General features: G+C 51.4%; 43 protein-coding genes. 9 read left to right on the plus strand and 34 right to left on the minus strand.

Annotated elements, in window-relative coordinates; all coding sequences use genetic code 11:
- Positions 1-486: 486 nt before the first annotated feature.
- A complete protein-coding gene (locus VK70_RS19755) occupies positions 487-1,743 on the plus strand; it encodes an MFS transporter (protein ID WP_025696923.1) in 1,257 nt (418 codons plus the stop codon).
- A gap of 146 nt (positions 1,744-1,889) precedes the next feature.
- On the opposite strand, the gene VK70_RS19760 is transcribed toward VK70_RS19755, so the two are convergent.
- The 4 genes from VK70_RS19760 to VK70_RS19775 form a co-directional block, all read right to left on the minus strand.
- Positions 1,890-3,773 (minus strand): transglycosylase domain-containing protein, encoded by a 1,884-nt coding sequence (locus VK70_RS19760; RefSeq protein WP_025696922.1) that lies wholly within the window; start codon positions 3,771-3,773, stop codon positions 1,890-1,892.
- Between the two features lie 26 nt (positions 3,774-3,799).
- Complete coding sequence (locus VK70_RS19765; protein WP_025696920.1) at positions 3,800-4,531, minus strand: hypothetical protein; 732 nt, start codon at positions 4,529-4,531, stop codon at positions 3,800-3,802.
- 85 nt (positions 4,532-4,616) lie between these two features.
- Complete coding sequence (locus tag VK70_RS19770) at positions 4,617-5,756, minus strand: sensor histidine kinase (RefSeq protein WP_025696919.1); 1,140 nt, start codon at positions 5,754-5,756, stop codon at positions 4,617-4,619.
- Between the two features lie 24 nt (positions 5,757-5,780).
- On the minus strand, positions 5,781-6,488 hold the full coding sequence (locus tag VK70_RS19775; RefSeq protein ID WP_025696918.1) for a response regulator transcription factor: 708 nt from the start codon (positions 6,486-6,488) through the stop codon (positions 5,781-5,783).
- Between the two features lie 169 nt (positions 6,489-6,657).
- Here VK70_RS19775 and VK70_RS19780 point away from each other — a divergent pair, with 169 nt between their 5' ends.
- On the plus strand, positions 6,658-7,926 hold the full coding sequence (locus VK70_RS19780; protein WP_025696916.1) for a molybdopterin-dependent oxidoreductase: 1,269 nt from the start codon (positions 6,658-6,660) through the stop codon (positions 7,924-7,926).
- A 103-nt stretch (positions 7,927-8,029) separates the two neighbouring features.
- On the opposite strand, the gene VK70_RS26700 is transcribed toward VK70_RS19780, so the two are convergent.
- The 22 genes from VK70_RS26700 to VK70_RS19890 form a co-directional block, all read right to left on the minus strand.
- Complete coding sequence (locus tag VK70_RS26700) at positions 8,030-9,142, minus strand: hypothetical protein (RefSeq protein WP_046723649.1); 1,113 nt, start codon at positions 9,140-9,142, stop codon at positions 8,030-8,032.
- Between the two features lie 15 nt (positions 9,143-9,157).
- Positions 9,158-10,390: an ABC transporter permease gene (locus tag VK70_RS19790; protein ID WP_025697356.1), complete on the minus strand. Its 1,233-nt coding sequence runs from the start codon at positions 10,388-10,390 to the stop codon at positions 9,158-9,160.
- The gene (locus VK70_RS19795; RefSeq protein WP_025697354.1) at positions 10,387-11,103 is read right to left on the minus strand and encodes an ABC transporter ATP-binding protein; all 717 of its coding nucleotides are present in this window, start codon (positions 11,101-11,103) and stop codon (positions 10,387-10,389) included. The genes VK70_RS19790 and VK70_RS19795 overlap by 4 nt, the downstream gene beginning before the upstream one ends.
- Before the next feature lie 12 nt (positions 11,104-11,115).
- Complete coding sequence (locus tag VK70_RS19800; protein ID WP_025697352.1) at positions 11,116-12,837, minus strand: alkaline phosphatase; 1,722 nt, start codon at positions 12,835-12,837, stop codon at positions 11,116-11,118.
- A gap of 221 nt (positions 12,838-13,058) precedes the next feature.
- A complete protein-coding gene (gene ligA / locus VK70_RS19805) occupies positions 13,059-15,083 on the minus strand; it encodes an NAD-dependent DNA ligase LigA (RefSeq protein ID WP_025697350.1) in 2,025 nt (674 codons plus the stop codon).
- Between the two features lie 141 nt (positions 15,084-15,224).
- The gene (gene pcrA, locus VK70_RS19810) at positions 15,225-17,552 is read right to left on the minus strand and encodes a DNA helicase PcrA (RefSeq protein WP_046723652.1); all 2,328 of its coding nucleotides are present in this window, start codon (positions 17,550-17,552) and stop codon (positions 15,225-15,227) included.
- Positions 17,553-17,629: 77 nt separating this feature from the next.
- Complete coding sequence (gene pcrB / locus VK70_RS19815) at positions 17,630-18,340, minus strand: heptaprenylglyceryl phosphate synthase (protein WP_036642510.1); 711 nt, start codon at positions 18,338-18,340, stop codon at positions 17,630-17,632.
- Positions 18,341-18,606: 266 nt separating this feature from the next.
- Positions 18,607-20,013: an undecaprenyl-phosphate glucose phosphotransferase gene (locus VK70_RS19820; RefSeq protein ID WP_025699229.1), complete on the minus strand. Its 1,407-nt coding sequence runs from the start codon at positions 20,011-20,013 to the stop codon at positions 18,607-18,609.
- The gene (locus VK70_RS19825; protein ID WP_025699231.1) at positions 20,010-20,957 is read right to left on the minus strand and encodes a glycosyltransferase family 2 protein; all 948 of its coding nucleotides are present in this window, start codon (positions 20,955-20,957) and stop codon (positions 20,010-20,012) included. Before VK70_RS19825 ends, VK70_RS19820 begins: the two co-directional genes overlap by 4 nt.
- A 166-nt stretch (positions 20,958-21,123) precedes the next feature.
- On the minus strand, positions 21,124-21,441 hold the full coding sequence (locus VK70_RS19830; RefSeq protein ID WP_025699232.1) for a chorismate mutase: 318 nt from the start codon (positions 21,439-21,441) through the stop codon (positions 21,124-21,126).
- Positions 21,438-22,475: a glycosyltransferase family 2 protein gene (locus VK70_RS19835; protein WP_025699233.1), complete on the minus strand. Its 1,038-nt coding sequence runs from the start codon at positions 22,473-22,475 to the stop codon at positions 21,438-21,440. The genes VK70_RS19830 and VK70_RS19835 overlap by 4 nt, the downstream gene beginning before the upstream one ends.
- Before the next feature lie 180 nt (positions 22,476-22,655).
- The gene (gene rfbD, locus VK70_RS19840; protein WP_025699236.1) at positions 22,656-23,525 is read right to left on the minus strand and encodes a dTDP-4-dehydrorhamnose reductase; all 870 of its coding nucleotides are present in this window, start codon (positions 23,523-23,525) and stop codon (positions 22,656-22,658) included.
- On the minus strand, positions 23,525-24,547 hold the full coding sequence (gene rfbB, locus VK70_RS19845) for a dTDP-glucose 4,6-dehydratase (RefSeq protein WP_025699238.1): 1,023 nt from the start codon (positions 24,545-24,547) through the stop codon (positions 23,525-23,527). The genes rfbD and rfbB overlap by 1 nt, the downstream gene beginning before the upstream one ends.
- A gap of 183 nt (positions 24,548-24,730) precedes the next feature.
- Positions 24,731-25,075 carry an EamA family transporter gene (locus VK70_RS19850; RefSeq protein ID WP_025699239.1) on the minus strand — a complete coding sequence of 115 codons (345 nt, stop codon included), beginning with the start codon at positions 25,073-25,075 and terminating at the stop codon, positions 24,731-24,733.
- A 35-nt stretch (positions 25,076-25,110) separates the two neighbouring features.
- Entirely contained in the window at positions 25,111-25,464 is a 354-nt protein-coding gene (locus VK70_RS29585) for a DUF2304 domain-containing protein (RefSeq protein WP_025699240.1), read from the minus strand.
- A 10-nt stretch (positions 25,465-25,474) separates the two neighbouring features.
- Entirely contained in the window at positions 25,475-26,185 is a 711-nt protein-coding gene (locus VK70_RS19860) for a glycosyltransferase family 2 protein (RefSeq protein ID WP_324607953.1), read from the minus strand.
- A gap of 7 nt (positions 26,186-26,192) precedes the next feature.
- A complete protein-coding gene (locus VK70_RS19865) occupies positions 26,193-27,629 on the minus strand; it encodes a DUF2142 domain-containing protein (protein WP_025699244.1) in 1,437 nt (478 codons plus the stop codon).
- 21 nt (positions 27,630-27,650) lie between these two features.
- A complete protein-coding gene (locus VK70_RS19870) occupies positions 27,651-28,217 on the minus strand; it encodes a hypothetical protein (RefSeq protein ID WP_025699245.1) in 567 nt (188 codons plus the stop codon).
- Entirely contained in the window at positions 28,195-30,429 is a 2,235-nt protein-coding gene (locus VK70_RS26705; protein ID WP_025699247.1) for a glycosyltransferase, read from the minus strand. Before VK70_RS26705 ends, VK70_RS19870 begins: the two co-directional genes overlap by 23 nt.
- 13 nt (positions 30,430-30,442) lie before the next feature.
- Complete coding sequence (locus VK70_RS19880; protein ID WP_144415277.1) at positions 30,443-31,120, minus strand: glycosyltransferase family 2 protein; 678 nt, start codon at positions 31,118-31,120, stop codon at positions 30,443-30,445.
- A gap of 198 nt (positions 31,121-31,318) precedes the next feature.
- Positions 31,319-32,056: an ABC transporter ATP-binding protein gene (locus VK70_RS19885; protein ID WP_025699249.1), complete on the minus strand. Its 738-nt coding sequence runs from the start codon at positions 32,054-32,056 to the stop codon at positions 31,319-31,321.
- A 15-nt stretch (positions 32,057-32,071) separates the two neighbouring features.
- A complete protein-coding gene (locus VK70_RS19890) occupies positions 32,072-32,857 on the minus strand; it encodes an ABC transporter permease (RefSeq protein ID WP_051505202.1) in 786 nt (261 codons plus the stop codon).
- Between the two features lie 116 nt (positions 32,858-32,973).
- Here VK70_RS19890 and VK70_RS19895 point away from each other — a divergent pair, with 116 nt between their 5' ends.
- Positions 32,974-35,727 carry an O-antigen ligase family protein gene (locus VK70_RS19895; protein WP_046723655.1) on the plus strand — a complete coding sequence of 918 codons (2,754 nt, stop codon included), beginning with the start codon at positions 32,974-32,976 and terminating at the stop codon, positions 35,725-35,727.
- A 110-nt stretch (positions 35,728-35,837) separates the two neighbouring features.
- On the opposite strand, the gene VK70_RS19900 is transcribed toward VK70_RS19895, so the two are convergent.
- From VK70_RS19900 to VK70_RS19910, 3 genes are all read right to left on the minus strand, one after another.
- Positions 35,838-36,938, minus strand: coding sequence for a glycerol dehydrogenase (locus VK70_RS19900; protein WP_025699772.1), 1,101 nt, complete (start codon positions 36,936-36,938; stop codon positions 35,838-35,840).
- A 140-nt stretch (positions 36,939-37,078) separates the two neighbouring features.
- Complete coding sequence (gene galU / locus VK70_RS19905; protein ID WP_025699770.1) at positions 37,079-37,972, minus strand: UTP--glucose-1-phosphate uridylyltransferase GalU; 894 nt, start codon at positions 37,970-37,972, stop codon at positions 37,079-37,081.
- Positions 37,973-38,200: 228 nt separating this feature from the next.
- Positions 38,201-40,747 carry a U32 family peptidase gene (locus tag VK70_RS19910; protein ID WP_046723657.1) on the minus strand — a complete coding sequence of 849 codons (2,547 nt, stop codon included), beginning with the start codon at positions 40,745-40,747 and terminating at the stop codon, positions 38,201-38,203.
- 312 nt (positions 40,748-41,059) lie between these two features.
- On the opposite strand from VK70_RS19910, the gene rfbA reads away from it, so the two are divergent.
- Together rfbA and rfbC are read left to right on the plus strand one after the other, a co-directional pair.
- The gene (rfbA, locus tag VK70_RS19915) at positions 41,060-41,938 is read left to right on the plus strand and encodes a glucose-1-phosphate thymidylyltransferase RfbA (RefSeq protein WP_025694844.1); all 879 of its coding nucleotides are present in this window, start codon (positions 41,060-41,062) and stop codon (positions 41,936-41,938) included.
- Between the two features lie 19 nt (positions 41,939-41,957).
- Positions 41,958-42,518 carry a dTDP-4-dehydrorhamnose 3,5-epimerase gene (gene rfbC / locus VK70_RS19920; RefSeq protein WP_025694845.1) on the plus strand — a complete coding sequence of 187 codons (561 nt, stop codon included), beginning with the start codon at positions 41,958-41,960 and terminating at the stop codon, positions 42,516-42,518.
- 148 nt (positions 42,519-42,666) lie between these two features.
- Here the strand turns inward: rfbC and VK70_RS19925 are convergent, their stop codons facing one another.
- The 3 genes from VK70_RS19925 to VK70_RS19935 all read right to left on the minus strand — a co-directional run bounded on the left by VK70_RS19925 (position 42,667) and on the right by VK70_RS19935 (position 46,116).
- Positions 42,667-44,601, minus strand: coding sequence for a stalk domain-containing protein (locus VK70_RS19925; RefSeq protein ID WP_025694846.1), 1,935 nt, complete (start codon positions 44,599-44,601; stop codon positions 42,667-42,669).
- Between the two features lie 22 nt (positions 44,602-44,623).
- Entirely contained in the window at positions 44,624-45,727 is a 1,104-nt protein-coding gene (locus tag VK70_RS19930; protein WP_025694847.1) for a S1C family serine protease, read from the minus strand.
- Between the two features lie 179 nt (positions 45,728-45,906).
- Positions 45,907-46,116: a hypothetical protein gene (locus tag VK70_RS19935; RefSeq protein ID WP_025694848.1), complete on the minus strand. Its 210-nt coding sequence runs from the start codon at positions 46,114-46,116 to the stop codon at positions 45,907-45,909.
- A gap of 574 nt (positions 46,117-46,690) precedes the next feature.
- Here VK70_RS19935 and VK70_RS19940 point away from each other — a divergent pair.
- Positions 46,691-48,325 (plus strand): nitrite/sulfite reductase, encoded by a 1,635-nt coding sequence (locus VK70_RS19940; protein WP_025694849.1) that lies wholly within the window; start codon positions 46,691-46,693, stop codon positions 48,323-48,325.
- A 197-nt stretch (positions 48,326-48,522) separates the two neighbouring features.
- Here VK70_RS19940 and uvrA read toward each other — a convergent pair whose 3' ends face one another.
- Together uvrA and uvrB are read right to left on the minus strand one after the other, a co-directional pair.
- The gene (gene uvrA / locus VK70_RS19945) at positions 48,523-51,396 is read right to left on the minus strand and encodes an excinuclease ABC subunit UvrA (RefSeq protein ID WP_025694850.1); all 2,874 of its coding nucleotides are present in this window, start codon (positions 51,394-51,396) and stop codon (positions 48,523-48,525) included.
- 596 nt (positions 51,397-51,992) lie between these two features.
- A complete protein-coding gene (uvrB, locus tag VK70_RS19950) occupies positions 51,993-53,984 on the minus strand; it encodes an excinuclease ABC subunit UvrB (protein ID WP_025694851.1) in 1,992 nt (663 codons plus the stop codon).
- A gap of 179 nt (positions 53,985-54,163) precedes the next feature.
- Between uvrB and VK70_RS19955 the strand changes: the two genes are divergently transcribed.
- The 3 genes from VK70_RS19955 (at position 54,164) to VK70_RS19965 (ending at position 57,235) form a co-directional block, all read left to right on the plus strand.
- Positions 54,164-54,943 (plus strand): flagellar motor protein, encoded by a 780-nt coding sequence (locus VK70_RS19955; protein WP_025694852.1) that lies wholly within the window; start codon positions 54,164-54,166, stop codon positions 54,941-54,943.
- Positions 54,940-55,785 (plus strand): flagellar motor protein MotB, encoded by an 846-nt coding sequence (locus VK70_RS19960; protein WP_025694853.1) that lies wholly within the window; start codon positions 54,940-54,942, stop codon positions 55,783-55,785. Before VK70_RS19955 ends, VK70_RS19960 begins: the two co-directional genes overlap by 4 nt.
- 226 nt (positions 55,786-56,011) lie before the next feature.
- Positions 56,012-57,235 (plus strand): AGE family epimerase/isomerase, encoded by a 1,224-nt coding sequence (locus VK70_RS19965; protein WP_233277717.1) that lies wholly within the window; start codon positions 56,012-56,014, stop codon positions 57,233-57,235.
- The last annotated feature ends 436 nt before the right edge of the window (positions 57,236-57,671 follow it).

Below are 57,671 nucleotides of genomic sequence, written 5' to 3' on the forward strand. Positions count from 1 at the left end.
TGCAGCGCAACATCGGCTGAATAGGAAATCGATCCAACTCGGCTGAGCGGATAATTTCGTATTCAGATATCGATAGAGCGATTCGCTCAATTTGAAACTGACGATTCATTTAGATGAATCATTTATATTAACGTGTTCCATTTGTTCAGTTTTCAAAGAACTTGCACCCGGCATTTTGAATGTTTCGTCTCATGCACAGGAATTATAGAATAACACATTCTCTTTCGTTCGTCAACTCTTTTTTTCAATCATGATTTTCAACTTCATCACAACCTCGCGAGCGACAAGAAATAATATATCATGCCTAACTCCAACTTGCAACCCTTTTTTTAAAATAAATGATTTATCTTTCACGCAAAGGTATTAATCGGTCTATATCTCATAGTTTTTGTGGAATGTTCATTGCAGTGAGACAGTAAAACGAGTTATCGTAATCTCATCGAGTGCTCGGCTTATTTCCCGGCTTATTTATAGAAAGGAGCTGTTATGAGAAATCAATCAACGTCAACCATATCACAGGTAAATGTGGCAGCCGGAGAGCAGCGCAATCTTCAGCAGGCCACGATCTACCGGATTCTGCTGGCCGTCGGTTTCGTCCACCTGTTCAACGATTCCATTCAGGCGGTTATCCCGGCTATTTTTCCTATCCTTAAGAGTAATATGCTGCTCTCCTTTGCCCAAATCGGATGGATTGCGTTTGCGCTCAACGTTACGTCCTCGGTTATTCAGCCGGTTATCGGCTATGCCGCAGACCGCCATCCGCGTCCGATCCTGCTTCCGCTCGGGATGGGCAGTACTTTAACGGGTGTTCTGCTGCTGGCCTATGCCAATAATTATGCCCTGGTGCTGCTCTCCGTTATTCTGATCGGGTTCGGCTCGGCAACCTTTCATCCCGAAGGGATGCGCGTGGCGCATATGGCGGCCGGTCTTAAAAAGGGCTTGTCCCAATCCATTTTTCAAGTTGGAGGCAACGCGGGGCAGTCGCTCGGTCCGCTGCTGACAAAGTGGATTTTTATCCCGTTCGGGCAGATTGGCGCTTTGGGCTTTACGATCATTGCAGCCGCCGGTGTCGTGGTGCAGACCTATGTGGCCCGGTGGTACCGGGAGATGCTGGATGCAGGCTACACGTTCAGCAAAAAAACCGCGTCGCGCGCAATGGACCCCGCCAGAAGGAAACGCATTTTGAGGGCAACAATCGTTCTGGTCTTAATCGTCTTTGTTCGTTCATGGTACGGTCAGGCCATCGGAAGCTACTATGCATTCTATCTAATGGAAAAATACGGTCTGGTGCTGGATAGCGCACAGAACTATATTTTTATGTACTTAGCTGCCGGAGCGCTGGGCACTCTCTTCGGAGGCCCGCTGGCAGACCGGTTCGGACGGCGGAATCTCATCCTCTTTTCCATGGTCGGAACGGTTCCGTTCGGGCTTGCGCTCCCGTTCGTAGGGCAATTTTGGGCAGGCGTGCTGCTGCTGATCGGCGGATTTATCCTGCTGTCCAGTTTCTCGGTCACCGTCATTTATGCGCAAATGCTGTATCCCGGCAATATCGGCACCGTCTCCGGGCTTATTACCGGACTGGCTTTCGGCCTTGGCGGCATCGGCTCGCTGTTCATCGGTCGCATGATCGATATGGTCGGTATCACCCATGTCTTCATTGCTTGCGGCTTCCTACCGCTTCTCGGCCTGCTCGCTCTGCTTCTCCCAGGAGACCGCAAGCTAGAGGAATGGGCGGCGGAATAAGCCATGGGAAGCGGAACCGCCACAAGGAGGCTCATGGCTCCTTTTTAAAGGGAGGATGAGCCTTTTCAAGATAAGCGGCATTTTTGATGTCCCGGCATGAAAAAGGAGGGGGCATGAAAACTGGGCGCATTAAGGCTTATCAGAGCCTATCGCCGCGCCTGATGTAAGGCCGGTTCCATAACTCTGGCAAATAAGGCGGCTGCCATGCCGCTGCCTGCGGTCATATAGTTATCCTTGTCGGTTCGGTCGAACCCTATCCACACGGCGGCCGTCCATTCCGGCGTATAGCCGACAAACCAAATGTCACGATTCGCCTTCTGACCGGTTCCCGGCAGATCCAGTTCCGTCGTGCCGGTCTTTCCGGCGACCGGTCGGTTTATTCGCGCTTTTATGCCTGTACCGTCTTGGACAACGGTCCGCAGCATGGTGGTCATTTCCCCGGCAGTTCGAGCCGAAATCACCCGGGAAGCAGCCGGAACATGTTCATACAACACGGTTCCGTTACGGTCTGTAATTCGGCGTACGGTATAGGCTTCCCGATAGATGCCGCCGCCTGCGAACACACTATAGGCTTGAGCCATCTTCAGCGGAGATACCCCTTTATGCAGCCCGCCAAGCGCTATCGACAGGTTATTATCCTCATCGGTTAAATCGATGCCAAGCCTGGAAGCAAACTGACGCGCATAAGCAAGGCCCGTCTGCCTTAGCAGCCATACCGCCGGGGCGTTGGCGGATTTGCGAAGCGCCGCACTCATCGTTAATTGTCCCGCATAGGCGCTGTTTATATTTTGGGGCCGGTAGCTTCCATAAGCGTACGGTCGGTCGGGCAGCACGCTCTCAGGCGCGAACCGTCCGCTCTCCAGGGCGGGGCCGTAAACAATAATCGGCTTAAAAGCTGAGCCAGGCTGGCGGGCGTCGAGTACGGCCCGGTTCAGATCTCCTTCGCGGGGATTGCGTCCGCCGGTCATAGCAACGATCTCGCCGTTATGGTGGTCTATAATGACCATGGCGGCTTCCGCCTTGCTGCCCTTACCATCCGGAGGAAAGAGTTCCTTCCTCGAAAAAGCCTTCTCCAACGCCGCCTGGGCTCCTTTGTTCATCGCGGTTTCAATTATATACCCTCCCGTTCGAAGCTTATTCACCGGTATGCCGGTTACACGCGACGCTTCGCTGAGTGAGGCCTGCATATAAGAAACGGCCGACGGTCCGTATTCAGCTTCTTCGGGCGGCTCATACTTGCCGACGGCTGCCTCCCTCATTTCGCCCTCGGTGATTAAACCTTCGCGCCGCATGATGCCAAGAACAACTCTGCGCCTTTCCAGCGACCTCTCGGCGTTATCTGCCGGATTATAAACGGAAGGCCCTTTTGGAATTCCCGCCAAAACAGCAATCTGCCAAATCTCCAGCCGATTCAGGTCAGAGACACCGAAATAGCGCTCTGCCGCAGACTTTACGCCATACATCCCTCTCCCCATATAGATTTCATTCAAATACAGCTCCAGGATTTCATTCTTGGACAGATGCTTTTCCAGAGCGACGGCGATGGAGGCTTCATTAAGCTTGCGAAAGATCGTTCTGTCTCTGTTCAGATAGAGACTGCGGGCAAGCTGCTGTGTAATGCTGCTCCCTCCCTCGGAAAGTCTCATCCGAGCGGAATTGTTCACGGCCGCCCGAAGAATTCCTATGTAATCAAGACCATTGTGGTTATAAAAGCGCTTGTCCTCAACGGCAATAAACGCCTTGATCAGAAGCTCAGGCATTTCCTGCAGCTTGGCCGCTTGTCTGTAACCGGAGCCGGGTAAAGGAATCCGGCCGATACGCATGCCGTCCGAAGCCGCGATGACGCTGGATTCGGGAAGAATCAGATGATCCGAATGACGATGAACAGTATATCTTCCGTAAACGAACATATATATGAGCGCCATTAGTCCCAGTATTACAGCGAGTACTCCCGCGTCAAACAGCCTGCACAGGAAGCGGAGAACACCGATGCGCCAGCTCTGAAATTCGTGGTTACGGGGATATGGCATTCCTCTCCAAACGGCGAATATTTTCTTCATGAGACAATCAGGCTTTCAAGCGAGCGTTCCATGTCCAGCAATTCCACTTGAACCGATTCCAGATGGGCATATAAAGCACTCTTCCGGTCGGGGACCTCTAATTCCGCTGCCGACAGTTCTCGAATTATTCTTCTCGTTCTTAGGACGAGAGCGATAGCCTCCCCGCTGATCCAATCCGCCGTCTCTCCGCATCCGTCCTTCACGCCGCCTGACGGCTTCGGGCAACGGGAAGAGTGCGGCGCCGGGGCTACGGATAAGTACGAGCCGGACGGTTCGGGCGATCGCGCCGGAACCACCGACGGGCGGGGACCCTGCAATTCAGGTGAACACGCCGGCGCCGATCCGTTTCTGCCGATTCGCTGCAAATTAGCAGCGATTTCCCCTAGTTCTCCTCCGGAGCGCACGGTGACTTCCGAAATTTTGCCGCCTTCCGCCAGTTCCTCCGATGCCCGCAGGAGCACCTTCATGTCACGGGCTATCATTTCGGATCGTAGCATATATAGAAGGCCGAAGCATGTTAAATACAAGATGACGGATAAAGGTGTCCGCCCAACAACATTGATGACCCCATTCGACAATCGGGTGAACAGGGCATCCGGTTCCGGCGAATAATATGTATACAGCAGGGCAAACATCCGGCGGACGACAAACAACAGGACGCCGCTCAGCAGAGCGCATCCGCCGGTGATATATAAATAGCCGAACCGCACCGTATACAATCTTTTCATGGCTTTTTCCTCCTCGCATTCAGGCAACTGCCAACCTAATGCTAAAGGATAGCGGCTAAATCTTAAGAACCGCCAAGGTCTTTTCTTAAGATTTTCTTAATATTGGTTCGGGCGTCCCTTCCTCACATAAGGGGAATCGGGTAATAAAATCAGTCCGGCTCATATCGCTTTCTGCGGAAATGACGCCGTTGTGACGCTCAATAATCCCTTGGGCGATGGCGAGGCCCAGCCCCGACCCGCCGGTATGCTGCGAACGGGAGCGCTCAGCCCGGTAAAAGCGTTCAAAAATATGCGGCAGATCGCTTTCCGCGATCCGCTCGCCGAAATTGCGGATTCGCACCACCGCTTCATCGCCTTCCCGGCTGAGTCCGATCTCCACTCTCTTGCCCTCTTTTCCATAGCGGATTGCATTGGTAATTAAATTCTCATAGGCCCGGACAAGCTCATGGGGGGAAGCCATGATCCACAACCGGTCGGCGTTATCCTCTATTCGATAAGTCATGCCAGCCTGCTCCAGCGCGGGAACCGATTCCTCCGCCAGTTGGCGCATAAACGCCTTCAAATCAAGCTTTTGCAGCGCCAGCGTCAGTCCTCCGCCGTGCACACGGGTATATTCGAACAAGTCGTCAATCAGCTTTTGCAGCACCAATGTTTTCTGATAGGCAATGCTGACATAGTAACGCATCTCGGCTTCTTCCCGGCAGCGATCGCGCTCAATGTATTCCAGAAATCCGAGGATTGAGGTAAGCGGAGTCCGAAGATCATGAGACACACCCGTAATCAGGTCGTTTTTCGCATTTTCCGCCCTTCGTTCCTCCTCCAGAGAGTGCTGTAGACGCTTGGCCATTTCGTTGATATTTTCAGCCAGCACCCCCAGTTCGTCTCCTGTACGGACCTCGATTCTATGCGCCATCCCTATTCTGGTCATTTGCTGAATGCCCTGTGTAATTTCCTCCAGGTACAAGACGATTTTACGTGTATAAATAAAAAAGAAGAGCAAAAAGCTGGCAATTCCCACCGTCGTCAGTAAAGGAACGGAGCCAATGTGGTTAATGATCCACCGGAGAATCCGGCGGTATGGAGCATTCGGAGGGCCCGAGTTCATATAAACCATTGAGTTCACCAACTGGTAGCAGGCTGTCAGCAGCGCCGCCGCCGTCACACTGCTAAGCACAAAAGCCAGGATAAACTTCCAGCGGATCGTTGCGATAAATTTGCCGTTCATAAGGGTGTCCCTCCTTTCCTCTCTCTAGGATGGACCATCCAGCTTATAGCCGACTCCCCAGACTGTTTGAATATAACGCGGGCGCTTCGGATTAAGCTCGATTTTTTCCCGGATATTGCGAATATGTACCATTACCGTGTTCCCTCCGTCAAGAAAAGGCTCGTTCCACAGGCTGCGATAAATCTGCTCCATGCTCAGCACTTGACCCTGATGACGGGCCAGCAGCTCCAGAATAGCGAACTCCCGGGGTGTCAGCTTAACCCTTTGGCCATCCACGCTGACCTCATGCTTCGCGGTGTCGATAAGCAAATCCTCGAACTGAAGCTCATGATCGCTTTTGCGGGCGGAGAAATCCTTGTTCCATTTATGATAGCGGCGAAGCTGGGATTTGGCCCGGGCCACGATCTCCAGCGGATTGAACGGCTTGCCGACATAATCGTCCGCGCCAAGGCTGAGACCTGTAATTTTGTCCATGTCGGTATTTTTGGCGGACAGCATAATAATCGGCATTTTCCGAGCCTCGCGAATTTTCAGGCATGCGGTAATCCCATCCATATGGGGCATCATGACATCCAGAATGATCAGATCCACCTCTTCCTGCTCCAGCCATTTCATGGCCTCCAGGCCGTTGTAAGCTTTTAGCAGCCGATAACCCTCATTGTTAAAATAAATCTCAAGCAGCTCAACAATTTCTTTCTCGTCATCTACCAGCAATATCGTTTCCTGCTTCACAGTGGGCAGCCTCCTCTTGTGCCATAGCAATTACCTTCTTCAATCTTACCAAAAGCTAGGGAGGTTCGCCCTTTGGATCTGTGTCCAAGTATTATTCAACGTCCGTTTTTTGCGTTACAATTAATTAAAACTTGAAATATCCCAGGACTCTGGGACGGGAGGAAGCACAATGCTAAAACAATCGCTGGCGCGCATTCGGAAAGGCTATGGGAAAAAGCTGGTCTCCATTCACGCATGGAACGCCTGGCTTGTGTTGTTCTTGGCTGTAAGCGGTCTGATGCTGCTCGGCGCTTTTTGGCGGGAATGGCTGGGGGAAGGCAGAGTCTGGCTAAAATGGGGGCATATCCTGGCCGGGCTGGCCCTGCTTGTTCCGGTTATTTATTACCTGCTGCTGGCGTCCAAGCACTGGAAACGGCTGAAGGGGAGACCCTCGCAAAAAGCAAATGTCATCACGGTGCTCACGCTGCTGTTCGGCTGGATTGTATCGGGGATTGTGCTTTGGCAGTATAAAGCCTTCGGTCCGCAGGCGGCTAATGCCGCGCTGCTGGCGCATGATCTCTTCACCTGGATTGGACTGCCGATTATTATTTACCATTCGATTACCCGAACCCGCTGGCTTAAAGAACCGGATAAGCGGTCGATTCGGCCGGAGCAGGAAATCAAAGACGCAGCAGTTCCCAATAAAGTGGAAAAAGGGCACGCGCAGCCTCAGCCCATCTATACGCGGCGCGGATTTCTCAAAGTTGCCGTCGGCGCAGGGCTGGCCGTTACGCTTGGGCCTACCTTTGTCCGCTGGATGGGCCGGTCGCTGCAGCTGCCTTCAGCGGGAGAGTGGCCCGCAGCCAATGCCAACCACCTTCTACCCGACCCCGTTCCGCTGCCGCAGTCTTCCCCGCCGATCGGCGGAGGCGCTGAAGGGCATTTCCGAGTCTATACGGTGACGGATATCCCCTCTTTTGACAATTCCAATTGGTCTTTCAAGGTTGACGGTCTGGTGGACAACAAGCTGAGCTGGAACTGGGAGCAATTCGTCAAGCTCCAGCGGGAGGTGCAGGTGAGCGATTTTCACTGCATCACAGGCTGGTCGGTCTATAAAAATACATGGGAGGGCATCCCGCTTACGAAGCTTATGGACATGGCCGGTGTGCAGAGTACAGCCACAAGCGTCAAATTTTATTCGGGAGACGGCGTTTACACCGATTCGCTGACCCTGGAGCAAGCGCGGATGGACGATGTGCTAGTCGCCGTTATGCACGACGGCAAGCCGATTACAAGTGAACTGGGCGGTCCCGTACGGCTTATCGTTCCGCAAATGTATGCCTATAAATCGGTGAAATGGCTCAACCGCATTGAGCTGATCAAAGGCGAGCATGTCGGCTACTGGGAACAACGGGGATACGATATCGATGCCTGGCTGCCGGGGAAAGTGAAAATATAAGACCAAACGATAGGCACGAAGCTTGAAAAGTCTTACATTTCAAAAAAAGGCTTGTCCGCAAGAAGATCTCTCTCCCCGGACAAGCCTTCATGTAGAACCAGTGCTACTCCTTAATCTCCTCAAAGGATGCATCGTACAGCCGGAACATCGTCTTATATCCCGACTCGTCGATCTTAATCCCCACCTCAAGCCGTCCCGTCACCTGCAGCGGACCCGATTTATGCCTCAGCTTAACATCGTCCGGCACAAATACAATCATAATCTTGTTCCAGTACGTTTCGTCGCCGTTGTCAAAAGGACATTCGGCTCCAGGCTGAGGGATCAGCAGGAACCAGTTCTTCTCGAAGGAAAGCACCTCGCCCATAAAGCCTTTGATGGTCACTGTGCTTTTGCTCTCGCTGAGGTCCCAGAAACGCTCCGACGGCCGGGTCTGGTCGCCCCCGTCAAAAAATTCCGACCAACCGATCTTTACCGTACCTGACGGGTTCCCGTCATTCGCACTTTTGGCCGCCTCTTCTCCGGCATTCCCCGGAGCAGCGGAGGCCGTCGCTTCCGTCTTGCCGCTGTTGTCCGCATAAGCGGACGGCGAAGGCGAAGCGGAGACCGGCTTCCGCGTAGGGGAAGGAGCGGCGGAAGCAGACGCGTTCCGGTTAGAACCGGGCGGCTTGGCCTCGGCGCTTTGGGCGGGAAGAACCGCTGGCTTGGAGCTGGCAATAGCCTTCTGCCCTTCCGAAGAAGGCGTTGCTTCGGCCGATTTTGCCGCTGGCGCCGAATCCGAAGCTTCTGCCTTAGGAGCCGGGGTTGGCTTCGTATCCGGTGTAGCCGGTGTAGCCGACGCCGATGACGCCGGGGATGGCGCCGCAGAGCCGGGAGCAGCGGTAGTGGAGCCCGGGGATGGTACGGCAGAGCTGATAGCGGCGGTAGCGGCACCCATGGATGGTACGGCAGAGCTGATAGCGGCGGTAGCGGTACCCGGAGAGGATGCAGCGCCCGGTGAAGCCTTCGGCGAAGCGGAATTTAAGACAGCGGCGGAATCCCCCGCTGCCTTCCTATCCCCGTTCACCTGGGAATGATCTTGTTCTTCAGCAGATACCGAGGTGTTCTGAACCGACGAAAACGAAGACGCCGACGTCTCTTGCCCATCTTTGCCGCATGCGGACAGCAATAGGGCAAGGCACACAGCCGCAGCGGTCAGAAACTTTTGTCTTGTCTTCATAAGGCAGCCTACCTCCTAAGATTTAAACAAAGCGAGCGGGTGAAGCCGGTACATCCGGAAGGCGGGAATCAGCGAGGCGAGCAGCCCGATCGCAATCGTTCCCGCAGCAATCCAGCCGTGATCGGCGTTCCACAGATAAGGGTTGATTCGGACTCCCGCTTTGGCAAACAATACTTCTCTAAAGATCAGCGCGGCCAAGTGTCCCGCAAGAAAGCCTGCGGCCAGTCCTGTCAGCGTCAGGATCATGCCTTCACTAATAAGCGTCATCCATACGTAGCTCTTCGGCTTGCCCAGCAGCCGCAGCAGACCGGCGTCTTTGGTGCGCTCTCCGGCCGCGGCGATCAAGGACAGCAGAATCGTAATCGCGGCAAGAAGCACGCATAGACCGGCCAATATTTCGACTAGCTGTGAGCCTTGGTCGACCGCGTTTACCACATCCGACACCGCCTTGCTTGTATAAGCCGCCTGAACTCCGCTATTGCCATCAAGCGTCTGCTTCAGATTATGAGCGCCAAGCAGAGTTGACGGCTTAACCAGAACGGCCGTAATTTCACGGTCCTCCCCTTGAAGTTCATGAACTGCCCAGGCATAATCGACGGTCGTGAATACCGCTCTGTCATCCGGTGTGTTCAGCACGGGCAGGATGCCTGTCACCGTATATAAAAAGCCTTCATGCGAATGTTCTTCCGTTTCCCCTTCACCGGTGTGGCCCCCGGTCTCCTCTTCGCCGGAATGATGCCCCTCTTCCGCCACAAGTCCATGGGCACCCGTGAACGTATCACCCACATGCAGACTGAGAGTTTGGGCAACATGCGATCCGACAACCGCTTCGCCCGTCTTGGCATACAGCGCGCCTTCTTTCAGTGTGCGGTCGCCGTACCGTGTCAGAAAATACTCCGGATCGATGCCGACTACCGGAAAGCCGTTGTAATTATCCCCGGTCGTCATAGCATACGCCTTGTCCACGCCTGAATCGCTTCGCGCCTGGTCCAGTACGCTTGCCGGAATGTTCCCGGTAGGTGCGCCGATATGATAGAACGTATTCAGTACAAGCTGGGTTTCGCTTCCCTGTGCGCCAAGGACGAGATCGAACGGACCGTATCCTTTTTCCGCCCCCTGCTCGACACTGTCCCGGAAAAGCGAAAACAAGACGATAAAAGCGACGGTCGCCCCGATCGCGCAGACGGTAAGAAAAGAGAGAAAAAGCCGATGGCGGATATTGCGCAGCGACAATGAAAAAAGATTCATCCGTTGCTTACCTCCTGTGCGCCGCCCCTTCCGGCTTGATGCTCCGAATGCTTCCGAACACGGTTCAGCTCCCTTATATCCAGACATTTCGGAAAGCGCTCCGCCATGTTCAGGTCATGCGTGACGACAATCAGGGTCTGCTGCCCGGAAGAGCTCAGATCGAGCAAAAGCCGCGAAATTTCATCAGCGGTCTCCCAGTCCAGACTGCCGGTGGGCTCATCCGCAAGCACGAGCGGCGGATTATTCACAAGCGCGCGGACAATCGCTACCCGCTGCTGCTGACCCCGGGACAGCTGGGAAGGCATATGCTTCGCCCGGTCCGGCAGGCCTACTCTCTCCAGCCACTCGGAGATGAGCGTCTTCCTCTGCTTCGCCGGCATGCTGGCGTTAATTGCGATTTCGATATTCTGACTGGCGGTAAGAGATGGAATCAGATGGAAATCCTGCAGCACATAACCGATGCTCCGTGAACGCAGCCGATCCCGCTGGGCCTCCGTCATGGTATGCAGAGGCTGACCCCCCAAGTGAATTTCCCCCTTGTCCGGTACCGCAATTCCGCTGATTAAATGGAGCAACGTGCTTTTACCGGACCCGCTGGTTCCGGTAATCGCCACCTTTTCACCTTTTTCCACCTGCCAAGAAGGAATATCCAGAATCGGCAGACTGCGTCCGTCAATTCGGAAGCTTTTGTTCAGGCCGGAAATTTGCAGCATGCTTGCCCCTCCTTAACGCAGTACAATCCGTTCGGAGAGCGAATCCCATTTCAGATTTTTGCCGGTTAACTGGTTGAAAGCAGACAGCGGAAGATATACGGTTCCATTATCGTTATCTACTGTGAAAGCTACTGCCTTGCCGTTCAGCGTAGCTGTCAGAGCCGACATGTTGATATTCAGCGTATTTTTGCCAAAAGCGGCCTTCGAGACGGATGATCCGCTGCTGTAGCTTCCTCCAAGGGCTTTGATCAGCGAGGCGACAGGATACAGCACTTCATTCTCGCGGTTGATTTTAAATTTCGGATAAACATATTTCGATTGAAGCTCAGCGCTTCTCTTATCCAGATTGACCCCTACAATGGCAGCCGAAGCTCTCGCGATCTGGGTGTTGTCCACTTGGCCTTTCACTTTACCCGCGATTGGACCATATGCCCATATCCCAACATCAACGGCGGAATGCCCGTGTCCGGACCAGCCGACCAGCAGTCTTTTGGAAATAACGGCATTGTAGGCGCCCTCTTGCTTGTAGGAGGAACCGTCGCCTGCCAAAATCGCTTGCACCTCTTCGTCGGTCAAATCGTTAATTCCGGTATTCTCCGCCACAATACTGCGAATTTCCTCAGGAGTCTTGGCCTCGGCGAGCTTGCTGGCAATGGATTCCGAAGAATTCTTCTGCTTATCCCACAGGTCAATGTTCAGCTCATAGATATTGTCGCGCGACAGGGACAAACCGCCCGTTTCATGGTCCGCAGTCACGACTACGGATGTATTGCCGTCTTTCTTAGCGAACTCGATTGCGGTCTTAAAGGCGGCGTCGAAATCGAGCGTCTCCTGGATAAGCGTCGGGAAATCATTGGCATGTCCGGCATGGTCGATCCGGCCGCCTTCGATCATCATGACAAAACCGTCCTTATCCTTGGACAAAATCTTCAACGCGGACGACGTCATTGCCGCCAGGCTTGGAATTTCAGCTGTACGGTCCGGGGTATAGGCGACATGGGAGTTGCCGAACAGACCCAGCGCTTTAGTCGTGGAAGCCGGAAGAGCCTTCAGTGCGCTCGTGCTCTCGACAATGGTGTACCCTTTCGCTTTGAAGTCAGGCAGAATATTTTTATCCGTCCGCTTGCCTTTCTCATCCTTCGTCACAAAAAATTGCTTGCCCCCGCCGAATAGCACGTCCACGCCGCTCTCCAGATACTGGGAGGCAATGGCCGCTTCGTTATCGCGGTTGCGGACATGCGACGCATATACGGCAGGCGTTGCATGGGTAATCCGCGCGGTGGTTACGAGACCGGTTGCTTTGCCGCTGCTTACCGCCGCTTCAATCACGGAGGCGAAAGGCTTGGACGCATCTTCATTGGATACGCTGATGCCCGCATTGTATGTCTTATGGCCTGTGGCAAAAGCCGTTCCCGCAGAAGCGGAGTCCGTTACGACACCCGACACCACTTTGCCGCCGTCTTCGCCGCGATCCGCATAGGTAGTGGCCTGTCCCACATAATAAGGGTCGAGATTAAGATGCTTGACTCCTTTTTTATACTGTTCATAATAACGTGTCGCCGAGATTTGCGCGGGTCCCATACCGTCGCCAATCAGGACGATCAGATTCTTCGATGGGGCTTTTACAGCCTTTTGTGTCTTGGAAGCGCTTTGTGCCGCGTAGGCAAAGCTTCCTGCGGAAAGGATCAGGCAGGCCAAACCGCCGATTGCCACTTTTTTCAGACCTTTGTTCATTTTTATCTATACCCTCCCAGTAGTGAGTAATCAAATATAGTGTAGGGGGAGAGTATTTGCTCCATGTAAAAGTATAGGCAGACTTGGATTAAATTTTATGAAAAAATAATTTTAAAACTTCCAAAGCTTTCTTAATCCTGTTGATCCGGGAAAAAGTAAAAAGGGCGTCCCTAGCCATTGTATGGCTTATGGGACAACCCTTGTGTGAAACTGCCGGAATATCAGGACGGCGCTCCGCCCTCCAGCAGCCGGATCAATTCTTCCTCGTCTTCGATGACCGGAATACCGAGCTGCTGCGCTTTGGCCAGCTTGCTGCCGGCTTTCTCTCCGGCAATGACGAGGTCGGTCTTCTTCGAGACGCTGCCGGTGACTTTGGCGCCCAGCGCTTCCAGCCTCTCCGCCGCTTCCTCGCGGGTCAGCTGTTGCAGCGATCCGGTAAGCACAACCGTCTTGCCGCTGAAGAAGGAATCGCTTGCGACCGGGGCCGGCGCTTCCGGCGCCTTGGCCTGAACGCCCAAATCAAGCAGGCGACGGATGCCGTTAACGACGAACGGATCGGCAAAAAAGGAAACGATGCTCTCAGCCACAATGCCGCCGATATCGGGTAGCGCCGAGAGCTCCTCCGCGCTCGCCGTCATAACGGCGTTCAGATCGCGGAAATGATCGGCCAGCATCTTGGTCGTCGCCTTGCCGGTATTCGGGATTCCCAGCGCGTACAGGAAAGAAGCGAGGTCCCGTCCCTTGCTCTCTTCGAGCGCCTGAAGAAGATTGCTTGCCTTTTTCTCGCCGAACCGTTCCAAATTCACCAACTGCTCCAGCGTCAGCTCATAAAGGTCCGCAGGCTCGCGAACGTTAAGCTCCTCGTACAGCTGCCCCGCCGTCTTGTCGCTGAAGGTCTCAATATCCATCGCGTCCCTGGAGGAATAATGGGTGATCCGCGCAACGATCTGCGGCTTGCAGTTCAGCTTATTATTGCAGAACAGATGCGCTCCCCGCATTTCCAGCGGAGAACCGCAGGCCGGGCATTGCTCGGGATAAATGATCTCCCCGCCATCCTTCTCTTCAGTCACCTTCCCAAGAATTTCCGGTATGACGTCGTTGGAACGGCGGATGAAGACACGCGTCCCGAGCGCATGCTTCAGATTTTTCCGCTCAATGTCGCCGATATTGTTAAGCGTACAGTTCTGGACGGTAACACCAGCCAACTCTACGGGCTCGACCCGGGCCAGCGGCGTCACCTTGCCGGTGCGGCCCACATTCCAGATGACCGATTCCAGTATGGTGGTCGTCTCCTCCGCCTCGAACTTGTAGGCGACCGCCCAGCGGGGGAACTTGTCCGTATAACCGAGCACTTCGCGAATCCGGAAATCGGTAATTTTGATGACGACTCCGTCGATCAGGTAATCCAGCTTGGAGCGGCCCTCCTCAATTTCGGCTAACTGCTCCGACACTTCGTCGAAGTTGTCAAAGTATGTAAGGTAAGGATTAACTTTGAACCGGTTGTCGCGCAAGAACTGCATCATTTCCTGATGATCATGGAACTCGACGCCTTCCGAATAGCCAACATTGTAGAAAAAAGCATTCAGCCGCCTCTCCGCCGTCAGCTTCGGGTTCAGGTTGCGCAGCGCTCCGGCCGCCCCGTTACGCGCATTCTTCAGCGGCTCCGCCGCCGTCTTGTTGTAATCGGCAAGCACCGACAAGTTCATGATGCCCTCGCCCTGCACCTCAATGACGCCTTCCTTAAAGGGAATGGTCAGCGGAACGGATTTGATCGTCTTCACCTGCGCTAGAATGCCTTCGCCTGTAACACCGTTGCCCCGTGTGGATGCCTGAACCAGCCTCCCGTCACGGTAGGTCAGGTTCAGCGTCAGACCGTCAAATTTCAGTTCTACGGCATAGCGGGGCTCCGGAAGGGGCTGCTCGGGATTCTTGCTGTTATAGTCGTTCACCAGCCGAAGAACCCGGGCGTTCCAATTGCGGAGCTGTTCAATGTTCTGCGCTTTGTCAAGGCTCCAGAGGGGAGCTAAGTGCCGGTGCGGGACAAAGCCCTTCAGCAGCTCGCCGCCGACGCGCTGGGTCGGCGAATCGGGCAGGACGATCCCGCTCTCCGCCTCAAGGGAGGCGAGCTTGTCGTACAGGGCGTCGTACTCCTTGTCGCTGATGAGCGGCGCATCGAGCGTATAGTAATGATAGTTATATTTATTCAGCTCCGCCACAAGCTCTTCCATCGTATGCATTGCGTCCATGCTTGAGACTCCCTCCGCCATACCAAATAATTTCCTTATTCTTCAGCCTGTTCTAAAAGCCGGTTCTTTAATCGCCGGGCGGCGGCTTGCAGTTCTATACCGGAGCCGCACCATCCATAGCCGAACGCCACAGCCAAACGCTCAATCCACCTTAGAGATCGGCGCAAATCCCGCCAGCAGCCGCTTCACGCCCACCGGCGCCGGGAAAGCAATCTGCAGCTCCGTGTCGTTGCCGCTGCCTTTCACGGCGACAATGGTGCCGACGCCCCATTTGCCGTGCGAGACCTTGTCGCCCGCCTTGAAATCGGCGGGCGCTCCCCCACCCGCTGGGCGGGCCGCAGCCCCGCCCGAGGTCACGGTCACGCGGCTGCGCCCAGCCGCCGCGGACGCCGAAGCGCCGCCGTAGCCTGCGGCGGCTCCGCCCCGGCCGCCGCCGAAATTGCTGCGGCCGCCTGCGCCAAAGCCGCGGCCGCCATAGGCTCCGCCCGCCTCGGTGCCCCGGCGGAAGCGGTCATGGGTCATGACGGTGTCTTCCTTGAGCTCCTCCGGAATCTCGTCCAGGAAGCGGGACGGCGGGTTGGCCGTCGTCCGCCCGAACAGCGTGCGCGCCCGCGCGCAGGAGAGGAATAGCTGCTTCTCGGCGCGGGTAATGCCCACATACGCCAGCCGCCGCTCTTCTTCCAGCTCATCATTGTCCTGGAAGGCGCGGCTGTGCGGGAATACCCCTTCCTCCATGCCGACGATGAACACGACCGGAAACTCCAATCCCTTGGCGCTGTGCATCGTCATCAGCACGACGGCGTCGCTGCGGTCATCATCCGAATCGTTCATGCTGTCGATGTCGGCGATCAGGGCCAGATCGGTCAGGAAAGACACGAGCGACTTGTCTTCGTTATTTTTTTCAAATTCCATCGTCACAGACAGGAACTCGTCGATATTCTCCAGGCGGGAGCGCGATTCGATCGTGTTCTCCTTCTGCAGCTCCAGCTTGTACTGCGACATTTCCAGCACCTTCTCGGTCAGCTCCGTCACCGACAGAAATTCGACCATCCGGTGGAGCGCCAGAATCATGTCGTAGAACTCGACCAGCGCGTTGCGCGTCCGTCCCGCAAATCCCAGGTCGTCCACCGTTTCCAGCACGCGGAAGATGGAGACGCCCCGGGCTGCCGCCGCATCGGTAAGCTTGGCGACCGTCGTGTCGCCGAGTCCTCTTTTGGGAACATTGATCACCCGGGTCAGGCTGATATCGTCGTTGGGATTGGACAGCAGCCGCAGGTAAGCGAGCAGGTCCTTGATTTCTTTGCGGTCGTAGAACTTAATGCCCCCGACAATCTGGTATGGAATATCCGATTTAATGAGAATTTCCTCTATGACCCGCGACTGCGCGTTGGTCCGGTACAGGATCGCATGATCCTGGTATGAATTTCCTTTTTTTACATTCTTACTGATTTCTCCGGATACAAAATAGCCTTCGTCATGCTCGGAATCGGCCCGGTAAACCTTGATCTTCGGCCCCTCCTCCGAATCCGTCCACAGCTTCTTCGGCTTCCGTCCGGTATTCAGCGCGATCACGCCGTTCGCGGCGTTCAGAATGTTCGAGGTCGAGCGGTAGTTCTGCTCCAGCAAAATGACTTTGGCTTCCGGGTAATCTTCCTCGAAGTTCAGAATGTTGCTGATGTCGGCGCCGCGCCAGCGGTAGATCGATTGGTCGCTGTCGCCGACGACGCAAATATTATGATGGCTGTCGGCCAGCATGCGGCAGAGCATGTACTGCGCCCGGTTCGTATCCTGATACTCGTCCACATGGATGTACTTAAATTTCCGCTGGTAGAAATCCAGCACCTCGGGTACTTCCTTGAAGAGCTGGATTGTCGTCATGATCAGATCGTCGAAATCAAGCGAGTTGTTGCTTTTGAGCTTTTTTTGGTACATCGTGTATATTTTGGCAACGAGGCCTTCAAAATAATCCCCGATCTTCATCTCATACTGCGCAGGCGTCACTAGTTCGTTCTTGGCCGTGCTGATCATCGACTGCACCGCCTTCGGCTCGAACTTCTTCGTGTCGATATTCAGTTCCTTCATGCACGCGCGGATAACGGAAAGCTGGTCCGTGGAATCCAGAATGGAGAAATTGGACGTAAACCCGATCCGCTCAATATCCTTCCGCAGTATCCGCACGCACATGGAGTGGAACGTCGATACCCAAATATCGCGGCCTTCCGGGCCTACGAGCTTGGACACCCGATCCTGCATTTCTCTTGCCGCCTTATTCGTAAACGTAATGGCAAGAATCGCCCAAGGCGGAGCCTTACGATTGGCGATCAGCCAAGCGATGCGATGGGTCAGCACCCTCGTCTTGCCGCTCCCCGCTCCGGCCATGATAAGCAGCGGACCGTCTGTTGTCTCGACCGCCTGGCGCTGGGGAGGATTAAGCCGGGTTACGGCGTCTTGTATATTAACGGATTGCATGTAGGACATGCCCCTTTCTAGGTAACTTAAATCGCTTATTTCATAAGTAGTTCTGTACAGAACTACTATATTATTCACTAGATTGCAGCGTCTGATTTGACCGCCTCGACCGTCGACAGGGCCCGTCCGATATCGGTATAAATGATGTTACCCACGACGACCGTATCGGCAAGAGAGGCCGCAAGCTTCGCTTGATCCGGTCCGGTAACTCCGCCGCCGTAGAAGAGACGCGCATGGCCTACGGCTTCACGTACGGCTTTCATCGTCTCCGCATCTCCAAAGCTGCCGCTGTATTCCAGATAGACGATGGGCAGCGTCATGAGCTTGTCGGCAATATGCGCATAGGCGGCCGCTCCGTCTGCTGACAGCCCCGTATCCGCGCCGGTCAGACGGGCCACGGCGGAATTTCCGTTCAGCACAATATAACCCTCGGTCAGCAGCAGCTCCCAGGGGATAAAATCGCCGTAGCGCTCGACGGCTCTCTGGTGGTGGCCGACAATCCATGCCGGATCAGGTGAATTCAGCACCATCGGAATCAGATAGGCGTCAAAGCCGGGCACGACGGCGGACAGATCGGATACCTCCAAGACGCACGGTACACCGTACCGCTGTATTCCGGACATGAGGCGGGCGGTATTGTCATAGGTGATGCCTGTAGAGCCGCCTACCAAAATCCCGTCCGTACCAGACTGACAAACCGCCCTCAATTCCTCTTCACTAATCGCTCGGTCCGGGTCCAGCTTGAATACATGGCGCCAGGTCTCAATCATTTGTCGTACCACAGTCATGATCTTCCATCCTTATTCGGTTGAAATGAATAGGCCGCTCTTCAGCCGCGGCGCTTATTGCTTCTTATATGTTAAAATAGCCGGATGGGCGTGTCAATTTAAAGAAGCAAAAAACACGAACATTTTTTCGCTTTTTTCCGGTGCACAGGATATGGTTGCGTTCTGCTTCATGTGCAGCATTCCTTTGGCAGCCGGGTGTAAAAAATAATTCCCCGCCCCGCCTTGATGCGGCGGGAGCGGGGAAAGAGATGTATGATAGCCTCGGGTTAGTACGCATTTTTATTGACGAAGCCGTTGCGGATCGTTTTGAAAATAATCCGGATATCAAACAGCAGCGACCAATTCTCAATATAGAAGATATCGTGCTTGATCCGGTCCTCGATCGAGGTGTCGCCGCGCAGGCCGTTGCTCTGCGCCCAGCCGGTAATTCCGGGACGTACATGGTGCTTGACCATATACTTCGGAATTTCTCCCTTGAACTGCTCCACATAATAGGGGCGTTCCGGACGCGGACCGACCACGCTCATGTGGCCCAACAGCACGTTGAAGAACTGCGGCAGCTCATCCAGGCTCGTCTTGCGGATAAACGTCCCAAACCGGGTGCGGCGCGGATCACGCTTCGTACTCCACCCCGTATCCACTTCACCGTCCCGCTGCATTTTCATCGAGCGGAATTTGTACATTGTGAACGTCCGGCGGTTGAGTCCCACCCGTTCCTGCCGGAAAATCACCGGCCCTGGCGAAGTCAGCTTCACTCCCAGCGTCACAATCAGCATAATCGGACTCATCACTATAATGGCGAACAGCGAGAATATAATATCGAACAACCGCTTGGCCATCCGGTTAGCCGTCATGTCCAGCGGAATGTCGCGCACATTGATCATCGGCAGCCCGGCAAAATTATCGAAGTACGGACGCGCGGGCAGGTAATCGAAGAAATCCGGAATGATCAGCGTGCGAACCCCAGCTTTTTCACAGGTCGCGATAATGGCGGGAAACTTGTGATGCACATCGAGCGGCAGAGCAAGAATTACCTCGTCGATCAGCATCGTCTCCAGCATAGCCGGCAGCTCGTCGAGCTTGCCGAGAATCGGCTTGTAGTGCTGGGAGTCGAGGGTATCCCAACTTTGGTAATCGTCCAGAAACCCGATAATCTCGTAACCGAGCTCAGGGTACTGGGCGAGATTATCGTAAATTCTTCTGCCCAAGGTACCCGCCCCGAGAATGAGCACAAACTGGCGGTTGAACCCTTTTTCCCGGAAAGACTTCAGCATCTTCTTCAGCACATACCGGTACAGCATGGTCGAGAGCATTATCGTGCCGATATAGATAGTCAAATACTGACGGGAGATATCGATTTCTCTCACAAAATACATCAGGCCAAGCAGGATGAAGATACCCATTACATGCACTTGGAAAATCTTCAGGAACTCATCGGCAAACCGCTTCTTCCGCTTGGGCATATAGAGCGTGAGCAGGATACCGATCAGCACGGCGATTCCGCCATAAATCAAGCTCCAGTACGCATACGATTCCACCGTCATATGATTCTCGTAAGGCATCCAGCCACTCTTGAACTTGAGCCACCAGGCGAACAGAAAGGAAGCTTGAATGATAATAAAGTCGGCGACCATATAAAGCTGTGTCAAAAACCGCTGATTGCGGCGGATCATAATCTCACCTCGGCATTCGATTCGGAACGCGCTCCGGCTTCGCCCGCAGCAGTAAGGCTTGGCACAGGCACTTCCTTCCGCCGTCCGGGCGTCAGAGCATTGCGCAGAAGGACTGCGGCTAACTTAACGCCTACCCCTACATATACGGCCCCATTGACTAGAAAAGAATACTGCTTGCTGTAATGCTTACGGTGAAAGATAATCATGGCGCGGTGAAATTCATAAATGATCTTAAGGGGTCTGCGCCGTGCGCTGCCGCCCTTAAGATGCACGATGAAAGCTTTGGGATAATAGTAAATCTTCCAGCCCGCTTCCTTGATCCGGTAACACCAATCCAGATCCTCGCCGTACATAAAAAAGGTCTCATCCAGCCCACCGATCTGTTCGATCGTCTCCCGCCTTACCAGCATGAACGCGCCGACCAGACAATCGACCTCATATTCCTTGTCAGGGTCAAGATATCCCAACTGGTAGCCGTTGAACCGCGGATTATCAGGAAACAGTCTGCTGAATCCAAACGCATAATAGAAGGAAGCCGCCGGAGTCGGAAATCCGCGTTTGCATGCCTTATCCAGACTTCCGTCCGGCAAAATCACCTTACACCCCGAAGCTCCGAGCTCCGGCCGGCGGTCCATCAAGGAAATCATCGTCTCCAGCGTATTCCGCTGCACCACCGTATCCGAATTGAGCAGCAGCACATAGCGTCCTGAGGCAATCTCCATCCCCTGGTTATTCGCCCGCGCGAATCCGGTATTCTCCTGGTTGGCAATCAGCTTCACTTGCGGAAACTGCTCTCTTATGACTTCCACCGAGTCGTCGGAAGAATGGTTGTCGATCACAATGACTTCATAGGTATACTGCGTTTCCGAGTCATATACCGACTGCAGACAGTCCACCGTCAAGCGGCACGTATTGTAATTTAAAATGATGATGCTGACATCGATATTCACTTTTGCTTACGCTCCAGACAAAAATAGTAATCTATCGACAATATTATAGCATAAAACCGCGCTGAGTAACGGGATGCTCAAGTAAGCATTTTACAAAAATGCTGGAGTACGATTATCTAAATTATCCGCTCGGCTACGTCTCTTTTCCTGTTCGCTCCCGTCAATCCGCCTGCGGTTGAGCGCCCTTTTCATTCGCCATGTCACGATGAAGCCGCAGTTCATGCTCTATAAATGTTGATACAATGCCGCGATAGATTTGCTCGATGACATTTGGATCGCCGCCATGCTCCGCAGCTGTTGTCCGCACCTTTTCAATTAACTGCTCCACACGCTGCGGAGCTTTGACGGCGTCGGCGTCCTTTTTGAACGCGGCCGCTTCATTTACGTACAGATGTCTTTCGCACAGCAGCGCCACAATCTGCCGATCCAGCCTGTCGATATTGGCCCTTACCTCTTCGATGCTTCCGCAAGATTTCATCGGTCTCTTCCTTTCTCACGCTTCGCTCTGTCCTGAACCCATTTTCTTTTCTTTCTCAGTGAACCCCATTCCGCAAAAAAACTCCCCCAAGCCTTGAACAAACCCGGCTCCTTCAGCAGCATATATCCGTGAGCGGCGATTTCGTAAGGGAGAGACAATAGAACCGTTCGGAGCATGGTCCGGACCGGCTCATTTTTAAAAATCATCTTATACCGGTTAATGTAAGAGATTCTCCGGATAAACAGGGGCTTCCCGCTGCGGCCCAATGCTTTCCAGCCCCGTTCATGGTACCCTATCGCATCCGCGTCGTAATACGCTTTCCAGCCCAGCAGCCGCGCCCGCCACGCCACATCAACATCTTCCTTATAGGCAAAAAAATCCGCGTCAAAAAACTCCCCGTTCACGCTGATCTCCTCAATCATCCGCCGTGAATACATCGCCGCCGCGCCCGATACGCCGAACACCTCGCCCGACTCCAGCCAATTCTCCGCCGGCTCCCCTGCTCCCCGGTCAAAAGCCCTGCGCGCCTTATTCATCCGCAGCCCCGTACTGTCCACCGTCCCCGGGTCCACCTTGAATAGCAGCTTTCCGGTGGCACTGCCGATTCCGGGATCGGCTTCCATCCGCGCAACCAGCCTGGACACATAATCCGGCGCCAGCGTAACATCGGGATTCAGCACCAGCACGTAATCGGCATCGCTCACGGCAATCGCCTGATTGTGGGCGGGGGTGAAGCCGGTATTGGATTTATTTTGCAGGAGGTAGAGAGGGAATAATGGGTGTTCAGTTCGGGTAGCTGGAGTTTCCGTATGAGTATGAGTAACGCCCGACGCCGGCTTTTCGGTTAATCCGAATTCAATAGCAACTTTGTACCTCGATTGAATCCGCTCCACCGTATGGTCACTTGAAGCGTTATCCACTATGATGATTTTTTCTATCGGATAATCCTGCCGGAACCCGGCTTCCAGACAATCGATAATATCCTCTTCGCTGTTGTAGGTTACGATATGTATACTTACGGTTTTGTTGGTCATAAGGCCATTATAATGGAAAACCGATGATCCTTAAACAGGAAGAAACGGCTGTCGGCGTCTTAGTTAAGACACTGATACGTCCTTTCGTCGATGTATAAGTCCGCAGCTTACGTAGTCTAATATTCTAACAAAAAAACTCCCGGCCCGACTTGCAGACCGAGAGTTCTAGGCTTCCTTATACTAATCCCGCAGTTCAGTCAAGAATGCCTTAAGACCTTCCCGCCAAGGCCGCAAATCCTGCAGACCGTTCGTCCGGATCGACAAATGCTCCATCACCGAATTGCGCGGACGCGGAGCCGGGCGTGGAAACTGTTCCGTCGTACATGGCTCCAGCTTAGCGGTAAACTTAAGCCCCAGAATTTCCTCCGCCTCAGCAAAAATCGCCTGGGTGAACTCATACCACGTACAAACCTCAGTATTGGAGACATGGTAAATACCATACTTTTCCGTCCCGATCAATTCCAGCAGAAAATTCGCCAAATCCACCGTATACGTTGGTGATCCTTTTTGGTCATCCACGACCTGCAGCACCGGTTTTTCCTGGCCAAATTTCAGCATCGTTTTGACAAAATTATTCCCGTACTTTCCATACACCCACGAGGTGCGGACGATAAAATACTTGGACGACAAGGTCTGCACCAGAATTTCCCCGGCTCGTTTGGACTTGCCGTAGATACTCTTAGGGTCGGTGTTGTCGTATTCATGATACGGCTGGCTTCCTTGTCCGTCGAACACATAATCCGTACTGATATAGACCAGCTTGGCTCCGGCCTTCTCCGATGCGAGCGCAACATTGCGCGTCCCCACAGCATTGATCAAGTATGCAGCGTCAACATCCGTCTCTGCAGCGTCAACATCCGTATGCGCGGCGCAGTGAATGACTGCCTCTGGGCCAAATTCTCCAATAACCTTGCCGCACTGGTCAAGATCGGTAATATCCATCTCCTGCCGGTCGCAGGCCAGCACCTCATACCCCCGGCTTTCCAGCAGCAGCACCACATCACGGCCGAGCTGTCCCGCCGCCCCCGTTACAAGAACCTTCGCTGCCATTACAGGGCATCCCCCAAGCGGCTGCCGTATTGTTTTTCAGCATACTTCTGGTACTCTCCGGACTGAATGCGGGTCCACCATTCTTTATTATTCAAATACCATTGGATCGTTTCCTTGATCCCCGTCTCAAACGTATGCTTCGGCTTCCAGCCCAGCTCGTTCATAATCTTCGTTGGGTCAATACCGTAGCGGCGATCATGCCCCGGACGGTCCTGCACATACGTAATTAGCGATTCTGGCTTGCCCAGCTCCTGTAAAATCGTCTTAACAATATGCACATTCGTCCGCTCATTATTGCCACCGATGTTGTACACTTCGCCCAGCACACCTTTGTGAATGACCAGATCGATCGCGCTGCAATGATCCTCCACATAGAGCCAATCGCGAATGTTTAAGCCATCGCCGTACACCGGCAGAGCCCCGTCAGCCAAAGCGCGGGAGATCATCAGCGGAATGAGCTTCTCTGGAAACTGGTAAGGACCATAGTTATTCGAGCAGCGCGTAATATTAACCGGCAGACCGAACGTTTCATGATAAGCGCGTACCAGCAAATCCCCGCCCGCCTTGCTGGCGGAATAGGGGCTGTTCGGCGTCAGCGGCGTCTCTTCCGTGAACAGACCGGTCGCCCCAAGCGTACCGTACACCTCGTCGGTCGATACCTGTACAAACTTGGTGACCTTATGCTTTTTCGCCGCGTCCAGCAGCACCTGAGTCCCGAGCACATTCGTCTTCACAAACACATCCGGCTCCAAAATACTCCGGTCCACATGCGACTCCGCCGCAAAATTCACGACCACGTCGACACCTTGGCCAATCAAAGCGTCCATCGCCTGAACGTCTGTGATATCCGCTTTAACGAACGTGTAATTCGGATGATTTTCGACCGATTTCAAATTTTCCAAGTTGCCTGCATACGTGAGCGCATCCACATTTACGATTTGGTAATCGGGATGCTGCTGAAGCATATAGATAACAAAATTGCTTCCGATAAAGCCGGCTCCGCCGGTGATGAGCAGTTTCATGGGTAACCACCTTTTGATTTTCACTAAGTGTTGCTTAATAAAGCATAGTCAAATCATTGTATAACTTTTGTCCAAAATCCATCATATATAAACTTGTAATTATTATATGCATTATTACCAATCATTGTCACAATAAAATTGTACACACCAGTAGTCCACTGGCTAATTATTACTCTTTTGGGATTAATAAATAGAAATTATGTACACCCCAATAACTATAATAATCATACCCATCCATTTCATAAATGATATTGGCTCATTAAATAATATGAAAGCAGCTAAAATCCCCAAAACATAAGCAATACTTTGAATTGGATAAGCTATGCTTAAGGGCACTCGAGAAAGAACAACAAACCAAACTAAAGTAGCCAAAACATATAATAAAAGACCAAATATAATATAAGTATTAAAAATAGCCTTCCAAGCATTATTCAGGTTAACTCCACCTAATTTCTCCAATCCAATTTTAAATAAAACTTGTCCAGATACTAACATAAGAACATTTAGAGTAAGATACACTATGTTCATATTGTTTGACCGTAACGTAAGATCACCTCATATAATTAGTTCTTCTTCATTTTCTCAATTTCATTTTTTAATAATCCTACTTCCTGCGATATCTGTCTTAATTTATTTGCTAAATTAGAAATTGATACAGTAAGGCTGAAAATTATTATAAGAGCGCTTAGTATACCTAACAGAAATACAAAGTTTGAAGGTGTCTCAAAGCCGAAGGCTTGGGTAAAATAAAATGCTATTCCGGGAAAAATAGACACTATTAACATCAAAAAAACCAAAAAAATCCAAAGTAATGCATAACGAAGTTGGAGCTCATATTTTTTTATCATATTTATTAATAGAAACAAAAGTAAAATGGATAAAACTATTAAAGTTATTTGAAGTTTAAATGGAAACATTTATTCTCCCTCAATTTATCTGTTTTTTTCTAGTGGAGTCTATAACAATTGCAATTGTTACTTTAATCATATAATAGAAAGATTTAAAAGCTCTAATAGAAGATTTCCCACCATTTCGCTCTCTCATTTTGACCGGCACTTCTGTTATTCTGTAACCATTTCTGCTAAGAGCCATAATCGATTCTGGTTCGGGATAATCAGTCGGATAATTTTCCGCAAAAAAATTAATAATTTTTTTATTGCATGCTCTAAAGCCTGAAGTAGGATCACTTACTTGAGTCTTTGTCAGCATTCTTAAAAGCATGGAGAAATAGACAATCCCTACTCGTCTTATACCAGATGACTGAAAACCTTCCCTCTTCAAGAATCTGGTACCAATTGAAAAATCCGCCTCTCCTTTTACAAGAGGACTTATGAGTTCGCTAATGTAACTAGGATCGTGCTGTCCATCCCCATCAATTTGCACGGCTATATCATATGCTTTTGCTTTGGCATACAAATAACCTGTCTGAACCGCACCCCCTATGCCTAGATTGCAGGGTAAATCAATGACATTTACATTTTCTTCCTTGCAAAGCTGCGACGTCTTATCTTTGGAACAATCGTTAATAATAATAATGTCCAGTTGATCAGAGTAGGCAGACAACTCATTAATCAGTTGTTTTATGTTTGATTCTTCGTTGTAGCAAGGTATAATCCCTAATACTTTCAAATATTTCACCTCTTAGTTAAACTACTGGGATCCAGTATCTTATTAATATGATCAGGATCGTCAATATCATTGAAAAAACAATGAAGTGGGGCACTAAAAAACTGATTTTGTTTGATAGACTATTTATAAATTTATTTTGGGACGAAAAGTTGTTCTTAAAAATAATGAGCATAGTAATTGAGATAGGAATAAAGTAACGGCCTTGAACGCCCGTGACCAAAGCAGCACCCACTCCACCCATACCGTCCAAGGATGTCCAAATCGCATAAAGTGCTGTTTCTATTAAAATAATTACTATAAAGCTGAGTGTAAAGCTAAACACCTTCAACTTGATTCTAACCGAAAATTCGGTATTATCAAAAAACGCAGAAATAATGATAGCTGCAAAATAAAGAATCAAAAATAAATAAGGGTAATTTGTATCCAGCCATCCTAAATCTCCAACAAAGCCAACAAAGTAAAATTTAAGGCTACTCTTAAATGTATTGAATAAAATCTCAGCGTATTGAAAAGGTGAATGCAAAATAAATTTAATTTGATCCAAAGAGTGATTATCCGAGACAGCTTTTGCTTTATGAAGCAAGGTGTTCGTAAGCCCACTCCATAATAACAAGGATATTACACCTGCGGCAATCATCGAAGAAATAAAAATGATTTTAGCTTTCTTATTACGGAATTTTGTGACAGGAATAAAAAGAGTTAGAAGAAATAAAGGGTAGTAAACTTGTTTAAATTGAATAATTACTATTGAAAAAATTAAGAAAAACAAAAATAATCTTCTATCAATAACCGTAATTTTTGTATCTATACATATTCTTAGCACAAACGCCACAAACAAGAAAATTGTACTTATTATAACGCAGTCATAGCTTAACGAAGAAGCAAGACTAAAGGTCATGGGCATCAATGTGATTAGTAATAATGCATTTTTCAATATTGGTATTATTTTCAAAGAGAAGTAACACATGACTAAATAAAATATTAAATTAAATACACGTCCTATGTATAAATAATTTATAGGAGATATGCTTTGGTTAAACCCGAATAGCGGATTGTCTACGGTCACTTTCAAAATAAACATCCCTAAAGATTGAGGGATGAACAAGATCGGATTAGCTTGAGATGTCGAATATTGTATAAAAACAGATTGTCCCTTATCCACTTCCAAATGAGAAGAGAAGTACTGGCTCTTATAGCTGTACTTGGCATCCATATTCCCAATCAGGTATCTTAGACTGTCTTCGAAATCCACGATTGATTTGGATATATAGTTTCCAATTTCTCCGTTTGGGCCAACTTCAGGGAAAAAGTGCATATTAGAAACTAGATATGCTTTTTTAAAGTGGCTGTCTTCATCGGGTGATTGCAGCGGTGGTACTAAAAAGACCAGTAACAATCCAAAAATGAGACCTATCGATAAAAATATATTTTCAATTTTATAGCGTCCAAACACTAGAATGCCTCCAGACCCTTATTAAAAAATTCTTTTTAAATAGTCAGTGACGACAACAAATATATTTCGATCATAGTATACTTTCATTGTAAGATCACCGGATTGCTGTTTGCCGTTTACATATAAAGTTCCGTCTTTGTAATTATCATCTTGACTGGCGTAGACAGTAATAGAACTTCCCTGCTTGCCATTTGGAGATTTGATATAAACATAATATTCTTTGTTTTTAGAAAGTTTTATAGGAGGGAATCGAAAATCAAAAAATTCATTATCAATAATACTATTCGCCTTCACGCTGGTTTGGTATATGTCATTCTCTTCCCCGAACTTCCTTATTCCTAACACTAGATCTCCGTCATTTTGTCTCATGAACGAGCCTAATTTAATAGAAACTCCACACAAGTTATTTTGGTTGTAGACAAAAGATTGCCCGAACTCCATTTCTGCTGTTAGTTCACTCAAAGTAAGATCATCATGATTTTGCTCCATGCTCTCTCTTACTACTCCTGCATTGCCCAAATACGTATTGATCAGATATAAAGCAACTATAAAAAGAAGCAGCAGCTTAAACGATTTCCATTTTTTCATATAGATCCTCATATACTTTTAATGATTTATGGTTATATCCATATAGTTCAAGAATATTATTTATTAAATTCCCCCATTCTCTTCCCTTGGCTGTTTCCAAACCGTATTTCAGCAGTTTTTTTCTCAATTCACTGTCTTGGCATACAGCTTTGATCTTTTGCAGGGCATCCTCAATATTCCCTTGTTCATATAACAGGCAATTCCCCCCGTTTTTCAAGTATTCAATATTCCCTGCGTTTGGAGCAACAATAGATATACCGCCGGTAGCCATCATTTCCAACGGAGGGTATGAGAAGCTCTCGAGCTTGCTTGACTTCAAAAGGATATCGCAACTTCCATATACCTCACCGACTTTGTCATAAGGAACTTTATTGAAGAATTTATCAACACGATACCATTCTTTAGGCTCCCCATTGTATGACAGGTACCAGATTTCGAAATGTTCCTGGTCTAATTGGTTAACGATTTTAAAGCTTTCATCTACATTTTTATAATGATCTTTGGAATTCCCTTCAACCAGAATTCTTACTTTTTTGCCGGGTTCAAATTTACGCTCTTTATACCGGAATAGGGAAAGATCAAGTCCGTTAGGTGCGAACTTTACTTCCTTTCCGAACTCCTCCTTCAACCAATCTTCGCACCATTTGGAGATCGTAATATATTTAATATTGTTGAAAGAATTGTATGTCAGATTGGCCATTACTCTTGAATAATTGCCTACCTCATAAAAGTCTGTTTCAAAGTTTTGGACCAGATACAATTTCTCGCCGATCTTGGGGTAAATGTTTAAGAACGATATTGTTGTCCACAACGTAGCAACACATTTATCAAAAAGCCCATGGAAAGAGTGGCGATGATAGGAGATAACATTTATTTCCCCATCTTTATTGATAATATTATCATCGTCTTCGCTCATGGATATAATCGAAACATCTTTTCCTGCATCTCTAAGAATATTGGCATGTTTGATAACTACATTTACCCCACCGCTAATCTGTGTAGAGGGAAGAACAAAGGCAATGTTTTCAGCTAGGCGAGAATGGATAAATTGAAACAATTGGCAACCTGATCTGGCGGTCATCCACTTTTGGCTCACCGCTTTAAATGCATTCTCAGCAAGACTTTTTCTTAAACTCTCTTTTTCAATCAGTTCGGAAAGATGTTTTTCCCATTCCTCTTCATTATTGCACAAGACCCCGGTCTCCAGGTGATTCATAACTTCTTTAAATGCTCCGACATTACTGGCGATTGTCGGCACTTTGACAAAGGCCGCTTCCATCCATTTATTTTCAGATTTAGCTTCGTTGAAAACAGTATCCACCAAGGGTGCCAAGTTTATGTCGACGCTTCTAATCAGTTCGGGGAGTCTTTCCCACTTCGTAAACTTCTCGGCAATGATCCGATCTTTATATTTTTCCAGCGGTTCAGGCACATCCAGGAAGCCAACGATCTTCAAATAAACATTTTCGTATTTCCCCATCATGGTAACTATAGGTTGCAGTATTAAATCAAAATCCTCATTATGAGTAATACTTCCGCTAAAATAACCCAGAATGACCCGGCCCTTATTTACAGGAGAAGGAAGGTTCTCGATCGCTGTATAAGATAACTCAACCATTTTCTCAGAAGCTACATTTCGGTTAATGAATACTTCCTTCACGTAAGGCTGCAATTCGGCGGCTAACCGGCCTGTTGTAGTAATGGCATAATCGCACATGGAGAGAGTTAACCGCGTTCGGTTAACACCATCCATATAAGCATCCATTTCAGCTTGGCTAAAGCTCTTTAAATGACGGATATCCTTCACATATTTGTAGTCAATGACTAAATCATCAATATCAAAAAAGACGGTTTTATTAAAATACTTCGCTTTATTGATGAAGTTGCCTATCAATTCAGTATGAGGACAACGGAAAAATACAAATGCTCTATAGTAGCCCACAGACTCCATGGTCAGATTTTCATAATAAATCGTATCACAGGAATAGCCATTAAAATGCAGCTGTTCAATCTGGTGATCCACCCGGTAACGCTGAGGGTGCGGTAGCGTGCATCCATTAATAAACAAGACATCTTTATAGGCTATATTATGGGCGCTCCCGGTTTTAAGCAGCCTCTTTTTAGTGTATTTATACGACTTCCTCATCAAACTATTAAAACCCTCGTATTTAACTACTGAAATAGACTTTCGAATCAAATTTGAAACTCCCACTTTTACCCATCCTTTAAAATAAAATATTAAGATCGTCGCGCATCCTTTTACGTGCTGCTTTAACATATGGCTTGTGATGTTCCCCGCTTGAAGTTGAGGTGTCCGAAATCCGCCAGTGATACAGTATTTTAGGGATATGGGCAACTCTCTTGGAAAGATTGATAATTCGAATAGCCAGGTCCCAATCCTGAACCCCTTCATAATTTATCCGGAGTCCTCCCACTTGTTTCACAAGAGCTGTTCGATATACTGCCAGGTGACATATATAATTCATTTGTTTTAATAAATCCATGTTAAACTGTTTCTTAAAAAAAGGATAGCATCTCTTTCCATTTAACAACTTATCTTCATCACTATAGATTAAATCTAACTCTTTATTAGTATTCAGTAGCCTGACAACTTCGTACAATGCGAAAGGGGCTAATACATCATCATTATCTAAAAAGGCTGTAAACTCCCCTGCCGCCATCTCCAGTGCAGAGTTACTACAAGCCGATATGTGCCCATTTTCTTCTCTATATCTTACTTTTATGCGAGGATCAAAAGCGGCATATTCCTCCAATACTCTCTTTATATGAGGTTCAGAAGAATTATCATCTGATATACACAGTTCCCAATGGGGATAATACTGCTGGAGAACTGAGTCAATACTCTCTCTCAAGTATTCCTCTTTAACGTTGTAGACCGGCATAATAACGGATATCAATGGAGAGTACTTGAAAGTAGACTGAATGTCATTGTACTGTTCGTTCTTCTTGAACCATGTCCGGTAACTGCAGCCTTTAGTCAAGGGAAAGAAAAATTGGTAATATTTTATTTTTAAGCGAATTAGAATCGAATATAATAAAAAGAAGCCATTATACAAAAACAATACCGATTTCTCCCTCAATTAGTTATATTTCGAATAGTAAAAATCGCATATATCCCCTATACTTCCGCTTTTTATCAATTTCCCTTTTTCCAAAATGATACCTTTCGTACACATTGCCCGTATTTGGTCAATGGAATGTGAAACGAGCATAACGGTGGTTCCTTTTTCAACCATGCTGGTAAGCTTTGCTTCACATTTCTCTTGAAACTTAAAATCTCCGACAGATAATATCTCATCAACAATTAAGAGGTCGGGGGTAGTAGCTGTAGCAATAGAAAATCCAAGTCTGGCGTACATACCGGAAGAAAAATTCTTTATAGGAACATCGATAAAGTCTCTCAACTCAGAAAATTCTACGATTTCCTCAAATTTATCTTTCATCTCTTTTTTTGAATATCCTAATACCGCTCCATTCAAAAAAATATTCTCTCTTGCTGTTAACTCCGGGTCAAACCCTGCCCCAAGCTCGATAAGAGGAGCCATTCTGCCCGAGACTTCTACATTCCCGGTTGTAGGTTTCAATACTCCTGCCACTACCTTCAACAAAGTGCTCTTCCCTGCACCATTTAGTCCAAGCACTCCAAAAATCTCACCTCTATTTATCTCAAAGCTTACATTCTGCAAGGCCCAAAATTCGGTATAAGAAATTTGGCGTTTAAACCGCTTTATCAGATATTCCTTCAAAGTGCTGATTTTTTCCGTTGTCATATTAAAACACATCGAAGCATCATTAACATTAACTATAGTATCTGCCATAGTTACACCTTATCCTTATATATATAGTATGAATTTATCCTGACGCTTTTTAAATAAATAGACTCCTATAATCAAAGTCGCAAAAGCGTAATTAAAGCATTGCAGATTCAGTTCAAAAGAAGGAATACGTCCGTATAAGAATCCTTCCCTAAAATGTGTGATAAAGTAGAACATCGGATTGCTGTAAAGCAAAAAGAGATACTTGTCCGGCATAGTCGCCATAGGGTAAATAATGGGAGTTGAATACATCCAGGCAGTCAATAAAACTCCGTAAAAGTGCTCGATATCTCTAAAAAACACAACCACGCTGCATAAGATCAAACCCAATCCTACGCTAAACAGGAACACATAACCTATTGAAATGAAGCTAAAAATAATAGTCCATTTAATATGAACACCCGTAAAAAGGCAAACGACTAAAACAGCACACAGAGAGAAAAACATATTAACTAATGAGTATGTAACTTTCGACAATGGGAAAATGTACTTGGGAACATATACTTTTTTAATAATTTGCCCTGAAGAAAATATAGAGGTCATAGCCAAATTGGTAGAATCCGAAAAAAAGGTGAATAAAACTTGCCCGGTTATTACGTAGGCTGCAAAATACTCTATATTAAATCTAAATAACTCTTGAAATACCAGAGTAATAATCAGCATTATAAATAATGGATTTAAAACACTCCATAGAATCCCCAATACCGATCTTTTATATTTTATTTTTAATTCTTTTATGACCAAAAGTTTTAAAAGCTCTTTATACTTAAGAAAGTTCTGAATATATTTATTAATCTCGTTCATCGGTTTCACCTATTCCGGATTTATGATAGAAAATGATATCACTTTAACAATGTAGCCCCTGCATATCTAACTATGCTAAAATATTGTCGTATCTACAGGAAAAGGAGATTAAAAAGTTGGCTAATCCAGTATACGGTAAAAAAGCTGCTCAGTCGAGAAATGATGAAAAGATACCCGACTCGCTTTGGGTGTTAGTAATTGGTTTTATTTTATTTTTGTTTTGGGCCCCGTTTCAAGTGGGATTATTTAACGGGCAGCAGGTTGACTTCGAGAAACCGATTTATGTTGCGGCTTTGCTCGGTTGTCTGATGCTGTTCTTATGGGTCGGCCTCTACTACAAAAGATTTAAGCTGGAGGACCAGCGCGATCTGCTGGCGGTAGCCGTGCTGCTGCTTCCACTGACGTATTTCCTGTCGCTCTTTGTTGCCGCTTCGCACTACATGGCGGTCAATATGCTGCTGATTCAGAGCATGTACGCGGCAGTCTTCATTGTAAGTCTCTACCTCCTTCGACAAAAACAAGTTAATGTTATCATACAAACCGCCGTATTGACAGTGGCTTATCTGATTGTCTGGTTCGGGCTGCTGAACTGGCTGGGCGCCTGGAATGTTGCCGGAGGGCTGATCGGCTGGTTCTCGAATACGGTTAGAGGAGGCAAATATCTGGACGCAGTGCTCAACGATACCAACCTCGGACCGCGTCTGACTTCGATATTTCAGTACCCCAATACATATGCCGGCTTCCTGATGGCGTTCTTGTTGGTGGCGATATTTGCACTGATTCGGTCGAAAAAGGTGTATGGCGCGCTTATTAACGGCTTCATGCTTGTACCTATTATCGTTTCGCTGCTGCTGACGCTCTCGCGGGGCGGGCTTGTCCTGCTTCCGGTCGTATTCGTGCTCCTGCTGCTGTTCCAGAAACCGTCGCGGCAAATATTGTGGATTATTCACCTTATTATCGCAGGCATTGCCTCCCTGGCGGTTACGAGTCCGGTCACTTCGATCGGGCAGCGCCTTAGCCTGGTTCCCGATGCGTCAGCGGCTGTCAAAGGCTGGACCTATCTGCTGATTGCCTCGGCGGTCACGGCGGTTCTATGTTGGGTGGTACAGCGTTTTGTAGCTCCTAAGCTAGAAGGGAGTCTTGAGAGCTGGTCAAGCCGCAAATTCACCAATCTTTGGCTTCCAATCGGCGCGACAGTGCTGGTAGCTCTGGCCGCTTTCCTGCTGATCGGCACGAGCGTGCGCAGTATTTTGCCGGACAATATCGAAACTCGTCTGGAGAATATCAACTTCCAGCAGCATAGTGTACTCGAACGCTTCACTTTTTACAAAGATGCGCTCAAGGTTGTCAAGGATTATCCGATTCTCGGCGCCGGCGGTGGAGGCTGGGCCGCTCTTTACGAGAAATATCAGAATAACCCGTATACGAGCCGCCAGGCGCATAACTTCTTCCTGCAGTATTTGATTGAGGTCGGCATTCTTGGTTTCATCGTATTTATGGGATTTATCCTGTTTGTGTTCTACAAATATATCAGAGGCTATATGAAGCAAAAGGAACGGGATGATTACGAGAACGGCTTTTTCTTCCTGATCATCGCTCTCTCGATTCTGCTTCACAGTGTCCTTGACTTCAATATGAGCTACGCGTTTATGGGCCTGCTTATATTCATCGGGCTTGCGGGTATGGCCGCTGCTATGGATGCTAAAACGCTCGCGGTCAAATGGAACTCTTCGGGGCTGCGTTTTGGTTATTTGGCCTTGGCCTGTGTGGGAGCCTTGGCGGTGCTCTTCGTGTCCCTCCGCGATATTGGTTCCGCCAATGCTGCTGCGGATGCCAAGGCGATCACGCAAACAAGCCAGTCTTATGAAGAAATCAAGGCTCCGCTGATCAAGGCGCTTAAAAACCGTCCCAGCCATCCGGAGTCAGTGATTATTCTCGCTTCGATGGACAATCAGGTCTACAGTCAGAACAAGAACGAACAGTTCGCGGCCGAGTCCCTCGCCGTGCTAACCCGTGGACTGAAGGATGAGCCAAATAACAAGATGATGTTGAAGCAGTTGATTGCTTTATATGATTTGCAGGGCAAGAGCGAAGAAGCATATGCCGTTTACAGAGATAATGCAGATAAATATAAGTGGGATATTGAGTGGTACGAGCCGTTGATTACCCGGGCGGCTGATCTGGGAACACAGGCTCATTTGCAGAAGGATACTGCCAAGGAGCAGGAGTTTTTCCAAACCGGTCTGGCCGCATACGACCATGTGGTTGCCGGAGTTGAGTATCTGAAGACGCTGCCTGCCGGACAGATGCAGGGCCGTCCGTTCTCTGTAACACCGCTAATCGCGCTCGGAGTCGGAAAAATAAAACACGTAACCGGCGATGCCAAGGCTGCAGCCGAAATATTGCAATCGGGTCTCGTTGGCAGTTACGCTGATTTGGCTGCACGCGGCGACCTATGGAGTGCAAACTGGTACTATGATTTAATCGCCCGCTCATATGACTTGGGCCAGGCCTCCTTTAACCAGCAGGACAAAGAAAATGCGAATGCGAACTTTAATATCGGACTTGGGGCTTACAAGCAACTGATGGTAGAGACCAGTAACCAAACGAATGCCGTTCCGCCTGCCACTACGCTGGCTGTGGGTAAAATGCAATTTCTCTCTGGTGATATCCGGACGGCGGTAAACACCTTGAAAACCGGGCTGAGTGAAGATTACTCGGATCCAATTAATCGCGAGATGGCCCGTTGGTATTTGGCCGGATTGAATAAATTGAAAAGCGCCCAGGATCAGGATGTATATAACAAGCTTATTGCAGCCGATCCCGGAGAGGCGGCTAAAATTGATGAAATCGCGGTAATCCAGCCCTGATCTTAACTGCTACTTATAGTTTTATATATACCGAGAAAAAAACCGGGTACCGCCCATTATTGGTGGTGCCCGGTTTTTTTTGTTTTTTTTCCAAAACCATAAACTCTTCTTCAGGACTTAAGGGGGAGTTGTCTCCCCAATTGATCTACCTCCAGCATGGCTTTCACTACGCTGTCGGATGTTACTGAAAATGGCATGTTGTCCATGGGCGTACCGGGAGCACAGCTGGCCTCTGCGGCAATCCGGAGTCTGTCCGGCTGTTCCGCCGAAAGATGCATCTCCTCCAAGGTTACAGGCAACCCTGTGCTGCGGTTAAACTTTATTATCTCCTCCAGCTCTTGTATAGGCGCGTTCTCCAGCACAAGTTGAACGATAGTGGTAAAAGCAACCTTTTCCCCATGCATGACAGGACGTGTCTCTTCCAACAGGGTAAGTCCGTTATGAATCGCATGGGCGGCAGCAAGCCCGCCGCTCTCAAAGCCGATGCCGCTGAGGTAGATGTTGGCTTCGATAATATTCTCTACCGCCTTGGAGAGTATGCCGTTCTCTGCATCCTGCTTGGCCTGTAATCCATCGGCCAGCAGCGTATCCCGGCAAGCCCGCGCAAGCGCGTAGGCGGCGATAGTGCTTGTATCCCGGCCCCCGGATTCGGCGGACCGCCGGCAGGCCCGCGCCTCGTAGTACGTCGACAGCGCGTCACCCATGCCGGCGACCAGCAGGCGGACAGGCGCTTTGGATACAATTTCTGTGTCCACAACAACCCTTTCGGGATTACTGCGCAGTGGCAGGTACTTGTCCAATCGGCCATCTTCGGTATAGAGGACGGACAGAGCGCTGCACGGCGCGTCGGTGGAGGCGACGGTTGGCGCGACAATCAGCGGGAGACGGCTGTAGAAACCGACTGCTTTGGCTGCATCCAGTGTCTTGCCGCCGCCAATCCCTATAATAACGTCCGCTTCCGATTCCTTGGCCGCTTCGACGATCCGCTGCACTTCCTTCAGGCTGCATTCTCCCGCGAACGAGTGCAGAACATATGAAACATCGCCTCCCTGAAAGCCTTCCGAAATCTCCTTCTCATAATTCGCGAAGACAAAAGCATCGGCGACAATATAAGCCTTCTTACCCTTAAGTTCGGTACAATAACGATGAAGCCGACGGATTTCTCCCTTGCCTTGAATATACTTGGCCGGCGACATGATATTTCTGGTCAATGCTCCCACTCCTACTCATTAAGGTATGTAAAACCCTGGATATAAAGCTAAAATGGCAGTCCCGGGCCATTTCCCGGACTGCCATTTCTGTGCTGTAACGCGGGCGCGTAAACGCACACCGCCATAATAAATTCCAAATATTATTTCGATACTGTCTTTTGCGCTTCGCTTTCGATCAGATTTTTGAGATAAATGAGCAAATCATCCTTCAGCTCTTCACGCTGCATGGCGTAATGAATCGTCGTTTGGATAAAGCCCATCTTCTCGCCCACGTCATGCCGATCCCCCTCGAAGTGGAAGGCCAGAATCCGTTCTACTTCGCTGAGACGGGCGATGGCGTCCGTCAGCTGAATTTCGCCGCCTACTCCTGCCTGCTGCTCTCCCAGCATATCAAAGATTCGAGGGGTCAAAATATACCGTCCAAGGATAGCCAGATTGGAAGGCGCTTCTTCTTTTTTCGGCTTCTCGACAAGCCTATTGGCCTTATACACACGATCCGCAAGTTCCGTGCCGTCAACGACGCCGTAACGGGAAACCTCATCCCATGGGACAGGCTGCACGCCAACGATGGAGGATTTATATTCGTCATAGACCTCGATCATCTGCTTCAGGCACGGTTTATCCGACTCGACGATATCGTCGCCAAGCAGAACGGCGAACGGCTCGTTGCCGATAAATTTGCGCGCGCACCAGATGGCGTGTCCGAGACCCTTGGGTTCTTTTTGCCGGATATAGTGAATATCAGCCATTTCAGACGATTTACGGACAGAATTCAGCAGGTCCCATTTCTGCTTCTCGGCCAAATTGAACTCCAACTCGAATGAATTGTCGAAATGATCCTCGATTGCTCTTTTTCCCTTACCCGTTACGATAATAATATCTTCGATACCTGAGGCGACCGCCTCTTCCACGATATATTGGATGGTCGGCTTGTCTACAATCGGCAGCATTTCCTTCGGCATCGCCTTGGTAGCGGGCAGAAAGCGGGTTCCGAGACCGGCGGCGGGAATAATAGCTTTGCGGATTTTCGTCATGACAACGGCTCCTTTTTTTAAAGTATGATATAGTTACATATTCGCCCTGGATAAAAAATGCAGCTCTGATCCTATTATATCAGTTTTATAGGGACATTGGCAGTTGGCTGTGGAAAAGACTGGTCTCAAAACTATCCAGAAGTTTGGCCTTTAACTAAGCAAAAAACTCCCGCCGGTTGGCGGGAGCTTACGATTTCTGCGAGAAACACAGTTACATATAATCCTCTGTTATTTCACCAACTGACCCCGGGTAACGCCGAGCTGGTTGGTCGCTTTGAGCGTCTTCCAGACCTGGGTTCCGGAGATTTCGCCGCGCAGCGCTTTGCCGTACAGATCAATGACCTCAACTACCTGTTCGGGGGTCTCCTCCAGAAACTCCACGCGGAAAGACGATACGCCGAGCTCGCGGAAGTTGTTCAGATATTCCGCACCGGACTGCTCAATTGCGTTGTAGACCGTATTGCGGCAGCCTTCATCCACACGAACGGGATGGATCATGCCGATCCGGTCTTGCAGGGAAGCACGCTGGCTCTCGCAAGGACGGCCGCAGTTCGTAAAGTCGGTTCCTTCGCTTAGGAACGTACAATATACGCAGTGCTCCGTATGGTACATCGGCAGATGCTGGTGAATGACCACTTCCATCTGCGAGGTGCGGCTGTGCCGCAGCAGGTCGACCATCTGCTGGATATTCAGGTCATACGACGGCGTAACCAGGTCGCAGCCTGCTTCAAGAAACAGGTCGACCGCCTTGTGATTGGCGATGTTCAGCGAGAAATCGCCGATGAGCAGCGGATGCACGGCATCCGGCTCTTCCCGGCGGCGGCGCAGATAGTAATACAGCGCGCCGGTATTGCGCACCAACACCGCATCCGGCTGAAGGCGCAGGATGTTGGCATGGTAGCCGTTCTCGCCCGGCATATGGATACGCGGCGTCGCCAGCGCGACTCTCGCGCCGGCCGCCCGCACGGCCGCTACCGCTGCCGGGAACTGCTTGATGAATTCGAAGTCGGCGTAGATGAACGTTACGCGGGCCTCTAATGCAGCCTGCACCTGCGGCAGGCTGCGGCACAGCGCGGTGAGCTGCGCAGCACCGCCGCCTGTGAAGGGGTCGCCCGCTTCGAGCGGGGCGACCGGTCCCGCGCCGCGCGCAGCGGCGTCGCCGTACACCTCTACCGCCCGTTTCACGTATACGGGCGGCTTCGGGCGCTCGCCAGCGAGCAGCTCCACCGCACGGCGGCGGATGCTGTTCAGCTCGCGCATGGGCACGATGACGCCGCCTAACAGTTCGGCGTCCAGACGCTCAAGCTGGAAGACGGTCCCGCCAAGGCGTCCGAACTGCTCTTCCAGCAGCGCCGCGTCCATCGGGCGCTTGTTCGCCGTCTCCAGCGCAAGCTCGGAGTCGACGCGGACGGTGACGCCCTTCTGCACGTCGGTCCACCAGGTAGAGAGCGGCTCCCCGGTACGGCCTGCGGCTTTTACATGCACCGGGAACACCCGGTACGGCTTCTCCGTCTCAAACGTCTGCCGCAGCGTTTTATCCAGTGCCGGATCATTCGTCTTCCAAATGCGGTCGCCGACATGCAGACGTCCCAAATTAATATCGCTGCGTCCGGGGATGATGTCGACAATCCAGCCTTCCTGCGCTTCGCCTTCCAGCTTTACGCCTTTGCGGCGGAGATCGTAGATGCGGCCGCCTTCTTCTTTTTTCGTCGGATCGCCCGCATCGAACACAATCCCGTCGCCGCGTTTAATCGGCGCTTCAATCCGGCAGACAACGCCGTCACGCAAAATTTGCTCCACGGTCCCAACATACACGCCCCGGCTTTTTGGGAAAGTGCCGTCCACCAGCTTTTTATTATTCGTGCCTTCCAGGAAGCCGTGCGTGAACCCGCGTGAGAAGCTCTGCTGCAGCTCCCGCATTTCCTCCTTGGACGGAGCAGTCCATCTTCCGCCAAAATAACGGTCGATCGCCTTGCTGTATTTGCCTATTACATTCGCCACGTATTCGGGGCTTTTCATGCGCCCTTCGATTTTGAAAGACGTGACGCCCGCCTGAATCAGCTCCGGCAGCAGGTCGATGGCCGCCAAATCCTTTGGCGACAGCAGATAGGAGACGTCCCCCATCGGCTTCACCTCTCCGTCCACAACAAGGTCATACGGCAAACGGCAGGCCTGCGCGCATTCGCCACGGTTGGCAGAACGCCCGCCCCACATCTCCGAGGTCAGACATTGCCCCGAATAGGAGACGCACAGCGCGCCATGCACGAACACCTCCATCGGCAGACGCGCCTGATCGCCAATCGCACGGATCTGCTTCAGATTATTTTCCCGACCGAGTACCACGCGCTCCAGTTCGAACGGCTTGGTGAACTCCACCGCCTCTGGCGAAGTAATCGTCATTTGCGTCGAGCCGTGAATCGGAAAATCCGGCGAAATCTCGCGAATCAGCTTCACCAGCCCGAGATCCTGCACAATGACCGCGTCCACACCGGCATCTATGCAAGCGTCGATCAATTCTTTTGCATCCGGAAGCTCGTTCTCGAATACTAGAATATTAAACGTCAGAAACCCTTTTACCCCATAGCTGTGCAAAAAGGCCATAATTTCCGGCAGTTCGTCCATCTGAAAGTTATTCGCTCTTGCCCGGGCATTAAATTTCTCCACGCCGAAATAGACAGCGTCCGCCCCATTCGCCACCGCCGCGCGCATGCAGTCCCAGTCGCCCGCCGGTGCGAGCAGCTCCACGTCTTCCCTGCGTATATCCCGCTCTTCCATTTATATCCTCCCAAACCGTCCGCCAGGAACGGGTCTATTAATGTGCCAAGCATATGTGATCCGGACTTCCCGAAGAATTAAAATGGATTGATGCCCGGTTAACCTATCTATTGTATCAAATATCACACTCTCCTGCTACAAGGCTGTCTCTAGCAATCTCTACATTTCCATAAGACTTGAAATAGATAGAAATGGAATCGATTTCTTGCGAAAAAAGGTAAAGAGAAATAGACACCAGTTGAACGTTAAGCGTAAAATATACATAGCCAAAGAGGATTAAATTACATATAGCAGGGAGAGCTGACTCAGAAAATGAAAGGCATTATCCTAGCGGGCGGCAGCGGCACGCGCTTATATCCATTGACCATGGTTACAAGCAAGCAGCTGCTGCCGGTCTACGACAAACCGATGATTTATTATCCTTTATCTACTTTAATGCTAGCGGGAATCAAGGATATTTTGATTATTTCCACTCCAGAGGATACACCGAGATTTGAGAGTCTGCTGGGAGACGGTTCCCAGTTCGGCATCTCGCTGCAGTACAAAATCCAGCCGAGTCCCGACGGATTGGCGCAGGCCTTTATTTTGGGCGAAGATTTTATCGGCAGTGATTCGGTCGCTATGGTTCTCGGAGACAATATTTACTATGGGGCCGGCATGCGTCAAATGCTTAAACGCGCTTCGGAAAAACCGCAAGGTGCAACGGTGTTCGGTTACCACGTTCCCGATCCGGAGCGTTTTGGCGTTGTGGAGTTTAATGGTGACGGCAAAGTCCTCTCCATCGAAGAAAAGCCTGCACAGCCCAAGTCGCACTATGCGGTTACGGGGCTGTATTTTTACGACAATCGGGTCGTGGATATCGCGAAAAATGTAAAGCCTTCGCCTCGGGGCGAATTGGAGATTACTTCGGTCAACGAAGAATATCTGAGACTTGGCGAGCTGGATGTGGAGCTGCTGGGACGCGGCTTTACGTGGCTGGATACCGGCACTCATCAGAGTCTGGTAGATGCAACCAATTTTGTAAGAACAATTGAGGATCATCAAGGCATCAAAATCGCCGCGCCGGAGGAAATCGCATATATTAACGGGTGGATTACAGATGAGCAGCTGCTGGCCTGCGGCGAGAAGCTGAGTAAGACCGGCTACGGGCAGTATTTGATCAAAGTAGCTAACGGCAAAATCAAATATTAATGCAGAAAGAGTGGAATCGATGAAATTTACACAAACGAATCTGGAAGGCGTTCTAATCGTAGAACCCACGGTATTCGGCGACCATCGCGGCTGGTTCATGGAAACCTACAGCCAGGCCAAATTTCTGGAACAGGGGATCGGCCTGAACTTCGTACAGGATAATCAATCCTACTCGGCGGTAAAAGGGACGCTGCGCGGGCTCCACTACCAGCTGAACCCTAAAGCACAGACGAAGCTCGTCCGCTGTACACGCGGCAGCATCTTTGATGTGGCCGTCGACATCCGCAAGGGGAGTCCCGGCTACGGCCAATGGTTCGGAATCGAGCTGAGCGCGGACAACAAGAAGCAGCTGCTGATCCCTAAAGGCTTCGCCCACGGCTTCATGACGCTGACCGAGGACGTGGAGGTCCAGTATAAATGCGACGAATTATATGCGCCCGAATGCGACGGAGGCATCCTGTGGAATGACCCGGATATCGGCATTGAGTGGCCTATCGATGTAGTGCCGGTGCTGTCGGCCAAAGACGAGAAAGCGCCGCTGCTAAAAGACGCGAATCTCAATTTCGTTTACAATGCATAAGTGCTATTCGGCAAAAAAGAACCTCCATTCCGCCTCGATCGCGGTCTGGAGGTTCTTTCCATCTAGGCCATGGACGCTGTTCGACTGCCTAAAGCGACTTCCCCAAGCGTCTGTCCAATACCGGCAGTATGCATCCAATTTTCAGTGATCAATTCGTCCTCTGCTCCTGCTTCCCCTCATCTGTAAACCGGAATGACTGGAGCGTCCGTTCCAGCACCTCCTGCTGCGCTTCGGTTGCGTTCGCATCGCCCAGCGTGGCTGTAAGGGTAAAGACAACATCCGCGTGGCTGAAGACGATGGCCCGGATGCGGGAGGGGATGCCTCTTTTATTTTGCCGCACGGTCATTTCCACAGCCGGTACTCCGGCGAATTTCGTATCCCGTACGCTTTCGACAATCGGCCCTTTTGGATCGCCGCTCGTATTCCGGTAGTACTCTTTAAGCTGGTTTACCGTATAGTCAAAGGAACCGCCCGGAAGCAAAGCGATCCGGAACCGTCCGCCGGTGAAACGGTACTCGACGTTCTGCATTTCGAATGCTCCTTCGGAGGGCGTCCACAGCCGTGGTATGTGAATGGTATAGCCGTAATTTTTAGATATTTTGGCGGCGGTTTTATTTTTCAGCGCGGGGTAGTCATTTTGCTCCAGTCGGCCGAAGTTCTCTTTTATCGTGTTAAAATCAATCTTCAGCGAAGCCAGCACATCCCTGAATTTCGCCTTATCCTCGTCCTGCCCATCCGGGACGGCATACTCCGCATAGTAGCGATAACCGCTCCTCAGCAGCAGCACCTGATACTCCGTGATCCATCCGCTGCCGTAATTGTACCGGACTTCCCGAAGCCGCGACGGAACGCCGGAAACCACCGCTGCCGTACGGCCCTGCTCACTGTAAGCCCCCGGCACAAACAAATCCGCATCCTTCAATCTCAGCTCCTCTTCCCAGCTGTCCAGGGACGAAGCTGTCGGCGCCGAGGTGATGTTCAGCTTCAAATAGCTGCCGTACTTGCTCTCATAAGCAAGATGCTGATTGTCTGCGCTCCATCCGGCGGGAATCTGCAGAGAAATGCCGTAATCGTCGCTTCCCGCAGTCCGCAGACCGTTCCGAACGGTCGACAGATCCCGAATGGTTCCATCCTTGTTATCAAAGGAAGGACGAAATGATCCCAGCAGCCCGGCGTACTTGGCAAAATCTTTATAGTTCTCCGCATGGTCATCCGTTAAATACAGCTCATATAATCGCCCGTTCGCATAATACTGCCGGCCCTCCCACATGACCCCGGAAGAATCTTTGCTGACAATGCGGGCATATGGGGTGGACTCCTGCGGGACAGCTTCCCGGTCCAGTACGATTTCGCCGCTCTCTTCAGCGCCGCGCACCAGTTGTTCCAGCAGTTCGTCCGCGTCTGTGGCAGCTTCCTGTGGCGACACATGCACTTCCAGGTAATAGGCGTTGTCCGCACTCGCGAAGGTGGCTACGCTCTCTTCTCCGCCGCTGTTGCCGATAATGAGACCGGCCGGATAGTTCATGCTCCACTCATAATAGCTGTTGCCGACCTTTGTCTTGCCCGCCTCGCTGTCGATGCCGTTCCCTTGCAGGCCGCCATCCCCCGATTCCGCCGCAGATACCGTTACCACGATGCTGCCGCCGCTGCCGGCTGAAACCTTCGCCCCGATAACTCCGGCTACAAAGCGCAGCGGCGCCATAAGCACCCCGTTCACCATTCGCGGCGGAGCAGCCAGCTTCACCTTCTGACCGTCCTTCCAGGCGGATGTGCTGCCGATTGTCATTGCGCCTGTATGAGGGCCGTAGGTCACTTTGACAACGTCGCCGCTTCCAAGCAAGACCCCGCTGTTGAACGCTTTTTTGAATACTCCGAGCGGAACCATGACACTCCCATTCTCTAAAAACGGCGCCGCGATGGCGAGAGCCTGTCCATTCGCTTTCGCTTCTTTGCTTCCCACTTTCAGGGTCAGCATAAGTGTGCTGCTTGCTGCGGCCCTCGCAGCGCCTTCCGGCAGCATGACCGCCAGTACGATCAGCGCAGCCAGCACGGCATGCAGGACTTTAAAGCATATTTTTCCCATTTCGGATCTCCCCCGCTTCCTGTTACTCTGCCGGTCCGCCGCCTTCGCCGCTGTCTGCCTCTCCCGTATTGACTACTGGATCTCCTTGCCCCAGTACCAGCTTGCGCTGGACGATATCGCCTCCGCTCTGCATGAGCAGCTGAACGGTCTGCCCCGGACGATAGCTCTTGAACAGCTCATTGATATCGACCGCCGAGGTCACCCTATGACCGTCGATGCTGTACAATTCATCCCCTTCGGAAATACCGGCTTTGCGCGCTTCCTCGGAGGATACCTTCGTTACGGTAAGCGGGTCTTCTGCCGGCAGGCCGATAATGGCGGACCAGCTCTCCTGAAGCTCAAGCCCCAGGCTTGGGCGCCTTACTTCACCGTAAGCAAACAGCTGCTTGATGATATAACGGACCGTTTCCGCAGGAATGGCAAATCCCGTATTTTCCACACCGACCGCCGAAAATTTCATGCTGACGATGCCGATGACTTTTCCGTTCATATTAACAAGGGGGCCCCCGCTGTTGCCCGGGTTAATGGCTGCATCGCTCTGCAAAAGACGGTACGACGCATCAACGGCCCGCCCCAAGCCGCTGACAACGCCGACAGTAGCGGAATTGCGCAGCGCAAAGGATAAAGGCGCGCCGATGGCGACGACCTTTTCGCCGACTCTCACGTTCGAGACTTCAGCGAAGGAAGCAGGCTGCAGGGAAGCCGCGTTGATCTTGAGCAGCGCCACATCGCTGATTTCATCCGCATACATATCCTTGACGCTGTACGATTTTCCATCCGCTGTCACGACCGTGGCATTTCGCATACCGCTAATGACATGTGCATTCGTGACGATCCACCCTCCGCTTGTGATGATTACGCCCGACCCATGCATCAGATTGTAGCGGTTGTCTAGGCCCGTATCTTTTCCGCCCTGGGCCTTGCCGATAATGCCGACTACCGACGGAGACAGACGTTTATAGATTTGCGGAACCGGGTCCATAGTGGATACACGCTGTCCTGTGGAGGATAAATACGCGGTAGCCGCGTCACCTTTTCGAGCCGCTTCGGACACGGGTACGCTCCAGCCCAGGGCTAGTCCCAGAATGAGGCCGCATAGCAAAAAGCGCAGAATTTTGTTGCGCATACACATCATACTTCTTCCCATACGTTTATCTCCTCTTTTACCCCATTAATATCATTCAGCTGCCCTTGCTTGAAAAAAGAAAAAAGACGCCTCTACTCCCGCGAACGGCGGCAAAGGTGTCTTCGCTGACAACAAAAATCGGTGCTTACTATGTGTTCAAGCTGGGGAACGCCGGCTTTCTAGCCCAGCCAATATTTGACCATGGCATAATCGGACACGAGAAAGACCAGCAGGCTGACAACTCCGAAGGCAATCGCGAACTTGTTCTTCTGAGGGGCTCTGAGCAATCGGACAACCCCAATCGCAATTAGGGCCGTAAACAAGATCATAAACACATCAAAGGTATGAAACCTGGACGCAGTTGCCGTGGCGGCTTCCGCAAGCAGCATATCCCTACCTCCTCATCATGATTGTCGAGCAGACTTGCCCTTTAGCCGCACAGCCCACTCTTTTCCTCATGCCTTATCACTTCTATGTTACCGTTACCAAAGACGGCACGCAATAGATTTTTTCCAAAATCTTATGTAATTGTGACAGCATTCATTGACACCCCGTATTTGTTATTCAGTTATCAAAGTGCCTGGAGAAAAAAGGAACCAGCAGCGACGAGCCTATAAGACTGGCATCCATTTCTCGTACTAATATAAAGCATATTAAACGCGGTCAGCGGATCATGCCTATTTTCCAAAAAAATCCTCACTTGCATGCTCTTATTATACTATTAACGGGATTGTCCGTGTTTGAATCTTTCATCCTCTCTGCCTGACATCCGCCTTGCGATTTATCAACGGAATCTGGAGATTCCATAAACAATTGTTATACAGGTTATACCTTACTTCACATACGGGAAGCAGGAAATCTGTTACCATCAAACCAATCTCTTAGCGACCTCGTCGGATTTAAATGAAATAGAGCGCGAACGCGGCTCGGAACGTCAGTGACATAATTAAGGAGGCTTCATCAATGGCATATGAACCGATTTGGACCAAAGAACCGGACAAACTGTCCAAATTTGAATTAGTCAAACTGGAAAAAGACGGGCTGGACATCATCCGCAGCATTATCGAAAAATACGCGCTGGAGGGCTATGATTCCATTCCCGCCGACGACCTGGACCTCTTCAAATGGGCGGGCGTATACCAGCAAAAACCGAAGAACGGTCATTTCATGATGCGCGTCCGCATTAACACCGGGGTTATGACTTCCGCGCAGGCGCGGACTCTGGCCGATATTTCCCGGCTTTACGGTAGAAATCTTGTCGATATTACCACCCGTCAGGCGATTCAGTTCCACTGGCTGACCGTTGAGAATTTCCCGGATATTTTTAAGCGTCTGGAGGAAGTCGGCTTATACTCCTTCGAAGCCTGCGGCGACTGCCCGCGCACGATTGTCGGCAACCCGCTTGCCGGAATCGACAAGGACGAGCTGATGGATACGAAAGCCCTTGTCGACGAAGTGAATAACTTCTTCGTGCTGAATCGCGATTTCTCCAATCTTCCGCGCAAGCTGAAAATGTCGATCTCCGCGAATCCTTACAATAACGCGCATGCCGAGATCAATGATTTGGCATTCACGCCTGCGGTCAAGGAGATCAATGGCGAGGAGACGATCGGCTTCCATGTCATGGTTGGCGGCGGACTGTCTGCTAAGCCGCATCTGGCGCAGAAGCTGGATATCTTTGTCCGTCCGGATGAGGTGCTGAAGGTTGCGATTGGCGTTGCGACAATCTTCCGCGACAATGGATACCGCGAGAAAAGACACCACGCCCGGCTGAAATTCCTGGTGGCCGATTGGGGCGCGGAGAAATTCAAGGACAAGCTGCTCGAGCTGATCGGGGAGCTGCCTGCGCGCGGCGAGGACAAAACGGTTGGCTGGCAGGCCGCCTATTTCGACGGTGTGCATCCGCAGCCGCAGCAGGGACTGAACTATGTCGGCCTTAACGTGCCTGTCGGACGGATGAACGCAGACGAGCTTACACAGTTGGCCGATCTCGCAGACACTTACGGCGACGGCACCATCCGCACGACGATGTCGCAGAACGCCATCCTTAGCGGCGTGCCGAACGATAAAGTCGAAGAGCTGCTGGCAGCGCCTGTGCTTCAGCGCCTGTCAGCTGCGCCGAAGCCTTTTATCAGCCGCACCGTCGCCTGCACCGGCAACGAGTTCTGCAGCCTGGCTCTTGTAGAGACGAAAAAGCGCGCTGTCGCCATTGCCGAGTACCTGGACGAACACCTGGACCTTGGCGAGAAGGTCCGCCTCCATCTTATCGGCTGCCCGAATGCCTGCGGACAGAAACAGATTGGAGATATCGGACTTCAGGGGGCTTTGGTAAAGACCCCCGAAGGCATGGCCGAAGCTTACGACATTGCTGTCGGCGGTACGCTTGGCGGCGGAGCGCAGGGTCCGGCCGCGAAGTTCGCGCAGCCGCTCAAGGGACGCGTCCAAGCGGACGAAGTCGCAGGCGTGCTTGAACAGCTTCTGCTGTTCTACAAGAACGAACGCGCCGCAGGCGAGAGCTTCCATGCCTTTACCGAACGCGTCGGCGTGCCGGCCATTCAGGACAAGCTGAACTCCATTCTAGCTACGGTTGCCTCGTGATTTTGAGGCTGGAATAACGGAGTTGCGTTCAGAAATATTGTAAGTGCATAACGAAATACTGTAGCGTGACGAAATACTGTAAGTGCGTACTGGAAATACTGTAAGTGACGTACTGGAAAACTGTAATTGCGCACGAGATAGGCCGCGGCAGAAGCCGCGGCCCTTTTGCATATCTTTATATAAAAAAGACACTCACCTTATTGTGCTTCCGAGATCTGAAGCATCTGCGCCTCCGTCCGCGCCGTATCCCGAAGCAGAATCGGCTTCAGGTATTTGCCCGTGTACGATTCAGACACCTGGATAATCTGTTCCGGCGTACCTTCCGCGATTACCGTTCCGCCGCCGCTGCCGCCTTCCGGTCCCATGTCGATAATATAGTCGGCCGTCTTGATTACGTCCAGGTTATGCTCGATAACGAGCACCGATTCGCCCGATTCAACCAAGCGGTGCAGCACTTCCAGCAAGCGGCTGATATCGTCCACATGCAGGCCTGTAGTCGGCTCGTCCAGTATATACAGCGTCTTGCCCGTACTCCGGCGGTACAGCTCCGACGCCAACTTCACACGCTGCGCTTCCCCGCCGGAAAGGGTCGTTCCCGGTTGACCCAGCTTGATATAGCCTAGACCGACATCGAGCAAAGTTTGCAGCTTGCGGTGAATTTTCGGTATGTTCTGGAAGAATTCCGTTCCGTCCTCCACCGTCATCCCCAGCACATCGGCGATGTTCTTCCCTTTGTATTTCACTTCCAGCGTCTCGCGGTTGTAACGTTTGCCCTTGCAGACCTCGCACGGAACGTAGACATCCGGCAGAAAGTGCATTTCAATCTTGATAATGCCGTCGCCCCGGCATGCTTCGCAGCGTCCGCCCTTGACATTGAAGCTGAAACGGCCTTTTTGAAAGCCTCTTACCTTCGCTTCATTCGTCTTGGAGAACAGGTCGCGAATGTCGTCGAACACGCCCGTATAGGTTGCCGGATTGGACCGCGGCGTGCGTCCGATCGGCGACTGGTCGATATCGATAACTTTGTCCAAATGCGCAAGGCCGCGTATTTCTTTATGCTGCCCCGGGCGCACCTTAGCCGCTTTGTTCAGCTCTTTGGCCAGACTCTTGTAGAGAATTTCGTTGACAAGCGATGACTTGCCGGAGCCGGATACGCCGGTTACCGCCGTAAAGACGCCGAGCGGAATTTTGACGTTCACGTTCTTGAGGTTATTTTCCTTGGCCCCCCGGATTTCCAGCCAGCGTCCGTCGCTCTCGCGCCGATCAGAGGTGACCGGAATGAATTTGCGTCCGCTGAGGTATTCGCCGGTCAGCGAGTTGGGGTCATTCATGATTTCCTGCGGCGTTCCCTGGGCCATAACTTTGCCGCCATGAATGCCCGCTCCAGGACCGATGTCGATAATATAATCCGACGCCAGCATCGTATCTTCGTCATGCTCGACAACGATCAGGGTGTTGCCGAGATCGCGCATATGCGCAAGCGTCGAAATAAGCCGGTCATTGTCACGCTGGTGCAGGCCGATGCTGGGCTCATCCAGAATGTACAGTACGCCCATTAAGCTGGAACCGATCTGCGTCGCCAGCCGGATGCGCTGGGCCTCCCCGCCGGACAGCGTGCCTGCCGAACGGCTGAGCGTCAAATATTCGAGACCGACATTGACGAGAAACCCGAGGCGGCTGCTAATCTCCTTTAGAATCAGATTGGCGATAGCCTGTTCTTTCTCACTTAAGGCAAGGTCGCTGAAAAAGCGTTGGCTGTCCCCGATCGACAGATCGGTTACTTCGGCAACGTTCTTTTCGCCTACGGTTACAGCGAGGATTTCACGTTTCAGCCGTTTGCCCTTGCATACGGGGCATGGCTTGGCACTCATGAAGCCTTCTATAAACTCGCGGATGCCATCAGAAGCCGTCTCACGATAACGGCGCTCGAGGTTCGGAATAATACCTTCGAAAGGGACCATCGCTTCCTTCCGCTGCCCAAAATCATTCTCGTAGCGGAAATGGATTTTCTCGCTTCCCGTACCGTGAAGCAGCTTGTTCATTTGCTCCGGCGTCAGTTCACTTACAGGCACATTCTCGGGAATGTGAAAGTGCTGGCATACCGATTTCAGAAACTGCGGGTAATAGTTGGATGTGCTGCCCGTCCAGGCCAAAAAAGCGCCGTCTTCGATGGACTTCCCGGCATCCGGGATGAGCAAATCGGGATCGACCACCATTTGCGCCCCAAGCCCGTCGCATTCCGGGCACGCGCCAAATGGGCTGTTAAAGGAGAACATGCGCGGCGCCAGCTCTTCCATGCTGAAGCCGCATATGGGACAGGCGAAGCTGGAGCTGAACAGCAGTTCCTCCTGGCCGATGATATCGACGAGAATTTTGCCTCCGGACAGCTTCAGAGCCGTCTCGATGGAATCCGTTAGCCGCGACTCCACATCTTCTTTGATGACGATCCGGTCGACCACGACTTCAATCGTGTGCTTCTTGTTCTTCTCGAGCTCAATGTCCTCGGATAAATCACGCAGCTCACCGTCGACTCGCACACGCACGAAGCCCTGCTTCGAAATTTCCGCAAACAGGCTCTTATGCTCGCCTTTGCGGCCTGTTATAACCGGCGCGAGAATCTGCAGTCTCGTCTTCTCCGGGTACTGCATAATCCGGTCGACCATCTGCTCGACTGTCTGCGAGGTAATCTCAATGCCGTGGTCCGGGCAATGGGGATGTCCGACCCGCGCGAACAGCAGGCGCAGATAGTCATAAATCTCCGTCACCGTTCCTACGGTGGAACGCGGATTGCGGCTTGTCGTCTTCTGGTCGATGGAGATGGCCGGGGACAAGCCGTCGATGGAATCGACATCCGGCTTCTCCATTTGGCCGAGGAACTGCCGGGCGTAAGCCGACAGCGACTCCACATACCGCCGCTGTCCTTCGGCATAAATGGTGTCGAAAGCCAGCGATGACTTGCCGGAGCCGCTTAGCCCCGTCAGGACGACGAACCGGTCGCGCGGTATCGTCACGTCGATATTTTTGAGATTATGCGCCCTTGCGCCTTTGATTACTATGTTTTCGTTCGCCAACGGTACATCTCCTCCAAGGTTATTTCGGTTCGCCCTCCCAAACCCTCCCAGTGGGAGGGCCCCAAGGGCTGCGCCCTCTGGACACCCGCAATTTTTGGCGGAGTGAGGGGCGGGGGGCTGTGTTTAGTTGCCTGCGTGCGGTGAGCCGCTTATCCCTGCGGGACCACTCGAACGTTTGCGCTCGCGAGGGTGGGCGCTTGAGTGCGGCTGCCTGCTAGGAGCGCTCTCCCTGCGGGATTCGCTTTACGTTTGCGCGGTGCTCTCACTGCCACTGCCTGCTAGGAGCGCTCTCCCTGCGGGATTCGCTTTACGGTTGCGCGGTGCTCTCACTGCCACTACCTGCTCGGAACGCTCTCCCTGTGGGATTCGCTTTACGTTTGCGCGGTGCTCTCACTGCCACTGCCTGCTTGGAGCGCTCTCCCTGCGGGATTCGCTTTACGTTTGCGCGGTGCTCTCACTGCCATTGCCTGCTTAGAGCGGCCTCCCTGCGGGATTCGCTTCAGCCAGGCTACTGGCAAAAAGCACGAAGAACGGCCTAAGGACAGCGCCGTTCACACTCGTTCAATTCTATCGTGATGCTTTCACTCAAGGCTCGGTTACTCAGCCCGCAGCTCCAGCAGGGCGTCGCGCAGCTCTGCGGCGCGTTCGAACTGGAGATTCTTCGCGGCTTCCTTCATTTCGGCCTCAAGCCGCTGCATCAGGCTCTGACGTTCTTTCTTGCTCATCTTGCCAGCCGCGCCGGTTAAGTAATCGGCTTTCGATTCGGCTACCTTCGTCGCCTCGATGACGTCTCGCACTTTCTTGCGGATCGTCTGCGGTGTAATGCCGTGCTGCTCATTGTAGGCGATCTGGATGGACCGGCGCCGCTGGGTCTCGGTAATCGCCTTATCCATAGACTCGGTAATGTTGTCTCCGTACATAATTACCTTGCCCTCCGAATTGCGGGCGGCGCGGCCGATCGTCTGGATCAGCGAACGCTCGGAACGGAGGAAGCCTTCCTTATCGGCATCGAGTATCGAGACCAGCGATACTTCCGGCAAATCCAGCCCTTCTCTTAACAAGTTAATACCCACGAGCACGTGAAACGTACCGAGACGCAGATCGCGCAGGATCGCTATCCGCTCCAGCGTCTTGATGTCCGAATGCAGGTAGCGCACCTTAATGCCGATTTCCTTAAGATAGTCGGTAAGATCCTCCGCCATCTTCTTCGTCAGCGTCGTAACCAGCACACGCTCGTCGCGGTCGATCCGCTCGCGGATTTCGCCGATCAAATCGTCGATCTGCCCTTCCGTCGGACGCACTTCGATGATGGGGTCCAGCAGGCCGGTCGGCCGGATAATCTGTTCCACCATTTCATTGCAGTGCTCCAGCTCATAGGGTCCGGGTGTAGCGGAGACATAAACGATCTGCTTGACCTTATCCTCGAACTCCTCGAACCTTAGCGGCCGGTTGTCCAGGGCGGACGGCAGGCGGAAGCCGTGCTCTACAAGCACGGTCTTGCGCGCCTGGTCACCGTTATACATCGCCCGAATTTGCGGAAGCGTCACATGCGACTCATCAATAACAATCAGCATATCGTCCGGGAAATAATCCAGCAGCGTGTAGGGAGTGGCACCGCGCTCGCGGAAGGTCAGAGGTCCGGAGTAGTTCTCGATGCCGGAGCAGAAGCCGACTTCCTTCATCATCTCAATGTCGTACCGCGTCCGCTGCTCCAGCCGCTGGGCTTCCAGCAGCTTGCCGGCGTCACGCAAGACGGCCAGACGTTCTTCCAGTTCCCGCTCGATGTTGACCAGAGCAACGCGCATCGTCTCTTCCTGCGTAACAAAGTGGGAAGCCGGAAAAATGGCGACATGCTCCCGCTCCCCGATCAGTTCCCCGGTCAGCACGTCGATCTCGGTAATCCGCTCGATTTCGTCGCCGAACAGTTCGACGCGAATGGCATGCTCGGCTTGCGAAGCGGGGAAGATCTCGATCACATCGCCGCGCACGCGGAACGTTCCCCGTACGAAATTGATGTCGTTGCGCTGATACTGGATATCTACCAGCCGGCTTAAAATTTGGTTCCGGGGCTTCTCCATCCCCACCCGCAGCGATAACAGCAGGCTGCCGTATTCCTGCGGTGAACCGAGGCCATAAATGCAGGATACGCTCGCAACGATAATGACATCCCTTCGTTCGAAAAGTGAGCTCGTCGCGGAGTGGCGGAGCTTATCAATTTCCTCGTTGATGCTGGAATCCTTCTCAATATAAGTATCCGAGGAAGGGATGTAAGCCTCCGGCTGGTAGTAGTCGTAATAACTCACGAAATAATCGACCGAGTTATGCGGAAAAAAATCCTTGAATTCGCTCGCCAACTGAGCGGCCAGCGTCTTATTATGCGCGATCACCAGCGTCGGCCGGTTCACCTTGGCGATCATCTGCGCTATGGTAAACGTCTTGCCCGTGCCCGTCGCTCCCAGCAGCGTCTGATGCTTCTTGCCCTGCCGCAAACCTTCCACCAATTCTCCGATGGCGCGGGGCTGATCGCCCTGGGGTGAGTACTCGGACTCCAGTTCGAAGGTCTTCGTACTGACGACAATATCATTCATTTGCCCGCCTCCCCATTAATCATTTAAAATATATTAATATATTATCAAAATTGTTGGCTTAAATGCCGATCTTCATACTAGAGTGAAAAAATGGAATATAAGAATACTTGTTCCCATCCATTATACATGGCCTAGCGCATTCATGCAAACTTAAATATATAAATTAAGGAGTATAACAAATGGATATCACCTCGATAATCGGCATCCTTGCCGGAGCCGCCGCCCTGATCGGCGGATTTTTCTGGGAAGGCGGCGGCGTATCCGGTCTTCTGCAATGGAATGCCGCCCTCATTGTATTCGGGGGCACTGCTGCCGCTGTTCTAATAAGCTTTCCCGCCCGCACGCTGCGGTCCGTCGGGACAGGGCTTAGGATAGCCTTTGGACGGAGCGACGATAACCTCGAAGAGAAGGTAGAAGAATTCGTCGAGATGGCGGCCTTCTCCCGCCGAAACGGCGTTCTGGCATTAGAGCCCCGGGTGGAGACGCTTCCCGATCCCTTTACCCGCGAAGGCCTGCAGCTTATTGTCGACGGCACGGACCCTGAACAGGTGCGTCAAATTCTGGAGCTGGAGATGGACGCGGCGGAGCTTAAAACTGAAGGCTATGCGAAAGTGTTCGAGGCCGCCGGCGGCTACGCGCCCACCATGGGCATTATCGGAACCGTCCTCGGTCTCATCCGCGTGCTCGGCCACCTGACCGATCCATCCCAGCTCGGGCCTTCAATCGCCGTTGCTTTCACAGCGACACTGTACGGGGTCGCCAGCGCCAATCTGCTCCTCTTGCCCATCGCCTCCAAGATTAAATCACGCAGCCAGCTCCGGCTGCACGGCATGGAGATGCTGCTTGTAGGCATTCTGGCTGTACAGAATGGCGACCATCCGCAAATGGTACGCAAGAAGCTGGCCTCATTCCTCCAAAGCGAAGCGGAAGGGATCGCCTCAGCCGGGGTCCGGACATGAGGCAGCGGGGACGCCGGAATCGCCGCCCTGACGGGCGCGACAGCAGCAACCGCTGGATGATTACCTATGCCGATCTGATTACGCTGCTGCTTATCTTTTTTGTCGTTCTGTTTGCCATGAGCAGTCTCGATCAGGAGAAATATAGCGGCGTGATCTCTTCGCTGCAGCGCTCACTCCAGACCGGGAACGGCGTGCTTGACGGCGGGAACGGAATAATGGACGGCGGAAAAGGCGAGCAAAATGCAGGCAGCACGGAGAACGGAGACGGTCAGAGCCGTGCAGACGGCCATTCTGCCGTTATTCCGTCAGCGACGCCGGATAGCGGAAAAACTGCCGAATCTCCCTCTCCCCGCGAGCTTGCCTTCCGCCAGCAGGAAGCGAAGCTGGCAGAGCTGATGAACGTAATTACGGAGTACGTGAAGGTCAATGATCTTGGCGGACAGATTTTTGTCGCGGACAAGCCTCAGGGCATCGCCATCACCCTCAGCGACCGCTTCCTGTTCGATGTCGGCAAGGCGGATCTCAAGCCCGCAGCACTTCCCGCGCTGCACCAGTTGTCCGGCCTGTTCCGCGGCATCGGGGCGATGGTCAGCATCGAGGGCCATACGGACAACCAGCCGGTGCTCCCCTCCTCCCGGTATGTTGACAACTGGGAGCTTTCGGGAGCCCGCGCGCTGTCCGTTCTACGTTTTTTTCTGGAAAAAGGGGGGTTAAAATCTAGCCAATTCCAGTATGCCGGCTACGCCGATACCCGCCCCGCAGCGGACAATGCAACAGAGAGCGGACGGCAGAAGAACCGCCGGGTCGAGATCATCGTACTGCGGCAGCTGCAGGAGGAGTGAGTGCGGCCTCACGAATTTCATATACGCAATCATACGCCGCATACGGCGGATTTTCGGACATTACGGCCTGGTCTTCCGAAAATCCGCTTTTTCGCATTGCCGTCCAGAGCCTTACTCGCCTGCCGGACTTGATGACCGGAATCTAATTCACTAGGGTAACATAAAGACCAAGCTTAACCGCATAGATGATCATTATCGGCTATTTCATAACGAAGGGGAGAGATCCATGATGGGAACCCCATCCGTTTTTCCCGATTTCGCAGATCCTTCCTTTCTGAAGCGGCACATTCTGGACACGGTGCATTTCTATGCCCCCCGGTGTATCGACCTTCAGTACGGCGGTTATATCAACTCCTTTCTGGACGATGGAACCATAAGCGATTACGAGACGAAACAATTGGTTGGAATGACGCGGTTCGTTTATATTTTCAGCGCGGCTTTACAGGTTGGCGGACCCGAGGAGTACCGCGGAGCTGTGGAGCACGGGCTGCATTTTCTGCGGGAGTATCATTGGAATCATGAGCACGGGGGTTACCATTGGACACTAAAAGGGCGTACTCCGACCGATAAAAGAAAATTCGCCTATGGGCACGCTTTTGTCTTGCTGGCGGCCTCCACTGCATTCAAGGCGGGGCTTTCCTCGGCAGGACCGATGATCGGCAAAGTGTACGAGGTGCTGGAGAAGCTTTTTTGGAGTGAAAAAGACAGCCTGTACGCCGATGAAATCACCGCTGACCGGATGGAACTGTCTCCCTATCGCGGACAGAACGCCAATATGCATTTATGCGAGGCAATGATGGCGGCTTACGAGGCTACCGGCGACAGACGCTATCTGGACCGTGCGAACACCCTGGCACACTCCGTCATGTTCAAGCTTCTCCCGCAATCGGGCGGACTGATCTGGGAGCACTACAATTCCGATTGGAAGATCGACTGGAATTACAACAAGGACTTCACCAAGAGTGAATACCGGCCCTACGGGTATATCTTCGGCCACTCAATCGAGTGGGCCAAGCTGCTCCTGCTGCTGTACCGGCACAGTCCACAGGAATGGCTTCTACGACAAGCGGAGCGCTTGTTTCAGGAATCGCTGCATAGAGGATTGGACCGGCGGCATGGGGGTATTTTCTTCGCAATGTCTCCTATAGACGGACGAATTATCGACACGGATAAATCGTACTGGGTCATGGCGGAATCGCTCGGCGCTTCAGCAATGCTGGCCGCCTGTACGGGCCGGACGGAATACCGGAAATTTCACATGGACATGTTCGCTTACTGCTGGACTCATTTTGTAGATCATCGCTACGGGGGATGGTACCAGCTTTTGGATGCGTGCAACCGGAAATACAGCAATATTAAGAGCCCGCCCCCGAAGGCCGACTATCATCCCATCACGAACTGCTTAACAGCGATCTCCGTATGGGAGAACATGGCTGGCAAGCCTGAATGAAGCAGACTGGATATTCACGACCGGGAAATCCAGGTGGTAAATCGACTTTGGGGCTCGAAACCAAATCAGAGCTTGACGAAGTCCGTTCGAGCGTGAAAAAAGATATCGGTCGCCGCGGCAGGACAGCAGGGGTTTCAATAAATGGGCTCTACAGGCATGCGCAGCGGGCAGTGGTCAGACTCCATGCGGCGGTCCATCATGCGGTTCATCGCTGCGCAGAGGATGATGGGACAACGTGTCCGTTTGACCAGACGGAACAGGAGGTTTTTTCCTGAAAATCTGCAGGTTTTCTTGGCGAATTTCGCCAGGGAAAATGAAACGGATGCGAATGTGCAGCTACTTGAGGGTTGCACTCCGGAACAGGAAGAAGGGATGTGAAATGCCTGCAGATTCGCAGGAAATGAGTTAAGGAGGGGAGTTTTGCGGAAAAAAGCTG

This window comes from Paenibacillus durus ATCC 35681, assembly GCF_000993825.1.
Taxonomy (GTDB): domain Bacteria; phylum Bacillota; class Bacilli; order Paenibacillales; family Paenibacillaceae; genus Paenibacillus_AQ; species Paenibacillus_AQ durus_B.

What these genes read in the sequence shown, in the direction of transcription:
- VK70_RS19870 (WP_025699245.1), bottom strand. Translation starts at nt 28,217, where the DNA reads ATGAAAAAATGGAAATCGTTTAAGCTGCTGCTTCTTTTTATAGTTGCT.
- VK70_RS19755 (WP_025696923.1), top strand. Translation starts at nt 487, where the DNA reads ATGAGAAATCAATCAACGTCAACCATATCACAGGTAAATGTGGCAGCC.
- VK70_RS19820 (WP_025699229.1), bottom strand. Translation starts at nt 20,013, where the DNA reads ATGATCCGCCGCAATCAGCGGTTTTTGACACAGCTTTATATGGTCGCC.
- VK70_RS19835 (WP_025699233.1), bottom strand. Translation starts at nt 22,475, where the DNA reads ATGACCAACAAAACCGTAAGTATACATATCGTAACCTACAACAGCGAA.
- VK70_RS19965 (WP_233277717.1), top strand. Translation starts at nt 56,012, where the DNA reads ATGATGGGAACCCCATCCGTTTTTCCCGATTTCGCAGATCCTTCCTTT.
- VK70_RS19790 (WP_025697356.1), bottom strand. Translation starts at nt 10,390, where the DNA reads ATGAATCTTTTTTCATTGTCGCTGCGCAATATCCGCCATCGGCTTTTT.
- ligA (WP_025697350.1), bottom strand. Translation starts at nt 15,083, where the DNA reads ATGGACGCAATGCATACGATGGAAGAGCTTGTGGCGGAGCTGAATAAA.
- VK70_RS19850 (WP_025699239.1), bottom strand. Translation starts at nt 25,075, where the DNA reads ATGAACATAGTGTATCTTACTCTAAATGTTCTTATGTTAGTATCTGGA.
- pcrB (WP_036642510.1), bottom strand. Translation starts at nt 18,340, where the DNA reads ATGACTGTGGTACGACAAATGATTGAGACCTGGCGCCATGTATTCAAG.
- VK70_RS19910 (WP_046723657.1), bottom strand. Translation starts at nt 40,747, where the DNA reads ATGGAAGAGCGGGATATACGCAGGGAAGACGTGGAGCTGCTCGCACCG.
- VK70_RS19760 (WP_025696922.1), bottom strand. Translation starts at nt 3,773, where the DNA reads ATGCCATATCCCCGTAACCACGAATTTCAGAGCTGGCGCATCGGTGTT.
- pcrA (WP_046723652.1), bottom strand. Translation starts at nt 17,552, where the DNA reads ATGCAATCCGTTAATATACAAGACGCCGTAACCCGGCTTAATCCTCCC.
- uvrB (WP_025694851.1), bottom strand. Translation starts at nt 53,984, where the DNA reads ATGAATGATATTGTCGTCAGTACGAAGACCTTCGAACTGGAGTCCGAG.
- VK70_RS19780 (WP_025696916.1), top strand. Translation starts at nt 6,658, where the DNA reads ATGCTAAAACAATCGCTGGCGCGCATTCGGAAAGGCTATGGGAAAAAG.
- rfbB (WP_025699238.1), bottom strand. Translation starts at nt 24,547, where the DNA reads ATGAAACTGCTCATCACCGGCGGAGCCGGCTTTATCGGAAGCAATTTT.
- VK70_RS26700 (WP_046723649.1), bottom strand. Translation starts at nt 9,142, where the DNA reads ATGAAGACAAGACAAAAGTTTCTGACCGCTGCGGCTGTGTGCCTTGCC.
- VK70_RS19800 (WP_025697352.1), bottom strand. Translation starts at nt 12,837, where the DNA reads ATGAACAAAGGTCTGAAAAAAGTGGCAATCGGCGGTTTGGCCTGCCTG.
- VK70_RS19770 (WP_025696919.1), bottom strand. Translation starts at nt 5,756, where the DNA reads ATGAACGGCAAATTTATCGCAACGATCCGCTGGAAGTTTATCCTGGCT.
- VK70_RS29585 (WP_025699240.1), bottom strand. Translation starts at nt 25,464, where the DNA reads ATGTTTCCATTTAAACTTCAAATAACTTTAATAGTTTTATCCATTTTA.
- VK70_RS19795 (WP_025697354.1), bottom strand. Translation starts at nt 11,103, where the DNA reads ATGCTGCAAATTTCCGGCCTGAACAAAAGCTTCCGAATTGACGGACGC.
- VK70_RS19880 (WP_144415277.1), bottom strand. Translation starts at nt 31,120, where the DNA reads ATGCCGGTCTACAACGTTAAAGAGGAATACTTGAGAGAGAGTATTGAC.
- rfbD (WP_025699236.1), bottom strand. Translation starts at nt 23,525, where the DNA reads ATGGCAGCGAAGGTTCTTGTAACGGGGGCGGCGGGACAGCTCGGCCGT.
- VK70_RS19885 (WP_025699249.1), bottom strand. Translation starts at nt 32,056, where the DNA reads ATGGCAGATACTATAGTTAATGTTAATGATGCTTCGATGTGTTTTAAT.
- VK70_RS19925 (WP_025694846.1), bottom strand. Translation starts at nt 44,601, where the DNA reads ATGGGAAAAATATGCTTTAAAGTCCTGCATGCCGTGCTGGCTGCGCTG.
- VK70_RS19830 (WP_025699232.1), bottom strand. Translation starts at nt 21,441, where the DNA reads ATGAAATCTTGCGGAAGCATCGAAGAGGTAAGGGCCAATATCGACAGG.
- VK70_RS19940 (WP_025694849.1), top strand. Translation starts at nt 46,691, where the DNA reads ATGGCATATGAACCGATTTGGACCAAAGAACCGGACAAACTGTCCAAA.
- VK70_RS19935 (WP_025694848.1), bottom strand. Translation starts at nt 46,116, where the DNA reads ATGCTGCTTGCGGAAGCCGCCACGGCAACTGCGTCCAGGTTTCATACC.
- rfbA (WP_025694844.1), top strand. Translation starts at nt 41,060, where the DNA reads ATGAAAGGCATTATCCTAGCGGGCGGCAGCGGCACGCGCTTATATCCA.
- VK70_RS19765 (WP_025696920.1), bottom strand. Translation starts at nt 4,531, where the DNA reads ATGAAAAGATTGTATACGGTGCGGTTCGGCTATTTATATATCACCGGC.
- VK70_RS19930 (WP_025694847.1), bottom strand. Translation starts at nt 45,727, where the DNA reads ATGCGCAACAAAATTCTGCGCTTTTTGCTATGCGGCCTCATTCTGGGA.
- rfbC (WP_025694845.1), top strand. Translation starts at nt 41,958, where the DNA reads ATGAAATTTACACAAACGAATCTGGAAGGCGTTCTAATCGTAGAACCC.
- VK70_RS19955 (WP_025694852.1), top strand. Translation starts at nt 54,164, where the DNA reads ATGGATATCACCTCGATAATCGGCATCCTTGCCGGAGCCGCCGCCCTG.
- VK70_RS19960 (WP_025694853.1), top strand. Translation starts at nt 54,940, where the DNA reads ATGAGGCAGCGGGGACGCCGGAATCGCCGCCCTGACGGGCGCGACAGC.
- galU (WP_025699770.1), bottom strand. Translation starts at nt 37,972, where the DNA reads ATGACGAAAATCCGCAAAGCTATTATTCCCGCCGCCGGTCTCGGAACC.
- VK70_RS19890 (WP_051505202.1), bottom strand. Translation starts at nt 32,857, where the DNA reads ATGAACGAGATTAATAAATATATTCAGAACTTTCTTAAGTATAAAGAG.